The organism is Sulfitobacter sp. NFXS29 (assembly GCF_040148765.1).
GTDB lineage: Bacteria > Pseudomonadota > Alphaproteobacteria > Rhodobacterales > Rhodobacteraceae > Sulfitobacter.
This window is the reverse complement of sequence record NZ_JAGDED010000012.1, coordinates 1-57,373: the sequence shown is the minus strand read 5'-3', so window position 1 is coordinate 57,373 and position 57,373 is coordinate 1. Positions and strand designations below refer to the sequence as shown.

54 protein-coding genes and 4 pseudogenes (1 of these 58 cut by a window edge) are annotated in these 57,373 nt (G+C 56.9%); 20 read left to right on the top strand and 38 right to left on the bottom strand.

Annotated elements, in window-relative coordinates:
* A protein-coding gene (locus J3456_RS19480) for a hypothetical protein (protein WP_502989520.1) crosses the window boundary here: on the top strand, nucleotides 1-105 show its 3' portion. The gene continues 42 nt to the left of window position 1, outside the view; 105 of the gene's 147 nt are visible here — the last part of the coding sequence; its start codon lies off the left edge, out of view; the stop codon is at nucleotides 103-105.
* A gap of 528 nt (nucleotides 106-633) precedes the next feature.
* Here J3456_RS19480 and J3456_RS16905 read toward each other — a convergent pair.
* On the bottom strand, nucleotides 634-876 hold the full coding sequence (locus tag J3456_RS16905; RefSeq protein WP_349581338.1) for a helix-turn-helix domain-containing protein: 243 nt from the start codon (nucleotides 874-876) through the stop codon (nucleotides 634-636).
* A gap of 392 nt (nucleotides 877-1,268) precedes the next feature.
* On the opposite strand from J3456_RS16905, the gene J3456_RS16900 reads away from it, so the two are divergent.
* Together J3456_RS16900 and J3456_RS16895 are read left to right on the top strand one after the other, a co-directional pair.
* On the top strand, nucleotides 1,269-1,826 hold the full coding sequence (locus J3456_RS16900; RefSeq protein ID WP_349581336.1) for a tyrosine-type recombinase/integrase: 558 nt from the start codon (nucleotides 1,269-1,271) through the stop codon (nucleotides 1,824-1,826).
* 47 nt (nucleotides 1,827-1,873) lie between these two features.
* Nucleotides 1,874-2,121: pseudogene (locus J3456_RS16895) on the top strand (IS3 family transposase); the annotation flags it as partial.
* Nucleotides 2,122-2,173: 52 nt separating this feature from the next.
* Here J3456_RS16895 and J3456_RS16890 read toward each other — a convergent pair.
* The 13 genes from J3456_RS16890 to J3456_RS16830 form a co-directional block, all read right to left on the bottom strand.
* Nucleotides 2,174-3,622 carry a mannose-1-phosphate guanylyltransferase/mannose-6-phosphate isomerase gene (locus J3456_RS16890; protein WP_349581333.1) on the bottom strand — a complete coding sequence of 483 codons (1,449 nt, stop codon included), beginning with the start codon at nucleotides 3,620-3,622 and terminating at the stop codon, nucleotides 2,174-2,176.
* A gap of 23 nt (nucleotides 3,623-3,645) precedes the next feature.
* The gene (fcl, locus tag J3456_RS16885; protein ID WP_349581330.1) at nucleotides 3,646-4,617 is read right to left on the bottom strand and encodes a GDP-L-fucose synthase; all 972 of its coding nucleotides are present in this window, start codon (nucleotides 4,615-4,617) and stop codon (nucleotides 3,646-3,648) included.
* Nucleotide 4,618: 1 nt separating this feature from the next.
* A complete protein-coding gene (gene gmd / locus J3456_RS16880) occupies nucleotides 4,619-5,743 on the bottom strand; it encodes a GDP-mannose 4,6-dehydratase (protein WP_349581328.1) in 1,125 nt (374 codons plus the stop codon).
* Nucleotides 5,740-6,534 (bottom strand): glycosyltransferase family 2 protein, encoded by a 795-nt coding sequence (locus tag J3456_RS16875; protein WP_349581327.1) that lies wholly within the window; start codon nucleotides 6,532-6,534, stop codon nucleotides 5,740-5,742. The genes gmd and J3456_RS16875 overlap by 4 nt, the downstream gene beginning before the upstream one ends.
* Before the next feature lie 294 nt (nucleotides 6,535-6,828).
* Nucleotides 6,829-7,386 carry a WcaF family extracellular polysaccharide biosynthesis acetyltransferase gene (locus tag J3456_RS16870; RefSeq protein ID WP_349581326.1) on the bottom strand — a complete coding sequence of 186 codons (558 nt, stop codon included), beginning with the start codon at nucleotides 7,384-7,386 and terminating at the stop codon, nucleotides 6,829-6,831.
* On the bottom strand, nucleotides 7,386-8,741 hold the full coding sequence (locus J3456_RS16865) for an oligosaccharide flippase family protein (RefSeq protein ID WP_349581325.1): 1,356 nt from the start codon (nucleotides 8,739-8,741) through the stop codon (nucleotides 7,386-7,388). The genes J3456_RS16870 and J3456_RS16865 overlap by 1 nt, the downstream gene beginning before the upstream one ends.
* Nucleotides 8,735-9,448: a putative capsular polysaccharide synthesis family protein gene (locus tag J3456_RS16860; RefSeq protein ID WP_349581324.1), complete on the bottom strand. Its 714-nt coding sequence runs from the start codon at nucleotides 9,446-9,448 to the stop codon at nucleotides 8,735-8,737. Before J3456_RS16860 ends, J3456_RS16865 begins: the two co-directional genes overlap by 7 nt.
* Nucleotides 9,449-9,698: 250 nt before the next feature.
* Nucleotides 9,699-10,991, bottom strand: a complete 1,293-nt coding sequence (locus J3456_RS16855) for a hypothetical protein (protein WP_349581323.1) — start codon at nucleotides 10,989-10,991, stop codon at nucleotides 9,699-9,701.
* A gap of 16 nt (nucleotides 10,992-11,007) precedes the next feature.
* Nucleotides 11,008-11,559, bottom strand: a complete 552-nt coding sequence (locus J3456_RS16850; RefSeq protein ID WP_349581321.1) for an acyltransferase — start codon at nucleotides 11,557-11,559, stop codon at nucleotides 11,008-11,010.
* Nucleotides 11,546-12,790, bottom strand: a complete 1,245-nt coding sequence (locus tag J3456_RS16845; protein WP_349581320.1) for a hypothetical protein — start codon at nucleotides 12,788-12,790, stop codon at nucleotides 11,546-11,548. Before J3456_RS16845 ends, J3456_RS16850 begins: the two co-directional genes overlap by 14 nt.
* A 61-nt stretch (nucleotides 12,791-12,851) precedes the next feature.
* Nucleotides 12,852-13,682 (bottom strand): 3-deoxy-8-phosphooctulonate synthase, encoded by an 831-nt coding sequence (gene kdsA, locus J3456_RS16840; RefSeq protein WP_349581319.1) that lies wholly within the window; start codon nucleotides 13,680-13,682, stop codon nucleotides 12,852-12,854.
* Nucleotides 13,679-14,476, bottom strand: a complete 798-nt coding sequence (locus tag J3456_RS16835; protein WP_349581318.1) for a 3-deoxy-manno-octulosonate cytidylyltransferase — start codon at nucleotides 14,474-14,476, stop codon at nucleotides 13,679-13,681. Before J3456_RS16835 ends, kdsA begins: the two co-directional genes overlap by 4 nt.
* A 14-nt stretch (nucleotides 14,477-14,490) precedes the next feature.
* Nucleotides 14,491-15,465 (bottom strand): KpsF/GutQ family sugar-phosphate isomerase, encoded by a 975-nt coding sequence (locus J3456_RS16830; RefSeq protein ID WP_349581317.1) that lies wholly within the window; start codon nucleotides 15,463-15,465, stop codon nucleotides 14,491-14,493.
* Between the two features lie 136 nt (nucleotides 15,466-15,601).
* Here J3456_RS16830 and J3456_RS19475 point away from each other — a divergent pair.
* A pseudogene (locus J3456_RS19475) lies at nucleotides 15,602-16,327 on the top strand (IS5 family transposase).
* Between the two features lie 152 nt (nucleotides 16,328-16,479).
* Here J3456_RS19475 and J3456_RS16815 read toward each other — a convergent pair.
* Entirely contained in the window at nucleotides 16,480-16,839 is a 360-nt protein-coding gene (locus J3456_RS16815) for a MarR family EPS-associated transcriptional regulator (RefSeq protein ID WP_349581314.1), read from the bottom strand.
* 142 nt (nucleotides 16,840-16,981) lie between these two features.
* Nucleotides 16,982-17,761, bottom strand: coding sequence for a metallophosphoesterase family protein (locus J3456_RS16810; RefSeq protein WP_349581313.1), 780 nt, complete (start codon nucleotides 17,759-17,761; stop codon nucleotides 16,982-16,984).
* A 533-nt stretch (nucleotides 17,762-18,294) separates the two neighbouring features.
* On the opposite strand from J3456_RS16810, the gene J3456_RS16805 reads away from it, so the two are divergent.
* Both J3456_RS16805 and nusG read left to right on the top strand, forming a co-directional pair.
* The gene (locus tag J3456_RS16805; protein ID WP_349581311.1) at nucleotides 18,295-19,638 is read left to right on the top strand and encodes a polysaccharide biosynthesis/export family protein; all 1,344 of its coding nucleotides are present in this window, start codon (nucleotides 18,295-18,297) and stop codon (nucleotides 19,636-19,638) included.
* 235 nt (nucleotides 19,639-19,873) lie between these two features.
* A complete protein-coding gene (gene nusG / locus J3456_RS16800; protein ID WP_349581309.1) occupies nucleotides 19,874-20,389 on the top strand; it encodes a transcription termination/antitermination protein NusG in 516 nt (171 codons plus the stop codon).
* Between the two features lie 36 nt (nucleotides 20,390-20,425).
* Here nusG and J3456_RS16795 read toward each other — a convergent pair whose 3' ends face one another.
* Entirely contained in the window at nucleotides 20,426-21,724 is a 1,299-nt protein-coding gene (locus tag J3456_RS16795; protein ID WP_349581308.1) for an MraY family glycosyltransferase, read from the bottom strand.
* 604 nt (nucleotides 21,725-22,328) lie between these two features.
* Here J3456_RS16795 and J3456_RS16790 point away from each other — a divergent pair.
* Nucleotides 22,329-24,455, top strand: coding sequence for a GumC family protein (locus tag J3456_RS16790; RefSeq protein ID WP_349581307.1), 2,127 nt, complete (start codon nucleotides 22,329-22,331; stop codon nucleotides 24,453-24,455).
* A 454-nt stretch (nucleotides 24,456-24,909) separates the two neighbouring features.
* Here J3456_RS16790 and J3456_RS16785 read toward each other — a convergent pair whose 3' ends face one another.
* The 7 genes from J3456_RS16785 to J3456_RS16755 all read right to left on the bottom strand — a co-directional run bounded on the left by J3456_RS16785 (nucleotide 24,910) and on the right by J3456_RS16755 (nucleotide 32,433).
* Entirely contained in the window at nucleotides 24,910-25,182 is a 273-nt protein-coding gene (locus J3456_RS16785; protein ID WP_348657419.1) for a hypothetical protein, read from the bottom strand.
* 22 nt (nucleotides 25,183-25,204) lie between these two features.
* Nucleotides 25,205-25,471: a hypothetical protein gene (locus tag J3456_RS16780; RefSeq protein ID WP_349581306.1), complete on the bottom strand. Its 267-nt coding sequence runs from the start codon at nucleotides 25,469-25,471 to the stop codon at nucleotides 25,205-25,207.
* Between the two features lie 649 nt (nucleotides 25,472-26,120).
* Nucleotides 26,121-27,731, bottom strand: a complete 1,611-nt coding sequence (locus J3456_RS16775; protein ID WP_349581305.1) for a BCCT family transporter — start codon at nucleotides 27,729-27,731, stop codon at nucleotides 26,121-26,123.
* A 38-nt stretch (nucleotides 27,732-27,769) separates the two neighbouring features.
* Complete coding sequence (locus tag J3456_RS16770; protein ID WP_349581303.1) at nucleotides 27,770-28,891, bottom strand: mechanosensitive ion channel family protein; 1,122 nt, start codon at nucleotides 28,889-28,891, stop codon at nucleotides 27,770-27,772.
* Nucleotides 28,892-28,894: 3 nt separating this feature from the next.
* Entirely contained in the window at nucleotides 28,895-30,496 is a 1,602-nt protein-coding gene (locus J3456_RS16765) for a sodium:solute symporter (RefSeq protein ID WP_349581301.1), read from the bottom strand.
* 60 nt (nucleotides 30,497-30,556) lie between these two features.
* A complete protein-coding gene (locus J3456_RS16760) occupies nucleotides 30,557-31,324 on the bottom strand; it encodes a PRC-barrel domain-containing protein (RefSeq protein WP_349581300.1) in 768 nt (255 codons plus the stop codon).
* A gap of 92 nt (nucleotides 31,325-31,416) precedes the next feature.
* Nucleotides 31,417-32,433, bottom strand: a complete 1,017-nt coding sequence (locus tag J3456_RS16755; protein WP_349581298.1) for a sodium:calcium antiporter — start codon at nucleotides 32,431-32,433, stop codon at nucleotides 31,417-31,419.
* Between the two features lie 207 nt (nucleotides 32,434-32,640).
* Here J3456_RS16755 and J3456_RS16750 point away from each other — a divergent pair, with 207 nt between their 5' ends.
* From J3456_RS16750 to J3456_RS16715, 8 genes are read left to right on the top strand one after another with little or no spacing between them, the layout of a single operon-like run.
* On the top strand, nucleotides 32,641-33,252 hold the full coding sequence (locus tag J3456_RS16750; protein ID WP_349581297.1) for a gluconate 2-dehydrogenase subunit 3 family protein: 612 nt from the start codon (nucleotides 32,641-32,643) through the stop codon (nucleotides 33,250-33,252).
* The gene (locus J3456_RS16745; RefSeq protein WP_349581295.1) at nucleotides 33,252-35,036 is read left to right on the top strand and encodes a GMC family oxidoreductase; all 1,785 of its coding nucleotides are present in this window, start codon (nucleotides 33,252-33,254) and stop codon (nucleotides 35,034-35,036) included. The genes J3456_RS16750 and J3456_RS16745 overlap by 1 nt, the downstream gene beginning before the upstream one ends.
* Before the next feature lie 29 nt (nucleotides 35,037-35,065).
* Nucleotides 35,066-35,896 (top strand): c-type cytochrome, encoded by an 831-nt coding sequence (locus J3456_RS16740; protein WP_349581294.1) that lies wholly within the window; start codon nucleotides 35,066-35,068, stop codon nucleotides 35,894-35,896.
* Between the two features lie 8 nt (nucleotides 35,897-35,904).
* Nucleotides 35,905-36,405: a c-type cytochrome gene (locus J3456_RS16735; protein WP_349581292.1), complete on the top strand. Its 501-nt coding sequence runs from the start codon at nucleotides 35,905-35,907 to the stop codon at nucleotides 36,403-36,405.
* Nucleotides 36,402-37,343 carry a cytochrome c oxidase subunit II gene (gene coxB / locus J3456_RS16730; protein ID WP_349581290.1) on the top strand — a complete coding sequence of 314 codons (942 nt, stop codon included), beginning with the start codon at nucleotides 36,402-36,404 and terminating at the stop codon, nucleotides 37,341-37,343. The genes J3456_RS16735 and coxB overlap by 4 nt, the downstream gene beginning before the upstream one ends.
* A gap of 10 nt (nucleotides 37,344-37,353) precedes the next feature.
* On the top strand, nucleotides 37,354-39,900 hold the full coding sequence (gene ctaD, locus J3456_RS16725; protein ID WP_349581289.1) for a cytochrome c oxidase subunit I: 2,547 nt from the start codon (nucleotides 37,354-37,356) through the stop codon (nucleotides 39,898-39,900).
* Nucleotides 39,888-40,217 (top strand): hypothetical protein, encoded by a 330-nt coding sequence (locus J3456_RS16720; RefSeq protein ID WP_349581287.1) that lies wholly within the window; start codon nucleotides 39,888-39,890, stop codon nucleotides 40,215-40,217. Before ctaD ends, J3456_RS16720 begins: the two co-directional genes overlap by 13 nt.
* A gap of 16 nt (nucleotides 40,218-40,233) precedes the next feature.
* The gene (locus J3456_RS16715) at nucleotides 40,234-40,950 is read left to right on the top strand and encodes a cytochrome c oxidase assembly protein (protein WP_349581286.1); all 717 of its coding nucleotides are present in this window, start codon (nucleotides 40,234-40,236) and stop codon (nucleotides 40,948-40,950) included.
* 5 nt (nucleotides 40,951-40,955) lie between these two features.
* Here the strand turns inward: J3456_RS16715 and J3456_RS16710 are convergent, their stop codons facing one another.
* From J3456_RS16710 to J3456_RS16665, 10 genes are all read right to left on the bottom strand, one after another.
* The gene (locus J3456_RS16710; RefSeq protein WP_349581285.1) at nucleotides 40,956-41,597 is read right to left on the bottom strand and encodes a potassium channel family protein; all 642 of its coding nucleotides are present in this window, start codon (nucleotides 41,595-41,597) and stop codon (nucleotides 40,956-40,958) included.
* A 10-nt stretch (nucleotides 41,598-41,607) separates the two neighbouring features.
* Nucleotides 41,608-43,077 carry a TrkH family potassium uptake protein gene (locus J3456_RS16705; protein ID WP_349581284.1) on the bottom strand — a complete coding sequence of 490 codons (1,470 nt, stop codon included), beginning with the start codon at nucleotides 43,075-43,077 and terminating at the stop codon, nucleotides 41,608-41,610.
* Nucleotides 43,078-43,113: 36 nt separating this feature from the next.
* On the bottom strand, nucleotides 43,114-43,809 hold the full coding sequence (locus J3456_RS16700; protein ID WP_349581283.1) for a c-type cytochrome: 696 nt from the start codon (nucleotides 43,807-43,809) through the stop codon (nucleotides 43,114-43,116).
* A gap of 3 nt (nucleotides 43,810-43,812) precedes the next feature.
* Nucleotides 43,813-44,247, bottom strand: coding sequence for a c-type cytochrome (locus J3456_RS16695; RefSeq protein WP_349581281.1), 435 nt, complete (start codon nucleotides 44,245-44,247; stop codon nucleotides 43,813-43,815).
* 3 nt (nucleotides 44,248-44,250) lie between these two features.
* Complete coding sequence (locus J3456_RS16690; RefSeq protein ID WP_349581279.1) at nucleotides 44,251-45,855, bottom strand: flavin monoamine oxidase family protein; 1,605 nt, start codon at nucleotides 45,853-45,855, stop codon at nucleotides 44,251-44,253.
* A gap of 94 nt (nucleotides 45,856-45,949) precedes the next feature.
* Nucleotides 45,950-46,912, bottom strand: coding sequence for a Gfo/Idh/MocA family protein (locus J3456_RS16685; RefSeq protein WP_349581278.1), 963 nt, complete (start codon nucleotides 46,910-46,912; stop codon nucleotides 45,950-45,952).
* A 29-nt stretch (nucleotides 46,913-46,941) separates the two neighbouring features.
* On the bottom strand, nucleotides 46,942-47,658 hold the full coding sequence (locus J3456_RS16680) for a hypothetical protein (protein WP_349581275.1): 717 nt from the start codon (nucleotides 47,656-47,658) through the stop codon (nucleotides 46,942-46,944).
* A 139-nt stretch (nucleotides 47,659-47,797) separates the two neighbouring features.
* Complete coding sequence (locus tag J3456_RS16675; protein WP_349581274.1) at nucleotides 47,798-47,944, bottom strand: hypothetical protein; 147 nt, start codon at nucleotides 47,942-47,944, stop codon at nucleotides 47,798-47,800.
* Between the two features lie 24 nt (nucleotides 47,945-47,968).
* Nucleotides 47,969-49,156: a zinc-dependent alcohol dehydrogenase gene (locus J3456_RS16670; RefSeq protein WP_349581273.1), complete on the bottom strand. Its 1,188-nt coding sequence runs from the start codon at nucleotides 49,154-49,156 to the stop codon at nucleotides 47,969-47,971.
* 10 nt (nucleotides 49,157-49,166) lie between these two features.
* A complete protein-coding gene (locus J3456_RS16665) occupies nucleotides 49,167-49,862 on the bottom strand; it encodes an SRPBCC family protein (RefSeq protein ID WP_349581272.1) in 696 nt (231 codons plus the stop codon).
* Nucleotides 49,863-50,068: 206 nt separating this feature from the next.
* Between J3456_RS16665 and J3456_RS16660 the strand changes: the two genes are divergently transcribed.
* From J3456_RS16660 to J3456_RS16650, 3 genes are read left to right on the top strand one after another with little or no spacing between them, the layout of a single operon-like run.
* Nucleotides 50,069-50,311, top strand: coding sequence for a hypothetical protein (locus J3456_RS16660; protein WP_349581270.1), 243 nt, complete (start codon nucleotides 50,069-50,071; stop codon nucleotides 50,309-50,311).
* Between the two features lie 37 nt (nucleotides 50,312-50,348).
* Nucleotides 50,349-50,780 (top strand): hypothetical protein, encoded by a 432-nt coding sequence (locus J3456_RS16655; RefSeq protein WP_349581268.1) that lies wholly within the window; start codon nucleotides 50,349-50,351, stop codon nucleotides 50,778-50,780.
* On the top strand, nucleotides 50,777-51,793 hold the full coding sequence (locus tag J3456_RS16650) for a cation efflux transmembrane domain-containing protein (RefSeq protein ID WP_349581267.1): 1,017 nt from the start codon (nucleotides 50,777-50,779) through the stop codon (nucleotides 51,791-51,793). Before J3456_RS16655 ends, J3456_RS16650 begins: the two co-directional genes overlap by 4 nt.
* An 89-nt stretch (nucleotides 51,794-51,882) precedes the next feature.
* Here J3456_RS16650 and J3456_RS16645 read toward each other — a convergent pair whose 3' ends face one another.
* Together J3456_RS16645 and J3456_RS16640 are read right to left on the bottom strand one after the other, a co-directional pair.
* Complete coding sequence (locus J3456_RS16645; protein ID WP_349581266.1) at nucleotides 51,883-52,809, bottom strand: LysR family transcriptional regulator; 927 nt, start codon at nucleotides 52,807-52,809, stop codon at nucleotides 51,883-51,885.
* A gap of 357 nt (nucleotides 52,810-53,166) precedes the next feature.
* Entirely contained in the window at nucleotides 53,167-53,853 is a 687-nt protein-coding gene (locus J3456_RS16640; RefSeq protein WP_349581264.1) for an IS6 family transposase, read from the bottom strand.
* Nucleotides 53,854-54,113: 260 nt separating this feature from the next.
* On the opposite strand from J3456_RS16640, the gene J3456_RS16635 reads away from it, so the two are divergent.
* On the top strand, nucleotides 54,114-55,166 hold the full coding sequence (locus tag J3456_RS16635; protein WP_349581263.1) for an IS110 family RNA-guided transposase: 1,053 nt from the start codon (nucleotides 54,114-54,116) through the stop codon (nucleotides 55,164-55,166).
* Between the two features lie 249 nt (nucleotides 55,167-55,415).
* Here J3456_RS16635 and J3456_RS16630 read toward each other — a convergent pair.
* Nucleotides 55,416-55,616: pseudogene (locus J3456_RS16630) on the bottom strand (integrase core domain-containing protein); the annotation flags it as partial.
* Between the two features lie 137 nt (nucleotides 55,617-55,753).
* Between J3456_RS16630 and J3456_RS16625 the strand changes: the two are divergent.
* Nucleotides 55,754-56,986, top strand: coding sequence for an IS110 family RNA-guided transposase (locus J3456_RS16625; protein ID WP_349581262.1), 1,233 nt, complete (start codon nucleotides 55,754-55,756; stop codon nucleotides 56,984-56,986).
* A gap of 261 nt (nucleotides 56,987-57,247) precedes the next feature.
* Here the strand turns inward: J3456_RS16625 and J3456_RS16620 are convergent.
* Nucleotides 57,248-57,373: pseudogene (locus J3456_RS16620) on the bottom strand (IS3 family transposase); the annotation flags it as partial.

Here is a 57,373-nt window from a genome sequence, read left to right as displayed (position 1 = left end):
CAGAACGCGCTGAAACATGGTCTTCATACCAAGGAGGCACTGGCGCTCAGAAAGCATGTGCGCGAATTACTGCGGAACGGCAAAGAGCTTATCGAAAAATTCTAGCGGTGTCGCAGTCCGGGAGCAGTAAAGCGGCATTAGTTACGGTCACCCTCCAGCCCTTAACCCGGCCCTTCCGCGCCGTTAAGGTCCTTTGATCGCAAATTAACGGAGCGGTCAGGGAAACTCGCGTCGAGCACTCGCCGACCTTCTTGCGACGCGCCATTTGAAAATCATGTGCAGGAGAAGGCCAAACGCCGCCCCAATGCAAACGCCAAGCAAATCTGCGAGTACGTCCGCCGTCTCGCCATGACGCCCGACGTAGGGCTGAATGACTTCTATCAAGCCCCCATAAACTGCTGCAGCAAACACATCCCGAAAAAGCCCGTTTGGATAAAGAGCCGCACACGGCATGGTTAAGATCGCAAAGGCCTGAACATGATGGGCCTTATCAGTTCCTGGAACAGCGGAGGGGGCGCTTAGGGGAATGAGAGTTAGCGCGCCGATACAAAGCGCGAGGCCGACTGTAAGCCATATCGCAATCGCTCAACGGCGCTTTCTGCTTAAGGCAATCGCGCGAAGCGTAGACACAACCTATCGTTTCGGGGGGTGAATGCGAATTCCAGGGCCGTCGTCGGGCGTGCCGATGAATTCAATACCAGCAGCTTCGAGGGATGACTTTATTTGAGATATTGTCTTCAGCTTGCTTTCTGGAACAGCGTCAATGGCCTCGATCCGCCGGACCGTCTTTCCAGCAATACCCGCCGAATTCGCGAGATCCTCAATCGTCCACCTCAAGGCGCTTCTAGCGGCGCGAATTTGCAAACCAGTAATCATTGACTAAACCTTAAATGTCCAATATAAGGACACATATGTCCACTTTAATCCCGCCCCCAACTATCCCTGACTGGCGCTTAGAATTCAAGCGCCTCGAAGGTGCATATGCGCCCTCTACAATGCGCGCTTATTACACCGATATCGAGACATACACTCGCTGGTGCGCACAAACCGAGCTGACGCCCTTTCCAGGTAGTGTGGCTACAGTCTGCGCATTTCTAGTAGATCAGGGGCCAGAGTTTACTCCCTCGACAGTTCGCCGACGCATATACGCCATCCGGAAGGTTCACCAGCTGTTGTGTCTGCCTGATCCAACGCATGACGAGGACATCAACCTCACCTTTCGCCGTATCCGCCGCAGCAAAGCGTCGCGGCCGCGACAGGCGAAGGGAATGACAAAGAATTATCTTGATCAGTTCCTTGCTGTTCAACCGGATACCCCTTGGGGCTTGAGAAACAGGGCCATGCTTTCACTTGGCTATGACCTTCTCGCTCGGCGGTCCGAGTTGGTTGCCCTCACTGTCAACGACGTTGAGTTTCTTTGTGATGGAACGCTTCGTGTTCTGATCCGACGCAGCAAAACAGATCCTGAGGGCTATGGCCGCGTTGCGTTTACGTCAAAACGAACGGGGCAGCTTATGACCGATTGGCTTGATTGGCGGAGCCAAGATTTTCAGCCGCTGTTCAACCCGATCTACCACGGTCATGTAATGGATCGCCACTTAAGCGATACTTCCGTAAAGCATCTTATTAAGTCAGCCGCTAAGGGTGCTGGCCTCGATCCAGACGAAGCGAACGATTTTAGCGGGCATTCGATGCGCGTTGGCGCAGCCCAAGACTTGTTAAAAGCAGGTCACGATACCGCTGCGATCATGCGCGCAGGAGGGTGGAAGTCGATCAACGTCCTTACGCGGTATTTAGAGAACGCGGAGTGTAACGTCTGGCTATAGTCTTTAGCTCAGCAAACTACGCGCCGACTAGGTCACCATTTTTCATCACGGTGGGCAGTGTAGGTGACAGCTATCACAACGCGCGAGCGGAGACGATCATCGACCTACTCAAAGCGGAGGTCATTCACCGTTTGGGGCCGTGGAAGACCGCCGGGACGGTCAAGTGGGAAACTCTGAAATGGGTGTCGACTGGTTCAACGATCGCCGCCTGCTGCAACCCATCGAGAACATCCTACCAGCAGAGGCCGAGGAGATGTTCTATGAACAGTGCAACGAGTTCGATAAAGTCGCGTAAGACGGAGTAATCAGCCTCCGGCAAAACCAGGGCGGTTCAGAATATGAAATGCTTACCCCTTAGCGCCCTGCCCTCGCGCGTAGACGTCTTCGTAGCGAATAATGTCATCTTCGCCCAGATAGCTGCCAGTCTGCACTTCAATGAGCACCATCGGCACCTTGCCCGGGTTCTCCATCCGGTGCGTGGCGCCGAGGGGGATATAGACCGACTGGTTTTCTGTCACGAGCTTTACTTCGTCACCGACGGTTACCCGGGCTGTTCCCTCCACTACGATCCAGTGTTCGGATCGGTGATGATGGCTTTGCAGGCTGAGCGCAGCGCCGGGGTGGACAACGATCCGCTTCACTTGAAAGCGCGAGCCGACTACGAGGCTTTCGAACCAACCCCAGGGTCGATAATCGCGCGGCAGGGTTTCAGCCTGAGTAGCGCCCTTGGCCTTGAGGGCCGCGACGGCCTTTTTCACATCTTGCGCGCGATCTTTATGGGCCACCAGAACCGCATCAGGCATGGCCACCGCAATGATGTCAGTCAGACCGATACCGACCAGCTGTTGCTGTGGCTCTTCAGCGCGCAGAAGGGTGTTCTCGCAGTCAATCGCCGTGGCGGAATCGGACGCGACCACGCCGGTCTCATCCGGGCCGGTTTCGCGCCAGACCGCATCCCATCCTCCAAGGTCCGACCACGCCCCGCCATAGGGCACCACGGTGAGGTTATCGGCCTTTTCCATGACCGCATAGTCGATGGAGATGTCTTCGATCTGACCCCAAGGCTCAGGCGCGAGCCGGGTAAAACCGAGGTCCTGTTCCGCCTGCTCTACCGCCATCCGGACCTGCGCCAACATGTCGGGCGCATGGGCCTCAAAGGCCGCGATGATCGTCTTGACCGAGAACAGGAAGATCCCGGCGTTCCACAGGTGCTGCCCGCCGTTCAGCATTGTCTCAGCAGTCGCGCTGTCGGGCTTTTCAACAAAGCGCTTAAACGGCTGTGGGACGGGCGCAAAATCGGCAGAAGGTGCCTGGCTCATCTCCAGCCAGCCATAGCCGGTCTCGGCCCGGTCGGGGCGGATGCCGAATGTCACAAGCTGGCCGTCCTGCGCCGCTGGTGTCGCGGCCTGCACGGCGGCCCGAAAAGCGTCCGGATCAGGGATCACATGATCGGACGGTGCAACAAGCATGAGCGCTTCAGGCGCGCGGACAGCGAGGCTTAAAGCTGCTGCAAGGACCGCCGGGGCCGTGTTGCGCCCTTCCGGTTCAATAAGAATGCCCGCAGGCGCAATCTCGACCGCGGCCAATTGCTCGGTCACAATAAAACGAAAGTCCGACCCCGTCAGGATCATAGGCGCAGCAAAGCCGTCACCAGACAACCGTTGTGCCGATGCCTGAAACAGGCTTTCTTCGCTCATCAGCTTCGCAAATTGCTTAGGGTAGCTCTTGCGGGACAAAGGCCAAAGCCGCGTGCCGGAACCGCCAGCCAAGAGGATCGGGTGAACAATATGGGTCATCGTAAATATCCTGTCGGGAAAGGTCAGTGGCGGATCGCATACTGATTGTCGATAAACCAGCCATAAGTTTCCTGCAGTCCCTTCTCGAGGTCCACTGAGGCACGCCATCCCATATCCGCTAGGCGGCTCACATCCATCAATTTGCGTAGGGTGCCGTCGGGCTTGCTGGGATCATTAGTAATACGCCCCTCGAAGCCGGTGACCTTTGCGACCATCTGCGCCAGCTCCATGATCGAAACATCTGTCCCAGTGCCAACGTTGATATGGCTGAGCATAGGCTGGGTGTTCGCGTCATAGGTTTCGCGGTCGAGATCGAGCACGAAGAGGCTCGCCTCGGCCATATCGTCAACATGCAGAAACTCGCGGCGCGGCTTGCCCGACCCCCAGATTTGCACCTCATCTTCGCCTGCCTGAGCGGCCTCGTGGAAACGTCGGATCAGGGCGGGCAGCACATGAGAGTTCTCGGGATGGAAATTATCGCCGGGGCCGTAAAGGTTTGTTGGCATGACCGAGCGGTAATCTGTGCCATGTTGCCGGTTGTAGCTTTCACAAAGCTTGATCCCGGCGATCTTGGCCACCGCATAGGGTTCATTGGTCGGTTCCAACACGCCGGTCAGCAGCGCATCTTCCTTCATCGGCTGCGCTACCGCACGGGGGTAGATGCAGGACGAGCCCAGTTGCAGCAGCCTAGTCACGCCAGCAGCAAAGGCCTGATGGATAACATTGCATTCGATCATCAGGTTTTGGTAGATGAAATCCGCGGGGTAGGTGTTATTGGCGTGAATGCCCCCGACCTTGGCCGCGGCAAGGATCACCACGTCGGGCTTCTCAGACTGCATGAAATCGCGCACTGCGGCTTGGTTGGTCAGGTCTAGTTCCGCATGGGTCCGGGTGATCAGGGTGAGACCTTCTCCTGCAGCGCGCCGCGCCTCAAGTCGGCGCAGAATGGCGCCGCCAACCATGCCGCGATGGCCTGCAATATAGACTTTTTGCATGTTAGCCCTGTTCCATGCTCATTGGCAGTTCATAGCCGTGCTCTTTCAACAGCGCATGACGGCGCGCAGTGCGGAGGTCCGCCTCCACCATCTCGGCACACATCTCCTGTGCAGTAATTTCCGGCTCCCAACCCAACACCTTCTTAGCTTTGGCCGGGTTTCCAAGCAGCGTTTCTACCTCTGCCGGGCGGAAATAGCGCGGATCAATCTGCATCACCACATCGCCTTCCTTTAGACCCGGCGCCTTGGCGCCTTCAATCGCGGTGACAGTCGCGATTTCGTCGACACCTTCGCCGCTGAACTCTAGCGTCAGACCCAGCTCTTTGCCGGTCCACGTAATAAACTCGCGGACGGAATATTGTACCCCGGTGGCAATAACAAAATCTTCAGGCGTGTCCTGCTGCAGCATCATCCATTGCATGCGGACATAGTCTTTCGCGTGGCCCCAATCGCGCAGGCTGTCGATATTGCCCATGTAGAGACAAGGCTCCAACCCTTGCGCGATATTGGCTAGGCCCCGGGTGATCTTGCGGGTCACGAAGGTCTCGCCGCGGCGCGGGGACTCGTGGTTAAAGAGAATGCCGTTACAGGCATACATGCCGTAAGCCTCGCGGTAGTTCACCGCGATCCAATAGGCATACATTTTGGCCACGGCATAGGGGCTGCGCGGGTGGAACGGCGTGGTCTCGGTCTGTGGCGTTTCTTGAACGAGGCCATAAAGTTCTGAGGTAGAGGCTTGATAGAACCGCGTGGTCTTCTCCATCCCCAGGAAGCGGATCGCTTCAAGCAGGCGGAGAGTGCCAATGGCGTCGACATCAGCCGTGTACTCAGGCGCTTCGAAACTTACAGCCACATGGGATTGTGCGCCGAGGTTGTAGACCTCGTCGGGCCGGACCTCAGAAAGAATGCGGGTCAGGTTCGATGTATCGGTGAGATCCCCATAGTGCAGCTTGAACCTGGCGTGGTCCATATGCGGGTCTTCATAGATGTGATCGACACGTTGTGTGTTGAACGAAGATGCCCGTCGCTTGATCCCATGCACTTCGTAGCCCTTGTCGAGCAAGAATTCCGCGAGATAGGAGCCATCTTGTCCAGTAACACCGGTAATAAGTGCTCGTTTGGTCATTTAGGGATTCCTTTCCTAGGGAGAAATTGTTCAAGCTTCGAGAAATTCTTGGCCAAAAGTGAGTTAATGCCACCGACCCCATGGCGCCGCAACGCAATATAATCTTCACGGCTTTTCTGCAGAATGCGCGACAGCGAGCGGTTGCTTTCACCCCCGACCCGCATCTTCACCAGCACTTCCGGAATATAGGCAAGACGGATGTCGCCCTTCACCAGATAGCGCAGCATGGCCTCATAATCCGCGGCGATACGCATCGACGTATCGTAAAGCCCCCAGCGGTCAAACACCTCGCGGCGCAGATAGAGGGTTGGATGTGGGGGCATCCAACCGCGCTTCAAATGGTCTGGGTGATAAGAGCCCGACCGCCAACGCCGCACGATTTTGCCCGTATTGCTGGCGGATACGTAATCTAAGTCACCATACACGCCATCGACCGCCGGATCGCGGAATGCCTCAGCGACACGCTCCAATACCTTATCATGGGCAAAGAAATCGTCTGAATGCATCAAACCAATGACATCGCCAGTGGCCCGAGAAATGCCCTTGTTGATCGCATCATATATTCCTGCATCTGGTTCAGATACCAGATTTCTCGACGAGCCGTCGTGTTTCCGGATGAGCTCGAGAGTGGCGTCCTTGGACCCGCCATCCTGAATAATATGTTCGACGTGTCGGTAACTTTGCGCCTCTACGCTACGTAACGCATCCGCAATGGTGTCGACGCGGTTAAAAACCGCAGTCACAATTGAAATTTTCATTTTTTCAGCCGTTAAAAAAGTCAGGGGCAGCACGCAATTAGGCGCCCCACTCCAGCGCCTCTTGATCGTTCTCTTAAGGAAACTCAAGCAATGCCCGGCTCAAAAGCTTCGATAACGCCGGATATCGCGTATTTGATCAGAGACTTGTGCAAAACTACGAAGAAGCCCTTCCATTTTATCAACAATAGTTTTAAGTGGGATTTCTACTACGCATCGAGCCAACCAGCAGATGAAATCCCTCCACGATCCGAATACTTTCCAATTTCTCGGATGCTGATTGTCTCATTACTCCTATTTCACAGCCCCCAATATTTTTCGGCCAGATACTCATCGGTCTTTAACCACTCGGCATGGGTTTCCGCTATAGACTGTTTGAGCCGCGATTTTTCCACTAGCAACAGTACCAATCGCAAGTACCGCGGCTGTTTCAACGAATGTTCCCGGCCCCACCAAAGCAAAGGCACCAATCCAGCACTCATTCTCAATTGTTATGGGTCCACATTCTAGGTCAAAGGTCACCTTGTCCCAGCGATGATTTCCGGTGCAAAGATAAGCACCTTGAGATACGCAACAATGATCACCGATGGAAACAGCTTCAAGGTTATCTATCCAGACCGATTCACCGATCCAGCTATGCGCGCCAACGGCTAAACGCCAAGGAAATTTCACTCGGACACCAGGCTTTATCACTACGCCGATACCGACTTTCGAACCGAATAACCGTAAAATGACACGCCGCCAGCCAGATCCGGGTATAAAACTTGCCACGATCCTGCCAGCAATCAGCATCCAAAAAAGCTCTTTAACCCGCGAGGCTCCGCGCGAGAAACCCTCCGTAGAATACCTGTCTAAGCGCGCATAAATCTTCTTACCTTCAATAGCCACTAGTCTTTCCTCAAATTTTGCATTGGGCCGTTACATGCTAAGAACCATGGGACGACAAAAAAGCCCAAACGTAAGCGTACGAACAATAGAGCCGAAGTATTTGTTGCGATAACGCCAAATGCAGTTGCAAAAGCGGCTCCAGTTGCGGCGAAAGAAGGTACGAGAAGTATCGAGGCCAACAGCATTAATACTGTGCCAAATACCGAACTAAACCACATCTCTCGTTCATGGCCAGTCATAACTAGGATGTTGCCAACCGAACCAGTCAAACTGTTAAAAACCTGACCAATCGCAAGTATGGTGAATGCTGTTGCGCCACTGACGAATTCAGGGCCAAAGAGCCCCATTAGCTGCTCACGGCTAACAACCATCGTAACCAGAAGTGGCACTACAAATATATTCTGGAAGAAGGCAAACCTACGGGTAAGAATGCAGAGTTTGGTTAACTCACCTCTATAGTAAAGTTGAGATATTCGAGGTGAGAGCACGGCGTTTGCCGCAGCCAGAAAGAGGCTCAACACCATCGCGACACGGAACGCAGTCCCGAATAGCCCTACCTGTTCTACTGTGCTTAGTAATGAGAGGAGCAACAGCGGAGCGTAGGGACCGATCGCACGATTAAAGATTGAAATGAGCCAAAAGTGACGCAAACTTCGAACATAATCCAAGGTCCGCACCGGCAAAATCGGGCCCATCCGCAAATAGTGTCGCAAATGCACAGCCGCCATCGTAATCGCGGCAACCAGCCCAGAGAGGTAGGCAATAGAGACACCGACATTACCAAATATAGAGCGCATCGGCGAGAGAAGTATTCCCGCGACTACAAAATTGATGAGCCCAGAGACAATGACCGACATAGAAACTCTATCAGTTGCCTTGAGGCTTTCTGACATCAGCGCCATTATAGAGAGAGGCAATAGAGAAAAAGAAAATGCGGCAAGATAAGTGCCGTAGTCTGCATCCAACCCATAATATCGAATTCCGGTCCACACCCCTAGGTAGAGCAGGAGTGTCCCTAAAAGGCCTCCAATTATACTCACCGTCAAACCGAACAGAAAATAGCTTCGAGCCAATTCAAAATTGTCTAACCCGTGTTCGCGCGCTATGTATTTCAGAGCAGCGCCATCAGTCCCGAAACGGAACAGGATTGACGCTACGGTCGCTAGCGAAAGTCCGGTAAAAAATATCCCGGCTCCCGAAGCCCCAATGCTGCGGGTGATTAGAACCGTAAAGAGGAAAGCGGAGACCGAAGATAGCAGCCTAATTCCAAGGACTGCTACCGAAGCGAAAAATGGATGGTTTAGCAGCGCAGTAGATTCCGATAACGATCTACTGCCATAATTCTTCATTACCATCTTCGGTCACTGTCATCATAAAAGTGGGAGAAGTAGCGCGATTCGTAGAGGTCAGCTCGAAGCCCTTTCGGAGGAACGAAGCTTTTGCGAAACGCCGAATAGGTAGCGCCAATTGGCTTGCCCGAAGCCATATTGCTAGCCTTAAGTTTCACTTCGGGCCGCTCTAGGAAGTTTCCGAGAGCTAAGATCGCATTGTCAAGATTCTCCATTCGGTACACAAATACTTCAACACCAGCGTCTCGAATTACCGAATAGCCTCGCTCTTTATCAAACTCGTGAGCATAAACATCGACACCAAAGTGGCGCTTAAGTTCAAGATCGAACCAGAACATCGGTGTGTAATGCGCCCCGAACGCAAGAAACTCCTGATGAACGTCGTTAATCGATTCTATTGAAGAAAGATCGCTAGGCATAGTTTGAAAGTAAGCCGAAATATTCCGGGCAATTGGCTCACGAACCCCAGTTACAATCCTAATCGGCTCACCTCTTAGCCGCGTACTGTTTAGAAGCCTCGATGCTTTACGAAACTGAGAGCGCCAATTGATGGCCTGTCGCAATTGTCCGAGAGGACTACCTCTATACTTCGTCGAAAAATATTGAATTGGAACATCGCCACTCCAACTATGAAGTTGCATTACTGTAGGAAAACTTTGAACGATTGACGACGACCCAACTTTTCCCATTTGCAAACAGATCTCTAATGCCATGCGTCTTACTCACTACTAGATAGGATATTAGAAACAGCTCCTTAAGAGACCTCTCGGGGGGGGGGGGGATTACCAAGCTGCCTTAAGCCTAGCGTATCACGCGACCCAAGAAAGTGTAAGGCTTTTAGCCTTTTTCGTCCAGCGAATATAACCCCCTCACCGTGAGCAACGGCTCGCTCTAAGAAAAGTTGTTCGAAGAATTCATCTTTTTTCAACATGTCACTAATCGAACAACAGGTTTGTTTCGTTATCACTTCACATTGATGCGGCGGCCGAAAAAATTCCTAACGGTCGCGTCGACCAAAAAAATAAATAGGAAAATGCCAACAAATTTGAACAGTACGTAAACCCCATAAAGACTCCAGCGCATCATCGTAATCATTAGTATCGCATACATTAGATGATGTGGAGAATTATGTCGCGGACGAGCCTCCCGTCCAATCCGAAGCCTAATAGGCTGCGTGACCGCAAAGAACCACAGAAGCGGAATCGCTAGCAGGTAGTCAGTAAACAGCAAATAGCCAGCGACGACACCACCGCCTGGAACACGAGTCTGATGGTATGCCTTTGCCATCGCGTGATAGTTTAGGCTGTCAGGCATGAACGAACTAGGAAACGGAGCGATAATAGCTATGAAGTTACCGAGTACCTGCGTGAAAGAAAGGCTCAAAGAATAACTACTGTAAATCAAGGAGGTTTCAATCACGCCGGTGAAAGTGCTGTCGAGCACGTTACCATATGAACCTAGGTACTTATATCCAAGCAATGAAAGGAGGTTGACTTCCATAATACCTGTTCTCAAGATACCTATTCCCGCCATGGCAACAAAACCGACCAAAATAATACCTACAATATTGTATTTAGCCACCTTCCGTCCAGACATTAGGCCAAGAAATATCGCCAAAGCCGAAAGTGTACCGGCCATGCGATATGATGCCAAGACCAAACAGAGAGTATAAAATATCGCGCTGGCAACGAAAAGCATCCGCGCGGTTCGACCGCGCTCTTGTGAAAATAGCGCCACAATAATTAGGAGGGATAAATATTCAAGAAAAGCATAGCGGCCTATTTCATCGAGGTCAAACTGTTGTTGAAAAACCGTGCCCGATGTGACCGAAACATAGATTCCGCCGGCCATTAACGTACAGGTAGCCACCCAGCCCGAAAGACGGCTAAAGCGAAGGTTCAGCTCTGGGATGTGTGCGTATAGGTTCAGCCGAAAAGCTCTTGAGGATTCTAGCACATAGAATACTAAGAGGACGAGCGTGGTCAACAGACAGAGGTGCTCCATCGAAGCGCCATCGCCACGATAGAATAGGGTTAGCGTATTTTCCCAACGCAAGTAGTAGTCGAATGTAAACGCCAAGAAGATATTAATAAACGCGTAGAGAACCGTCGTAATATTCGCTGCTACTAAAGCAATCCAGGCTGATAAAATAAGGAGCCAGAGCCCAAGAAGACTCGGGAAAACAAGCGCAACAACTATACTTAAAATTACCAGAAATGTAAAAAAGATGATATTATCTAGGTTTAACTTCAGCATCCCAAATCGTTGTCCATCATAGCTCAGTCATAAAGCCGCGTTTTCCGATGACCCGAGCCGGCGACCCTGCCAAGATTGAGCTATCTGGAAATTGACCTCGAACATAAGAATTGGCGCCTACTACACACTCTGCTCCTAAAATCGTACCCGCTTCGATCACCGCACCGGTCCCTATAAATGTGTTTTTCCCAATCATTATCGAACTAACCTCATCATCAGCAGGGTCGAAAGCACCGACGCCGTTGCACCGAAACCTATGCTTTGTGTCTGTAATCGCTACCTGCGCGGCAATTCGAACCCCGTCGCCGATTGTGACACAGTGACTGCAAATAATGTGTACGTTTTGCGCAAATCCGACATCATTGCCGACGGTCAGTAGGGCACCGGGGGAAACCTCCAGTCGCAGCCCGGGAAAACAACGAAACCGCTGACCTATCTCAATTCCCCGAACACCGATGACGAAACAAGGCTTGCCGATGTATGAAGGAAAGCCGATGCGCTTGGCAATAATCGAAAATAGGAGAGCGCGGGCTCCCCAGACTATTTTCACCGGGCTAAAACGGACCATTGAGTACCTCGTTAATTCTTTGAGCGCGAGCCTTAGTATCATTATAGTTGTAGGGAATCAGCTCATCCAATCGGTCCCAGTCATAACGATCGAGTACTCCAAGAACTTCGTTCACTCCGCGGACAACCACTCCGGAGGCGCGGAAAGGCTCAGGTAGAAAGCGAGAGTCGAGAAACACGAAAGGGCACCTTAAACGGTAGCAATCCAAGAAGAAACCAGTGGACGACATCACGGCTATATCGATTAGATCAATGAAGTTTTCTTTCGTATCCGACGTTGTGTATGCGAGCTCAGCAAGGGAAGGATAGAGATTAATGTTAGAGCGTGGGTGAATGCGAACGAAACAGGACATGCCGGTTTCAGACTGTAATTCGCGTGCGAACTCAATCAACTCAAAGTTGTTTTCTAGATTGTTGTCTCCGGACAAAGCTAAACCAAAAGCGTTCCGTCTGGATCGCTGAACGCGCAGGGGCGACAGATTTGATTCCTTCACAGAATCCATCGAAATCACTCCGACGGGCACAAACCGGTTGCGTGACACGCCTACCTTTTCGAATTCTCGGATAGTCGCTTCTCCCCAACAAAGCATAGTCTCGCTGACAAAATTGTAGATCGCCTCAATATCAGGAGACATCCCTTCCGCATTCAGCAGTCGATATTGTCCATGCTGTAGGGTTACGGTCTTCATACCTTGGCGGACCGCGACCTGAGCGATATGGTTCTCAGTTCCGATCTGGTCGCAGAAAGTAACTAGACCCCGGGCGTCTAATTTACTGAGCGCTTTCTGCAGCGTGCGTTCGTCATCCCAGAATCTGGCATGGGCAGCACCGAATAATATCCGTCGATACAAAGCTAGATCACTTCGCTCTGAAAGAAACTTCACTAAGCAGGTCAGTCTTTGTAGGAAGCTCCAAGGCGCAAACCGATCGCGCGTGTGAAGCTCGCTGAACAAATGTTTCTCTCCAGCAATTTCGCAAAACGAATTCAGGTACTTTTCAGCTACGGGACCGGCTGACTTTCCCGGACGAGAAACGATCCAGTTTGCCCCACAGTTGATAGTGACCTGAACATCAGTGCGATAGAAAAGGGTATATGTGAGAAATCGAAATGTTGACTTCCAATCATTGAAGTACAGCTTCGTTTTGAACGGACCCAGCGGATCCGGAGCACCGGGCGAAACAAGGGCATCTTCTCGCCTGAGTGCAACGAAAGCGGCAACTGCATAGCTCACTGCAGTCATCAATAAAATGGCTGGAATTGGACAAACATAAAGCTTCGCCTCGCGCTAAATATCATAATGTCTTTGTTAGTGCATCGAAGTCGCGTAGCGTCTTGATAAGAATTCCAAGTTCACTTAGCGGAATCATGTTTGGGCCGTCCGAAGGCGCGTTGTCTGGGTCCTCATGCGTTTCGATGAATACCGCCGAGACACCTACCGCACAGGCAGCTCGCGCGAGCACTGGAGCAAACTCGCGCTGCCCGCCCGAGGTCACCCCCTGTCCGCCAGGTTGCTGCACTGAATGGGTGGCGTCGAAGACTACAGGATAACCGGTGCGTGCCATAATTGGAAGGCTCCGGAAATCGCTCACAAGCGTGTTATACCCGAACGAAGTGCCGCGGTCACAGAGCATAATTTTTCGGTTGCCAGTAGAGGCAACCTTTTCCGCAACGTTGTACATGTCCCAAGGGGCGAGGAATTGCCCTTTCTTGATATTGATTGCAGCGCCGGTTTCACCTGCAGCGAGGAGAAGGTCAGTTTGACGACACAAGAACGCCGGGATCTGCAGTACATCGCAGACTTCGGCGGCTGGCACACATTGATGCTCATTATGAACGTCAGTAATTACCGGGACTTTGAACTCTTCCTTAATTCGGTTGAGAATCTCCAGCCCGTCCTCCATGCCCAAACCGCGATGAGTGCCAATCGATGACCGATTAGCCTTATCATAGCTGCCCTTGAAGATAAATTTGGTGTTGGTCGGTGCGCAAGCCTCGGTGATCTTCTCGACAATCATCCGAGCATGATCGAGACTCTCGAGTTGGCAAGGGCCAGTAATGAGGACAATCGGGTTATGGCCCCCAATGCTAAGGTCGCTCACTGGGACGGTGAGGTGTTCAGTCATAGCTCAATTTCCTTCAATACACGTTCGATGCGATTTACGTCTTCCGGGTTGTTTAGTTCCCAAAACACGCGACCACGGCCCTCGACTATAACGCAACGCACAATTTGACCGTTTTCCAGAAACCGCAATTGCTCTAAACCTTCGCGCTCCTCCAAGGGCCCAGCGGGCCAATCAGTGTATGCCTTCAGCGCCGAGGGACGATAGGCGTAGACTCCGACATGGTGATACACAGGAATTACTTCCATAGGTTTCTTGGACGGATCGATGTAGGGGACAACTTCTTTCGTAAAGTAGAGCGCACGCCGATCCCGATCGAAAACCGCAGTCGTGCCGCCGACCCTTCCTGCCCTGCGGTCTTCACGGAAATGCGAGTAGGTTAGCGCATCGCACTGCACGACGGGTGTCGCTACCTGTGCCGTGGTATCTTCATGCATCGCCGCGATCAAGTCCTCAATGAACCATTCTGGGGTCAACGGTGCATCTCCCTGAAGGTTCACCACAAGGTCAGCATCAATGCCGCCGCTCGATAGCGCTTCAGCGCAGCGAGCTGTACCGTTCTCGCAATCTGCGCTGGTCATTATCACATTCGATCCAAAGGCGTTTGCAGCGTCGCGGATGCGGACGTCGTCGGTGACAATGTACACTTCATCAACACCCTTAACCCGCTGTGCCGCTTCCCAACTAAGCCGTATCAGTGACTTCTTTTCACCCGAAGGCAGTATGAGTTCAACAAGCGGCTTGCCCGGATAGCGAGTCGAGGCATAGCGAGCTGGGATCAGGATAACAGTTTTCATGGCCGTCTTTGCGGTCATACGACACCAGTTCGAAGCAGATCGTGCATATGTAGAATTCCGACGGGCTTCCGCATATCGTCGACCACAAAAAGCGCAGTGATCTTCATTTCATTCATCCGCGCTAAAGCCTGCGTCGCGAAAGTGCACGGTGACACGGTTATCGGATCTATCGTGGCCACCTCCTCAGCGGAACAACTCATGAGACGAGCCATATTGCGGCGTAGATCGCCATCCGAGATCACCCCGAAAAGTCTTCCATGACGCAGCACGCCCGTTGTTCCGAAACCCTTGGAGGTCATTTCGAGCAGAGCCTCGTCCATCATCGTGTCGGCCCGCACCATCGGTATGGCTTCGCCCTCGTGCATCAGCTGAGAAACTAGGGCAAGTTGCGCCCCAAGTTTGCCGCCTGGGTGGAAGGTGCGGAAGTGTTCCGGCTGGAAATCACGTTCTTTCATAAGCGCAATAGCTAACGCATCTCCAAGGGCGAGAGCCAGTGTGGTTGAAGTGGTTGGGGCCATCCCCATTGGGCAGGCCTCGGGGCAGCTAGGGAGAAGCAGTCCGTAATCGGCCGCCTTTATCAATGCGCTCTTTCCACCTGACGAAATGGCAATGAGCGGGATTGAGAACCTTCGTGTATGGGCAACCAAATCGCTCAGCTCCTTTGTTTCTCCAGAGTTGGAGATCAAGACGCAAATATCGTTCGGAGTTGCCATTCCTAGATCGCCATGGCTGGCTTCCGTAGCATGCACAAAGAAGCTTGGCGTCCCCGTACTAGCCAAGGTGGCGGAAATTTTGCGCCCAATGTGTCCAGACTTCCCTACCCCAGAAACAATGACTCGCCCTTGCGATCCAAGGATCAGATTCACGACCGCGGCGAAACTTTCTGGCAATTCATCGGCCAAAGTTACTAAGGCTTCGGATTCTTGAAGGATCACATCTTTGCCAACTTTAACGATGTTGTTGTCTTTAATGATATTGTCGTCGAGCATTTTAATTTTCTTTCTAGTAAGCGAAGTGGAGCTGCGCTTATTGTGGTTCTATGTTCATAACTAGACAGCACACCTATTAATTCTTGTTCATGGGCATAGGTTTGTGATTCATTTCATCCGAACAACGGGCGGGAGGATGCAAGTGGCGCGATCAGACATGAGCGATCTGGAATGGGAATTCATCAAATCTCTCTTGCCTAACAAAACGCGCGGCCAGAAGCGGGTTGATGACCGCCGCGTGATCAACGGCATTTTCTACGTCCTGCGCACCGGCATCCCTTGGGCCGATCTGCCCACCGACAACGGTCTATAATCCCTTCAACCGGTGGAGCTACGCGGGCCACTGGGACCGGATCATGGACGCCTTCGCCGACGCGCCTAACGTTGACACAGTGATGGTCGACGGGACTAGCGTGCGCGCGCATCATTCCGCCACGACTCTAAAAAAGACCCGCGCCTCTGTTTAGGTCGCTCACGGGGCGGATTAGGCACGAAAATACATGCGCTTACCAATCAGGATTGGCTGCCGATCCGATATGAATTGACACCCAGCCAAGCTCATGACGCGCCGCCGTGCAAGACGCTACTGGGCAACTTGCAACCTGGCCAACATGTGCTCGCGGACAAAGCATCTGACGCTGACTTGATCAGAGGCTTGATCTGGGAACAAGGGGCTATCGACGTGATCCCCCCCAAGACCAACCGCAAACTACCCGCCGAATTTGATGTTGAAATCTACCGGGAACGCAACAAAATCGAGCGTTTCTCTGGCAGGCTGAAAGCCTCGTTCCGCCGTATCGCAACCCGATACGAGAAAACGTTACGCAATTTCTTGTCGATGATCAAATTGGCATCGCTGTAGATCGAGTTTTATAAGTCGGCTGCCTAATGGTTTCGATTTCTTTAAGCGCGATGGTCTACTTAATTACTTTTGGCCTTGGTATATCTACGCTGTGCGGGACAATGCTTTCACCAATCCCCGATAACGATAAACTACCGGGGGTTTGTGTCGAGCTACTCTTGCCGGGCCCCCTGCCCCGCATTCTCCGCGCCCAACTCCTCCTGCAACGCCGCGATCTCCGCCCGCAACGCTTCGTGCTCCGCCATACGCCTTTGGAGAAAGTTCTTGGCCAGCCGCGCGCGCTCTAACACCCCGCGGGGCGTCAGCACATAAGCGTAGCGCAGCTTGTTGCCAGAGGCGCGAAAGTTGCTGACCTTCACCTGGCCCTTTTCGACCAATCCTCTCAGACAGTAATTGACCACCCCCAGACTAATTCCAAGCGCCTTGGCCAAGTCACGCTGTGAGAGCTGGGGGTTGGCTTCGAGCGCCCGCATTACGCGGAAGCGAATATCGTCATTACTAGGTTTGGTCACAGTCTCATTGCGCCACGGCTACCGCACCAGAGCATGCGGGAGGCAGCTCCAGGATAGAACGGTCGCAGCGTTCACAAATGAACGCATAAAGAGGCAAGACAGCAATTGAAAGGCTGAATTTGTAGACTTAGCCAACTGCCGCTCAGGCACGCGCCTCTATAAAGCGACATTCCCCAGGCATAATATGGGCGGCCGTCAATCGCCCTGTCAGATACGCGCCAGTGTCCACAGCAATCCGATCACTAGATAAATCCGCCCGCCTAACAACCGTATGGCCGTGCACAACAATATTACCATCCGTACGGGGCTTGGAAAAAAAGTCGGGATGGCCCCAAAGCAAGACCGCTCCGCGCTGGTCTTCGGGCGGGCGATTGGGCGACATTGCCGCGTGCACGCAATGCATGTTACCCGTCGACCAATGTTTGGGCAAAACCCGTAGCCACTCTTGCAAGCCTTTGGGCAGCGCATCTTCGAACTGCTGGGCCAAGTCGACCGTCGCGCCTGAGTGAATGGCATCTTCGGGCACTTCGATGCCAAAACTGGTGAGCGTGGCAACACCACCATTTCGGAGCCACCCCACTCCCGTCCCCGCTGGATCGTCAATAAAGTTGAGCAACATGCGCTCGTGATTGCCCATCAAACAGATCACGCGATCCGGCCTTGATTGGCTCAACTCATACAGAAGAAGCAAAACCTCCCGCGAGTGCGGGCCGCGATCAATATAGTCTCCTAGAAAAACGCAGATCTCGTTTCCGCGGGCAACCTCATCCAAAAGACCGAACATCTGATTGAGGTGAGCTGCGCAGCCATGAATATCACCGATCGCAAAGAATGCCGCCTCTGGGCGGATCCGCGCGGAGGTCACATTCTTAGGCGCCGAACGGCGCCGAGGATCAAGCTGTGATAGGATGCGGGGTAGCAAGATTTTGTCCCGGTGTATTCGTGGCCGACTTTGAGGTTATTGAATCTCGAGTTAGCTGGACTGCGGCCGATAGGCCACACCTAAATAGCATGTGCCTCCGACGAGCCTATAATCGCCGATCCAAGCGGTTTCTCTGGGCTTGGGCGTCAAATTCCTCGATTAGTATGGTTTCACCGAACAGACACAAGGGTCCAAGGCGAAGCGATCCTTTAGGTAAGCGTTCAGGTCAGGGTACGCGGCTTCGTCGGCCATCCGAGAACGGCTAAGACCACTTTGCCTGCCGCTTTTTGCATTACAACTCACCGCTGCATGGAGCACTCAGAAACCTGTTGCAAAAACGGCATAAAGGAAGAAACAAGCGACCATGCCGAGCCGGGCGGGTTGTGTCCTGCCGCCTGTATGGGGATGCTGAGCGCAACTCGAATTCTGAGGGTCTGTTATAACAGGCTCCGGTGAAAAGCGTTCAGACGCCGGTCACCGTTCCAACAAAAATTGCATATGTCGCTCGCCGATTGCTTGCCAAAGGTTTGTCCATGTTTAAACATTTGATTGCTATCTCACTTTTGTCCTTCGCCACGGGCTGCGGTGTGGCCTATGTTTCGCCCACCGTATCTGAAGAAGAAGGCAAGGTGCGCATTGTGCGTTTGACATCGGCCACAGTAACGGCGGCGAACAGTGCCGCCTATGTTCCAAAAGAGCTTCCAGCTGCATTTTTCCAAAACGCTGGCGGCGCGGGCGCGATGCGCGGCGCCGGTGCCACCCCTTCACCAGTCTCAGAGATCCAAACCCGCCCTGCCGACCTGGCCTTGCGTGTTCCCAAGACACCCCCAATCACCACATATGATATTGGCGTAGGCGATGTGCTCCTGCTGGCCTCGCGAAGTGGGGGTAGCACAGTAGAAGAACTCAGTGGTCTATTGGCCGCACAAAACCGACGCCAAGGCTATACCGTTCAAGATGACGGCGCGATTGCGATCCCGGATGTCGGGCGGGTCACTGTTGCTGGTTTGACTCTCGAGGACGCTGAAGCAGCTCTGTTCCAACGCCTTCTGGAAGCTCAGATTGACCCCTCCTTCAGCCTCGAGATTGCTGAATTCAACTCAAAACGAGTCTCCATCGGCGGTGCAGTCGGGACCGCGGCTGTCATTCCGATCACTCTCACCCCCCTCACGCTGGATCAAGCCATCGCAACAGCCGGCGGCATCCAAACACCTGATCTGGAATATGCCTCCATTCGTCTCTACCGCCAAGGCGATCTTTATCAGATTCCGCTGGAAACCTATTTGGAGTCTCCCGACCTGCAAAAAACACGGCTTGTCGCTGGTGACAGTATTTTCGTCGATACCGAATATCAGCTAGATCGCGCGCAAGCATATTTTGCAGAACAGATCACGCTGCGCCAATTCCGTCAGCAGGCACGCGTACAGGCCCTTGCAGAACTGCAAGCGGAAGTGACCCTGCGCCGGGCTGCACTCGAAGAGAGCCGGTCAAACTTCGAGGCACAATTGGACAATGATGCTATTGCGCGCGACTATGCCTACCTAACTGGTGAAGTGAGCCAACCGGGCCGGTTCACCTTGCCCTTCGGCCGTACGGCATCGCTGGCCGACGCACTATATTCCCATGGCGGATTCGATACGCAAACCGGCAACCCAACGCAGATCTATGTCCTGCGAGGATCGCAGGACAACCGCGAAGCGGTGACCGCTTTTAATCTGAATGCTAAGAATGCGGCGGAACTTATCCTAGCCACCCGCATGGAGCTGCGGCCCAACGATGTTATCTTCGTTGCAGAACAGCCCGTCACCCGGTGGAACCGCGTCATCACTCAGATCACCCCTTCCTTGTTGACCAGCGTCGCCAGCTCCGTAAATTAACGGTACTCTGCCATGCACCTCTCTGATGGGGTTTGCAGATGAGCTGTAGGGGGGGCATTGACTGGGTCTCCCTCTATCCATGCTAAGGTAGCAAGAGTTTGCCCAAAAATGGGAAGCCTCGCGGGGCGGCATTCCTTCGACACTGCATGTAAGTTAGGTCGTCAATAATCGGTTATCAGTGACCTCGCTCTGTTATTGTTGCCCGCCCATGGCGCTTACGGATAAAGGACCAAAAATGTCGGATGCGCCTAAAATCGGCTGGTTCGTAGCGCAGCTGCGCCCGAATGGGCTTGCGAAGGCCCGCGCCCATCTGCGTCGTCAGCGGTTTGAAAGTTTTTCCCCGGAGCGTATGGGCACCCGACCGTATCAGGGCCGTCTTATGCAAAGGCGCCAACCCCTATTTCCAGGTTATCTTTTTGTCCAATTCGATCCAGCCACCCCTGGCTGGACTGCTATTAACAGTACCCGCGGCATTGCGCGGCTTCTCTTGCAGGATCCACGCCACCCCCGCCCGCTGCCGGAAAGCCTCATCGCCGGCCTTCAAGCCCGCTGCGGTCCCGATGAACTCTTGAAGCCCGCAGATGATCTTGAAGTCGGGGACCAGATTCGGATCCTATCAGGCCCTTTTGCCGATTTTATCACGCAAGTTGATCAGATCCCAGATTCTGAGAGGGTTGGCGTTTTGCTAGACTTAATGGGGCGCGATGTCCGGACATCGCTGCACCGCAGTCAGGTCAGCAAGTTAAGCTAGCGATATCATCGGCCGCGAGCTCATAAATGCAACTCGTTAGGCTTTCTTGAGAAACCGATTGTGGGCTTCAACATCCGTCGGAAACGTACCCTCGTAGGCCACGTTCTCATTGTCCGCGGAGAAGGCTTGCAGCGTCCACTTGGCTTTACCTGACTCCCGGAAAATCTGAACATTTAGAACTTCGCTCTCCCGAACATAGGTACCAGACAACGGCGACACCTGAAGTCTTGATCGTTTCTTGCCAAGTGATCCAACCCCGAAATAGCGGACCCGACGGACGCGTCGCGCAGGGAAAAATTTTACGGCAGCCAAGTAAGTCACTACGAACAAAAGAATAAAGCTTGCCAGCGCAATAGTTGCCATGAGGGGTTGATTCCACAGCAGGACTCCAACGGCGATCGGAGTCGAGAAAAATGGCACAAGAAGTAGGCTTGCAATTGGGTTATCGAACCGCCCCCGGCGCCCCTTCAACATGGCGACGGTTCGTACGGCGATATGGTGAAAATGCAGCCGATCCGGTTGGCCCGTTGCGCGGCGTGTTGCGCGCCGGCGCACGATCGAGAGAAGCGTGTCGCAAACCGGCCAAAAGAGTAACAACAAGACCGCCATACCAGCCACAGAGGGGTTCCGGGCAACAAGCACAATCCCGAGCCACGCTAAAATATGGCCGATACCGTAAGCGCCGGCGTCACCCAGGAAAATGCGCCCGAAGGGCCAGTTTAAGATGAAGAAACCGAATATCGCAACTGATAGGAGCCCCGCTACAATCTGGATGTCTGTATCCCCAGTCTGACCAGCGATGGCGATAAAACCTATGGAAGCTGCCATAGAATAGAGCGCTGAAAGACCGTTCAACCCGTCCACCAAATTTAATGCATGGCATGTGCCGGCAGACCAAAGCAGGGTGATCACGATGGCAGGGACAACCCATTCCAACAACGCACCCTCGGTTAGACCTAAGTCGGGCACAAGAGACCCAGTGACGCCGATCGCAAGGGCTGCGGAAATGAAGGCTGCAAAAAGCCGATTACGGGGACTAACATTCCGGTAAATATCTTCGAGTAGCCCGGCCCAGAACACAACTGCACCTGCTGCAAGGGCAAAAAGAAGGTCGCGCCCTATGTCATTGGTATAGAACACACAGCCAACACTGAGACCCAAAATGATTCCAATACCCCCGACACGCGGGGTTGGACGTGTATGTTGGGCCTGCGGTGCAGTAAGGTCGCGAAGCATGTGCTCAGGCGACATAAGAAGATTCGGACGCGCAATAAAAAGCGTGCTCAATACCACACTAATGAAAAAGGCAACACCGAATATCAGTAAATCATGCATCAGAAAAGAACCTAGGAACTATGAACATTGGCACAAAGAATAAGTGTGCCGAAGAAAAGCAATAAACTATGACGTATTCTAGCGGCCGTACGCGAAGGTACAAGGGTCTTGCATAGATAGTCTTTCATGCTGAACTTCTAGCTCCTCGCTCCGTACCTAAAGATCAAACTTGCAGGTGTCACCACACAAAAGCCTGACGCCACACTGCCGGAAGCGTTGGCCCGTCGCATACTACATTCCCAGCATTGTTGTTGCGGCACGCGCTGATTGCCATTTGCCGGACCGCTTGACAAGTGTGTCCAAGCGGATTCACGCCTGTAGCTCTGAATGGAAAAAGTAGGAGATTTAAATATCCTATGATTGTCCATCAATGCACATTTCATTCAGCCCGAGAGCCATAAAAGCGGAATGCTAGACGCTACACTCAAATGTGGCGAGAACGAACCAGAACGCCCCCCCCATGCAAGCCTCTTATTCCCCGAATCTGGACTTCAGACGCGCCCGCAAGGCGAGGTCGCGCTCGGGTCTCAATAGAAGGTGGCATTAAAAAGTGTTTGGGGTTAGGAGACGCCAACAGAGTTGATACCGGTTACCAATAGACAGCATGAAACAGTTTTCCAATGCATCGGGGCATCCCCTCAATGAACCTACCGACGGCAATGAAATTGACCTTGCCAATCTGCTGCAAACTCTTTGGCGCGGCAAGTTGTGGATCGCTCTGTGTGGATTTCTTGCGCTGTGTCTTGGAGGTTTTTATGCCTATGGGGTCGCGGTCCCAGTCTACACTGCTAAGTCTGCCGTAGCTCTTGAGAGCCGGCAGGAACAGGTGATGGATATTGAGAGCGTGGTTACCGGACTGGGCGGCGATCAATCGACAATCAACACCGAAGTCGAGGTTCTTCGTTCGCGCGGATTGATCGAGACCTTGGTGTTAGACTTAGATTTGCTAAACGATCCAGAGTTCAACAGCGCTCTTCAGCCCAGCCCTCGGTTTTCGATTGGCATGATTGTTGGAGCTGTACGAGGAATATTTGGTGCCCAAGAACCTTCTTTTGTCGTTTCCGAAAGAGCCACGCTCGACAGGACCATCAACGCAGTTCTTGACGCCCTCTCAGTCTCTAATCTGCGCCAAAGTTTCGTTTTTGTGATAACAGCAACAACGCAAGATCCTGCGAAATCGGCTCTGATCGCAAATCGGCTGGCTGAACTTTACATCGAGAACCAAATTTCTGTGAAGTTTGAGAAGACAGAAGCGGCTACTGCTTGGCTTAGTGAAAGAGTTAGTGGCCTTCAGGTCGAATTGGAATCGGCTCAAGCGGAGCTGAAGAACTTTTCCACAAATACTGATCTTATCAATGCAGATGCACTTGCTGCGCTTAACCGGCAAGTGAAAGACCTTAGGGATCGGCGTTTGACACTCGCGGCCCAAGCGGCGACAGCGAGAACACAGTTAGAAAAGTTACAGAATGCTGCAGAAACGGGTGATCCAAACGCCTTTGCCGAAGTAGCCCAAGACACTCTTTTGGATCAGGCCTTGCTGCGGTTAGAACAAGGACGTGAGGGCGGCCAAGAAGCTTTCAATTCGCGCAGCGAGGCACTCATTGCCCAGGCTGAGCTTGAAGCGGCTCGTGCGCGGTCGCAGCTAGCCGCCATTGAAGCGTCTATCGCTGACGTGACATCGCGCATCGACAATCAATCCCAAGAATTGGTGACATTGGAACAGTTGCAGCGCGAAGTCGAGGCCAGCCGTCTTCTTTACGAGGCTTTCCTGAGCCGGCTAAAGGAAACGAGCATTCAACAGGGCATTCAGCAGGCTGATAGCCGCCTTCTGAGCCGGGCTGTGGTCCCCCCTGCCCCCTCTGCGCCGCGAAAGTCACGCGTACTAGCGCTTTCTCTTATTCTTGGGCTTATGGCAGGGGCCGCTGCGGTTTTGCTCCGCGAAATGGCTCAAAATACATTCCGCACACCAGAAGATCTCGAAGCAAAAACCGGATATACGGTGATTGGCCAGCTCCCTAAGATTTCTGTGAAAGCGCGCAGGAACGTTCTGGAGTATTTGACGCAAAAGCCGAATTCCGCAGCGGCTGAGGCCGTGCGGAACTTGAGAACGTCAATCCTTCTAGCGAACCTCGATACGCCGCCGAAGGTCATTATGTCCACGTCTTCGGTACCAGGTGAAGGGAAGACAACTCAATCAATTGCTCTGGCGCAGAACTTTGCGGGACTGGGCGCAAAAGTCCTACTGATTGAAGGTGATCTGAGGCGCCGTGTTCTCGCTGAGTATTTCACCCACAATCATCCCCATGGTTTCCTGTCGGTAATGTCCGGGGACATCTCGTTGAAAGATGCCACCGTGTATGATGAAGGACTGAATGCGGACATTCTTTATGGTGAGAGGTCGCGCGTGAATGCAGCTGATCTGTTTTCTTCGAGGACATTTGGCGACTTCATCAAGGAGTTGCGGAACCATTATGATCATATCATTATCGACTCGCCACCTGTCCTCGCCGTCCCAGATGCTCGCGTACTGGGGCAACTGGCAGATGCAATTATCTATTCTGTAAAATGGGACAGTGTTACCCACCGCCAAGTATTGGATGGACTGAAATCGTTAGAGAGTGTCAATCTCAAGCCGAGCGGCTTGATCCTCAGCCAGATAGACCGGCATAAGTTAAAGCGTTATGGATACGGCGATAGCTATCAAGCTTACTCAGGATACTACACAAACTGATATGCGCATTGAAGCTTGCCAAGAATGTAGTGGTACGTTCGGCGTTTAAAGCGAAAGCAAAATGTGTGATGTTTCGTCTTCCAAGCATACTCACATTCGTATTTTAGGTCAGAGTTTGATGCTGGAGAATTCTATCGGCTGGAGGGGCATCTCCGGCATAGGTTGTTTTTATGACGGAAGGCTTATCGGTTCCTTCGTCTGGTGGTGTGGCCACAGCGCCGACCAGCCGCCTGTTCGAGAGAATAAGCGGCTCTCCAACCGTTTACGATTGTACCGTTCACTTCGTCTTGGGGTCGAGACCTCAGCAACTCACTTAAGGTGGGTGTCGGAAGCTCTTCATCAATGAAACCTTCCTCCGTTTAAGGGATAAACTGATCGGAGGAAGGTTCAAAGGTCGTTATAAAACCAGGCTAAAGAAGAGCGGAAGGTGGCACCTCTCCACCTGTCCGATGCCTTACGAATAATAGGCCAGCAACATCGCGATGAAGCCTGATGTCACTACATAAGTGTTGCCCCCGGCAACCACAGAAATGTCACCGCCTGGGGTTACGCTTGACACGCTGCTGACAGACATTCCCGTTGCGCGTGTGATCGCGGCTGCGATCACCCCCGGGCCAACTGTTTGACCAGCACCGCCGGGTGCTGTGATCGTTACGGTATCACCCGCAAACGCACTATTCGCAAGAGTCAGGGAAATTGCAGCGGATATCAAAATTTTCTTCATCATAGAATTAACCCTTTTCAGAACTTCAAAACCCGTAGGCGACCGACAATGTCACCTGCTGGCGATCGGTGTTGTCTGTCACGTCTAGAAGATTAAGAGATGTGCTGATAGTCGAATCAGGAACGTTGAATGACGCACCGAGATTAAGCTGAGTTTCGGTAAAGGACATGCTTGCGCTCATATTCTGAGTGATCCCGACGCCAACGCCTGCGAAAGCTCCATCTTCAATCCCAATACCATCTGTGTCTCGGGTATTGTCGGTACCATACCCAACGACAAACTGAAGCGGCACCTCTACACTCCCTTTGTCGATGGCTACAATGTGCGAAGCATATACAGTGAACTGCTCAGACCGGTTCGAATTTACGCCCCAAGCCGCAAGGTTGGAAACCGTGGCGCCAACGAATGTTGCGGAATTTCCACCTACGTGCGCCAGGCGAGAGGCGGAAAGGCTTAGAGAACCCGCATCACCTAGAGGGTCCAGCCCTGTTAAGGCCAGACCGAATGTCAGGCTAAGATTCTCCAGGGGGCTTCCGATACTATAGCCAGCGACCAGATCTCCGTCGCCACCCGCCCCAGATACTCCGCCTCGGGGCGTGGCATAGGTCAAACCAATAAAGCCACTTCCCGATCTAGGTGCGACCGCCGAGGGTGCGCCTGCTACCGTCGGAAACGCCAACTGCGTGCTAGGGCTAGGTAGCGACGGCTGCGGCGCGAGAACCGCGTCACTTTGCGCTGAGCCAGACGACCCAATGGCAGCGACAATTGAAGAGATCACTAAAATTCTTTTCGACATACCATTTCCATGTAATCAAATTTCATGTTCATAATCAACGTTAGAATGGTTACCTGCAATTTACAAGATTATTCCACCCACGAAGGGAGCTATGACTATTTATGGAACTGATTCTGTAGCTGCGGCCCCCGGCGTAACTTGGTTGTCAAAAATCACGTAATTTCGGACGACCGTTTACCGACACATTATCGATATCCTCTAGCTTAAACCCCCGAACCAAGGAAGGTATCATCGCGCAAACCATTACAAAGATCGGCAGCCCCACCACGGTAATCACCTGCTGCAAGGCGGTCAGTCCGGTATCTCCAGTCAAAAGAATTAGCATCGCTGCGACCAGCCCTTCGGCAAGCCCCCAAAAAACCCGCTGGCGCACCGGACCGGGCTTTGCGTGGCCGGTGCAGAGCATATCGACGACCAGAGAGGCCGAGTCCGACGAGGTCGCAAAGAAAATGGCAACGATGATGATCGCGACGCCTTGGACGAACAACGTGAAAGGAAAGTGCTCAAGAAAGGCGAAGAGTGCTAGAGGGATGCTTTCCGCCACCGCCCGGCTGATCTCGCCCGACTGATCGCCCATCGCCGTCCGTGCCGCCGCGCCGATGCCGTCAAAGCCGATGGCCTGCCAGCCGAAGATTGAGAACCAGATCAGCGTGAAGGCCGTCGGGGCGAGCAGGACACCAAAGACAAACTCCCGAATGGTCCTGCCGCGCGAAATCCGCGCCACGAAGAGCCCGATAAAGGGGGACCATGTGACGGTCCACGCCCAGTAAAAGACCGTCCAGTCCCCTTGCCAGCCCCAATCCCCGTTCGACGGGTTTCGGTTGGCCAGCATATCGTTCCAAAAGGCCAGCCGTGGTAGGTTTTGTAGGTAGAGGCCCGCGGTTTCGACAATGCCGCGCAAGAGAAACAGGGTCGATCCGGTCACCAGCACAAAGATCATCAGCAGAACCGCCATGCCGATGTTGATATTCGACAAGAGCTTCACCCCGCTATCCAGCCCCGCCACGATCGAACCGACGGCGACCATGGTCAGCACTGCGAGGATCGCGATTTTGAGAAAGGTGGAGGCATCCCAGCCGAAAAGCTCGGACAGACCCGCGGCGATTTGCGAAGAGCCAAGCCCGAGGGATACCGCGACGCCGAAGATCGTCCCGAGAATGGACACGATATCAATGGCTTTTCCTACGGGACCGTGGATCCCCTCACGCAGCAGTGGATAAAAAACCGAGCTGACGCGCACCGGCAGATCATACCGGTTGATGAAATAGGCAAAGGCCAGACCCGGCAGCGTGAAAATCGCCCAAGTGTGCAGCCCCAGATGATAAACCGCGATGGAAATAGCATCTTTCGCCGCCTGTTCCGAATAGGGCTCCACCCCCGGCAATGGCGGTTTTTGGAAATGGCTAATCGGCTCGGCCACGCCCCAGAACATGAGCACGGTACCGATGCCGCCTGCGAACAGCATGGTGAACCACGACAGGTTCGAATACTCGGGCTCGGATCCCTTCGGCCCCAATCGAATATGACCGTGGCGGGAGGCTGCGGCCCAAATCAGAAAGCCCAGCCAGACGTTCACGCCAAGGATAAAGAACCAGCCCAGATTGGTCACGACCCACGCCCGACCGAGGGCAAAGACCTCTCCAATCGGTTCGGGGACGACGACCAACAGCAGGACGAATAGCGCAGTCAGCCCGGCTGAAATGAAAAAGATGACCGGGTCCGTTTTCAGGCCAAGACGCCGTGCGAGTTTTTCCACCTGATATTCCTTTGTTGTTGTCTTATTGGTCGACTTCTTCAGGACACCGCCGGGGCCTCACTGTCCGGCGACACCTCATCTCTACTTCGAATCTCCATATTCCCGCGCAGACGCGGCAGCGCTTGGGGATGCTCTTTTTGCAGCCAGTCGATCATCTTTTCCCGGATCTCGCAGCGCAGGTCCCACGCCTGCGGAGAGGTTCGGGCGCTGACGAGGCCGCGCACGGCGATACTGTCTTTCTCGGTCTCAGAAACCTGAAGATTGATCACCTGCCCGTCCCATAGGGGCGAGGCTTTGGCCAATTCCTCAAGCTTCGCGCGCATCTTGTCGATCGGCACCGTGTAATCGAGATACCAAAACACCGTCCCGATAATCGACGCGCTTTCGCGGGTCCAATTCTGAAACGGCTTTTCGATGAAATAGGACAGCGGCACCACCATGCGCCGCCAATCCCACAAACGCACGACGACGTAGGTGGCGAAAATCTCTTCGACCCAGCCCCATTCGTCTTCGACAATCACCACATCTTCAAGCCTGATCGGCTGGGTGATGGCAATCTGTAGCCCCGCGATCAGATTGGTCAGCACCGGACGCGCCGCGAGCCCGACGACCAGACCCGCCGCCCCGGCCGAGGCAAACAGACCCGCCCCGTATTTTTGCACGCTTTCAAAGGTTAACAAGACCCCGGCCGCCGTGAAGATACCTAATATGATGGTTACGGTCCGGCGCAGCACCCGCGCTTGGGTCACGAATTTTCGCGCCGAGAGGTTGTCTTCGACATCCAACCGATGCCGCCGCACGGCACGTTCCGTGAAATGATTGGTCAGAAGGATGAGCGTCCAACCGACCAGAATGATCAACAGCACCAGAAACAGATGCGCCGCCCCATCTTGCCAGCCGTAAAGCCGTACATTTGGCAAGACCCAAGCGAGCGCCGCGACCACGGCGGCAAGGCGCAGTGGTCTGCGGGCCCGACGCAGCAAAGACCGCCCGGTGATGTTCTTTTCCGAGATAACCCGGTCGAGAATGCGGTATCCAATCCAATGGACCGCCAGCCCCGCCGCGCAGGCAAGAAGCACCTCGAGCAGAGGGCTGACAAACTCCGGCGCGGCATCAAGCTGCGCTGAAACATCCGATGCTATTCGGTCCAGCGTCTCCATGGCTCAGGCCCACCAAACCACCATCGCCAAAGTGGCCACGACAAGCAGCCCGGCCCAAAGAGTCCGATCCTGCCAAAGCGGTTTCTCCCATTGTGTGAAAATCTCTCTGGCCTCTTCCCCCTGCCATACGAGGTCTTTGATATTCTCTTTTTCCTTCGGCGACGTGGCGTAGGAAATACCGAAATGCAGGATGATCCCGATGGTCATCATGATCGACGACATCACCGTATAGTGGATTTCCGGCAGCCCCATATAGGTCCAGTAGTTCGTCACCTCTTTCAGCACGAAAAGCGGAATGCCGATGATCAGACCGAACATGATCGTCCAGAACGCGCCGTTGCCGTTCAACCGCTTGAACATCAGGCCAAGGATATAGACCACGACAATGGTCGGCACGATATAGGACAGGGAGGATTGGAAATAGCTGAACAGGCTCTCGAACCCGGCAATCATCGGGGCATAGATCGCGCCGAAGACCATGACGCCCGCGGTGACCAGCTTGCCCATCCAGACCTGACGGTCTTCGCTCACGTTGAATATCGGCTCAGCGAAGTCCTTCACCACCAAGGTCGCGGCGGAGTTCAACGCGGAGTCGAGCGAGGACATGATTGCCGCGATCAACGCCGCCATGATCAGCCCGCGCACCCCGATGGGCATCAGCTCGAACGCCAGCGTGGGAAATGCAAGGTCGGGCGTTTCGAGGTCAGGGTAGAGCTTGAGCGCGATCACCCCCGGCAGGACCATCAGAAAGATGTTCGGCAGTTTCAGGAAACCAGCGAAGATGGCCCCGATCTGTCCTTCCTTCAAGTCCTTTGCGCCCAATGTGCGCTGCACGACGAACTGGTTGATCGTCCAATAGTAAAACCCCAGCAGGATAACGCCCAACAGCCCCGTCCACGGCAAGAAGTCATCATCCGCAGGCAGGATCATATGGGTCATGTCCTCGGGCGTGCCAGTGAACAGTTCTTCCCAGCCGCCGATCTCATCAAGGCCGATCCAGAACAGGGCCGCAGCACCGATGATCAATAGGATCGCCTGCACCGTGTCAGTGACAACCACCGCGGAAAGCCCGCCCAGAATGGTGTAGATGCCGGCGACCAAGGCCAGCACTGCGACGGCAGCCCAAAGGTTCAGGTAGCCGGTGACGTTCGAAATCACCAAACCGCCCGCGTAAAGCGCCCCGGCCGTATCGATGAACATGATGGCAAGGATGGTGAAAAGCGAAAACGCCCGGCGCGAACGGACGTCATAGCGTTCTTCCAAGAAGCCCGGCACAGTCGAGATTTTCGCCCGCAGGTATGACGGCAAAATAAAGATCGCGAATAGGATCAAGACCAGCGCGGCGGTCCATTCATAGTTGAAAATCACGACGCCATTTGCATAGGCCCCGCCCATCAGCCCCACGAAACTGGAGCCGGACATGTTGGAGGCGAAAAGCGAGAAACCGATCAGATACCAAGGCAGCGACCGACCGGCGAGGAAGTAATCCTCAGACCCGCCGGATTGTTTGCGCGAAACGTAAATGCCATGGGCGACGACACCGATAAAATAAGCCACCACAATCGCATAGTCGATCAGGTGTAGATCAAATTTCGCGCTCTCCATCATGCTCTCCTAAAATATTCTTTGCGCCTAATTCCGAGGTTGGCCCGCGCGGCCAGTGGCTCAGTTATCCTCTTCCCAAGGCTCCATTTCCTGCAATTCCTTCTCGGTCGCCGAGACATTGGCCCGCAGATCGTCCCCGCCCAAGCGGCGCAACTCAATCATATCCAGAGGCACGGCGACCTGCGTTTCGCCCAAGCCGAGGAAGCCGCCGATGTCGAGGATCACCATTTTGATCTGGCCATCTTCGCTAAAGGTGACCTGCGAAATCTCACCGATCCAATTGTCGTTCTGGCCAAAGGCCGCGAGTCCTAGGAATTCTTCGGAATCCAGATCGCTCAATTTAACGATCTCGATCTTTTCGCCGCCCTCGCGCATATCGGCGGCGCGCAGACGCACGTCGTCTTCGTTGTATTCCGGGGCGGCCTTCAGGTCTTCTTTCTGCCCGGTATAGAGCAGGAAGAACTCGTTCTCTTCATCCGCGTCCGGCAGGAAACGCAAGTCGTCGAGAGAGAGCACCCGCGTGACCCCCTTGCCCAGAAATCCGCCTGCATCGACGATGATGCCGCGCAGTGTTCCATCGCGGCTGATGACCACTTCGGAGATTTGCCCGGCCATGGTCCAGCCTTCCATGCGCTCTTTCAATTCTTCGAGGTCGATCTCTGCCAGCGGCTCATCCTTGGCGGGCAAATACAGCTTGTGACCATTCAGGCTCGACAGGGCGATCATCGTGTCTTGGGGAGTGAATTGCGGTGTCTCAGTCTCGGATCGCAGTGCCGTGGCGCCAAGGCTGCCAATCAGCGTAATTGCTAGAAGCGGCGCGTTTCTCATGACTATCTCCTGCTGAAAATTCGGTTGGGCAAAGCCGGTAGCATCATAGGAGTAACGGGATTTTGAAGATAAAGTTCCCTTGTTACATGAATTTAGAGAACGTGCATCGCAAGCGCGCCCGCGTAGATCACCAGGAGACCGATACTCTCCCAACCGATCCCTTTGCGCTGCCGGAAGATCAGGCCAAGGATCAGAACCGCCGTCATCATCATCGCCACGGTGAGCCAGAACAGGTCATCCGCAGTGATCGCGTGATAAAGCGAGCCGTCGCGATACCCGATATCCGACAGAGTGAGGAACAGCGTGTCGAACGTATTGCCGCCGATGATCCCTCCCACGGCCAATTGCAGCGCCCCGCGCCGCACCGCGACCAATGTGGTGACAAGCTCTGGCAGGGAGGTAAGCACCGCCGTCATTGTCGCCCCCACCACGGTATCGGAAAGGTTAAACCGGTCCGAGATTTCCGCCGCGATCCGTGCCACGGCGAAACCGGAGAGGCCCATCAGCACCAGCAAGATCAGAAACGGCACGACCAAAGCGCCGACGGGTTTTGCGGCCTCTTTGTCGTCCTCAGGCTCATCCGCGCGGGTATCCGAGGTGGACACCGGATGCCACATCGGCTCTTCCCGCAGGCGAGCAGTGGCGCGCATTCCATAGGCATAAAGCGCAAACAGCGCGATGCTGGCCGGATGGATACCCCAAAAGGCAACCTCCGGCGCGGTGAAGGCCATCAGTGGCACCGTCAGCAGCAGCAGCAAAAGCCCCGCTTGAAAGACATTCGCCAGATCGGCGGCTGCATGTTCCAGATTGGCACGCCGGTAGATCATATCGGCCAAGGCCAGAAATGCCGTCTGCGCCGCGATGCCTCCGATGCCGTTCGAGAAGGCCAAAGATGCCCGCCCATCCAACGCCGAGGTCAGGGAAACAACCGTGCCGGACATCGAGGTCGCGGCCCCCAGCAGCGCCGCGCCGACCAGCGCCTCGCCCCAGCCGGTGCGGTCGGCGATCTGGTCGCTCAGCCCCGTCATACGGTAGCCGGTAACAAGAATGATGAGCCCAGCAAGGCCGCCAAGCGCGAAAAGAATCGGGGTAGAAAGGCTTGCAAACATGCCCCTTCAACGCACCACGGGACGATCCGTTCGCGCGAGATAGTGAAAAAGTTCACAAAGTTCCGGAACCCCACGGGAAGTTTACCGTTGGTGTGATGCAGACCTATATTTCAAGCGGAGCCGCAGTTTATGGCAAAGCTCTTTTCACGGCGAGCTATTTTAGCCCAAATCGCACTTGGGACAGGTGCCGCAACTGTCGGATTACCGGTGCAACACGCCTTTGCCGCGCGCGATGACCGGCCTTGGGCGTTTTTTACGAATGACGAAGCGCAGTGGATGGCTGCAGTGGTCGACGTGTTCATTCCGCAGGATGAGTTCCCCTCTGCCTCGCAGGCGGGCGTCGTTGACTTTATCGACTTTCAGATGGCCACCGCCTATGGCGCGGGCAAAGGTCTTTATCTTGAGCCTCCCTTCCCCGAGGGCGCCGTGGCGGAACAAGGATATCAGCTTGAGTTCACACCGGCACAACTCCTGCGTCAGGGAATAGAACAAGCGCGCCAGATGGGAGACTTCGCCACGATGGACGTCACAGCCCGCGCCAATCATGTCGAAGAGCTTTCGAACCGGGATGACTTTATTGGCACGCTGATTGCGGAGCTTTGGAAGCTGACGCGGCAGGGCTATTTCGCCGACCCGATCTATCTGGGCAATTACGATTATGCGGGTTGGCGCATGGTCGGGTTTCCGGGCGCTCATGCATATTACACCGAGCGGGTCGACGAACATGAACGCTCGGTCACGCCGCCGCCGCGCGGGATTGCGCATGATCGTGGCGGCTCCCCCTACCCGCCCCGCGCGATTGGCGGAGGGTCTAAGTGATGGCACCCAGAAAGCTTCCCAAAACGGATGTGTTGATTATCGGCGGCGGCTGGACCGGCCTTACCGCCGCCTACGAATTGGCCTATGCCGGGCAGCGCTGCGTTGTGCTGGAACGCGGCAAACAACGCCATACCGCCACATCCTTCGGGGCGCCTGAGGAACATGACGAGCTTAAATACGCCCACCGTTGCGAGCACATGGTCGACGTCAAGAAAGAGACGCTAACCTTTCGCAACAACCGCGACCAACAGGCGCTGCCGATGCGGCGACTGGGGTCGTTTCTCCCCGGATCGGGCCTTGGTGGCGCGGGCATCCACTGGAACGGCCAGCTCTGGCGGCCCCTGCCCTCTGACCTTGAGATGCGCAGCCATTACGAAGACCGCTACGGCAAAGATTTTATTGGCCCCGAGCTTAGCATTCAGGACTGGGGCGTCACCTATGATGAGCTTGAACCCCATCTCGATTTCTTCGAGCGCATTTGCGGTGCAGCCGGACAGGCCGGCAATCTGAGCGGCGATGCGCTGTCGGGCGGGAACGTCTTCGAAGGGCCACGCAGCGCGGATTACCCCAATCCGCCAATGCGACAGCCGATTTCCAACACTCTCTTTGGCGAAGCCGCCGCGCGGATGGGGCTCAACCCCTTTCCGATGCCCTCGGCCAATGTGACCAAAGCCTATGTGAACCCCTATGGCGCGCAGTTGCATCCCTGCACATACTGCGGGTTTTGCGAAAGGTTCGGCTGCGGTTATTACGCCAAGGCCGACCCGATCATCTGCGTCTATGACCGGATCAAGGACCACGAGAACTTCGAAATCCGCCTGAACGCACAGGTGCTGCGGATCGAGAAAAGCGCGGACGGCAAAACCGCCACCGGCGCGATCTATCTCGATGAGAACGGCGAAGAGATCTTCCAGCCCGCCGATACGATCTGCATGAACGCCTATGCCCTGTGGAACGTGCATCTGATGCTCGTCTCGGGCTTGGGCAAACCCTATGACCCTGAGACCCGCTCCGGCGTCGTGGGGCGCAACTACAGCTATCAAACCGTGGCCGGGGTCGATGCCTTTTTCGACGATAGCGTGAAGACCGATCCTTATATGGGCGCGGGCGCGCTTGGGGTCGTGATCGACGATTACAACGGCGACAATTTCGACCACAGCGATCTGGGTTTCGTCGGCGGCGGCTATATCGCCTGCAAGCAATACCATGGCCGCCCCATCGGATATCAACCGGTGCCCGAGGGCACGCCGAAATGGGGCGCCGAGTGGAAGCAAGCGGTGCGCGAGAACTACAACCACCATGCCGATCTGGTGGTGCATGGCTCCTCGGTCTCGACGCCCGAGAACTACCTCGACCTCGACCCCACTTGGACCGATGCCTATGGCCGCCCGTTGCTGCGCATGACCTTCGATTTCCCCGAGAACGACCGCAAGATGAGCGACTTCGTGATGCAGCGCGCCATGGAGGTCGCGCGCGAGATGGATCACGTGACCTCGGTCAGCGGCACCAACCTCGCGGGCGTCGACAAACATTACGACATCGTCCCCTACCAGACCACGCATAACGTCGGCGGCGCGGTGATCGGGACCGACCCCGAGACCAGCGTGGTGAACCGCTATGGCCAGATGTGGGACCATCACAACGTCTTTGTCTTCGGCGCCTGCCTGTTCCCGCAGAACCTCGGCTACAATCCGACCGGGCCGCTGATGGGCCTCGCCTATTGGACGCTCGAGCACATGAAACGCGACTATTTGCCCAACCCCGGCCCGCTGATGGACGCCTGACCCCGCCGCCCGACCGAAAGGACCCTGCCATGACCTTCCGAACCATTCTGACCACCTTCAGCGCCCTTGCCGTGCTTGGCATCTCGGCCGGGTTTATCAGGGCGCAGAACTACGAGGCCACGCCGGGGATCGACGCGATGGAGGCGCGGCTCGAAGATGAGATGCTGCGTTTTAATGCAACGGTGAACACCGAAGTCGACGACGACGTGCTGGAACTGGGGCGGCTGGTGGCCATGGGCGGGTCCGAGGCGGGCGACAGCGGCATGGCCTGCATCACCTGCCACGGAAGTGACGGCGCGGGCGACGGTTCGGGCGCCTTCCCGCGGCTGGCGGAGCAAGCCGGCTGGTACACCTACAAACAACTCAAGGATTACGCCTCGGGCGATCGGCAGAACCGGGTGATGTCGGGCATCGCCAAAAAATTGACCGACGAAGAGATGGAGGCGGTCGCCGCCTATTACGCCACGATTGCAGCGCCCTATACGCCGCCGCTTGCGGATGTGGACGGCATGACCCTGCAATGGGGCGGCCAGCTCGGCGCCGTTGGCTCGGCCGAGCGCGGCGTGCCGGCCTGCGTGAACTGCCACGGGCCGAGCGGCTTGGGCAATCCGCCCGCCGTGCCCTACCTCGCCGGGCAATACGCCAGCTACATGGAGCACCAGCTTCAGATGTGGAAAGAGGGCAAGCGCGACAACGACATCGACAACGTGATGTCGGCCATCGCCAAAAAGATGACTAAAAGGGACATCGAGGCGGTCAGCGCTTATTATAACCGCGTCCGCCCCACCCTGCCCTTGCCCGAGGGTTTCGCGCCGGGGCCGGAAGCCGCGCCTGAAGCCGCGCTCGACCCGATCCGCTGAGGCACCGGATGCGCATCTTCGGCTTCATAGTCCTCACATTGGCAATCGCCGCCGCGGTGGTCTGGTCCGCCCTGCCGCCGCACAGCAGCCTCGCCGCCGCCGTAGCCGCGCCAGCACAGCAGGCGCAGCGGCAGCTTTCCGAATGGTGGCGGATCAACATCCGGCAGGGGCTCACCGAAAGGACCCCCGACTACGACGCCCTGTCGCGGCAGTTCCATGATGCCGACCCCGCGCGCGGGGCCGAGTTGATCCGCACCCACGGCTGCGGAGCCTGCCACCGGGTGCCCGGGCTGCGTTCCGCCCAAGGCGTCGTTGGCCCCGATCTGGAGGACCTCGCGCGGCAGGCCTATGTGGGAGGCGTGCTGCCCAACACCCCCGGCGGGTTGACCCGCTGGCTAATGAACCCGCCCGCGCACAGCCCCGCCACCGCCATGCCAAACCTCGGCCTGAATGCCGACGAGGCCCGCGACATCGCCGCCTATCTGCTGGGCCGGGAGGGGCGGACATGAGCGCGGAGGTGCAATCCACGCTGGGTCAATACGGCGCGCAATCGGCGCTCGCACCCGAGGGCGTGGGCGCCACGGCCATCAACGGGCTGACCATCGGCATGACACTGGCCTTCGGCGTGATCTTCGTGCTTCTGGTGCTTTTCGTCTGGGCGGTGCTGGCGGGGCGTCTGGCGGCGAAGACATGGTGGATCTGGGCGGGCGGCATCGTCTTGCCGCTGGTCTCGGTCGGTATCCTCATTGGCTTTTCCACCGTCACCCTGCAGCAGATCACCCGCGAGGACCCCAAGGCACTGGTGATCGAGGTCACCGGCAAGCAGTTCTGGTGGGATGTGGTCTATGACCCCGAGGGCTGGGCGCTGCGCGACGCCAATGAGATCATCATCCCAAAAGACCGCCCCGTCACCTTCCGGCTGAATTCCGACAACGTGATCCATTCCTTCTGGGTACCGAAGCTCACCGGCAAGATGGACATGATCCCGGGCCGGGTGAACACCCTGCCCGCCATGGCGACCGAGACCGGGCGTTTCCGCGGCCAATGCGCCGAGTTCTGCGGCCTGTCGCACCCCAAGATGGCCTTCGAGGTGCTGGTGGTGGAGCCCGAGGAATTCGACGCCTGGATGCAACGCGCCAGCGGCGAGGCCCGCGACGCGGCACGCAGTGAACTAACCCGCGGGCGCGATGTCTTCGTCGAGGCGGGCTGCCCCGCCTGCCACGAGATTCGCGGCGTGGCCAAGGGCGGCGATCTGGGGCCGGACCTCAGCCGCGTGGGCGGACGTGCGAGCCTCGGCGCGGGCATGTGGCCGATGAACCAAGGCACGCTGGCTGGCTGGATCGCCGATCCACAGGCGATGAAGCCCGGCGCCAAGATGCCCGCCTACAACCACCTGCCGGGACCGGACCTGCGCGCGCTCTCGGCCTATCTGGCGAGCCTGAAATGAAAGGCCCTGCATGAAAGACCGCACCGCATATGTTGTCGATCTGCCCGAGGATCAGACCTATTCCGGCAGCGCCAAAGGCGATTTCAGCCGCGATTTCGAGGGGATTTGGGACACACCACCGGGTATTAAACGGCTATCGTCGGTCAGTCACCGTGTCGTGGGCAAGCGCTTCCTCGTCACCGGATTCATCTTCTTCCTGATCGCCGGCTTCCTCGCGCTGCTGGTGCGCACCCAGCTCATCGTGCCGGACAATACCTTCCTCGATTCCGAGACCTACAATCAGGTCTTCACCATGCATGGCACGATCATGATGTTCCTCTTCGCGATCCCCATGCTCGAGGGGTTCGCGGTGCATCTCATCCCGCTCATGGTCGGCGCGCGTGACCTTGTCTTCCCGCGCCTAGGGGCTTTCGGGTATTTCTGCTACCTCTTCGGCGGCATCATCGTCCTGTCGTCCTTCATCTTCGACGCCGCCCCCGCGGGGGGCTGGTTCATGTATGTGCCGCTCTCGACCAGTGCCTATACGCAAGACCTTTCGGCGGATTTCTGGCTCATCGGCATCACCTTTGCCGAGATCGCGAGCGTGACCGCGGCAGTGGAGATCATCGCCGCCATCCTCTGCACCCGTGCACCGGGGATGAGCCTAACCAAGATGCCTATCTTCATGTGGTATCTGCTGGTCACCGCCTTCATGATCGCCGTGGGCTTCCCGCCGCTGATCATCGGCTCGATCCTGCTGGAGGCCGAGCGTCTTCTGGGCCTGCCCTTCTTCGACATCGCGCTTGGCGGCGACCCCCTGCTTTGGCAGCACCTGTTCTGGCTCTTCGGTCATCCGGAAGTCTATATCATCTTCCTGCCCGCCGCAGGCATGGTCGCTACGATGCTGCCGACCTTTGTGGGCAAGCCGCTCTTCGGCTATGGGTTTGCCGTGGCGGCGGTGGTGACGATGGGGTTCCTCAGCTTCGGCCTTTGGGCGCATCACATGTTCGCCACCGGCCTGCCGGTGATGTCGCTGACGCTGTTCTCGGCCGCCTCGACCATGGTGGCGATCCCGACGGGGGTGCAGATCTTCTGCTTTCTCGCCACGCTGGCGCAAGGAAAGCCGCGGATGGAGGTGCCGATGCTCTTCATCCTCGGGTTTCTCTTCATCTTCGTATTGGGCGGCCTCACCGGCGTGATGGTGGCCGCTGTGCCCTTCAACCTGCAGGCCCATGACAGCTATTTCGTCGTCGCCCATCTGCATTACGTGCTGATCGGCGGTTTTGTCTTTCCGATGTTCGGCGCGCTTTATTACTGGATGCCGCATTTCACCGGGCGGATGATGTCGGACACGCTGGGCCGTTGGGTCTTCTGGCTGATGTTCATCGGCTTCAACCTCGCGTTTTTCATGATGCATCTTACCGGCCTGCGGGGGATGCCGCGGCGGATCGCCAGCTACCCCGAGGGGCTGGGCTGGGACCGGCTGAACATGTTGTCGTCGATCGGCTCCTATATTCTGGCAGCGGGCGTGGTGCTCTTTGTCTTCGACTTCTTCAGGCACCAGCGCAACGGGCTACGCGCGCGGCGCAACCCTTGGGGCGCGGGCACGCTGGAGTGGCTTTATCCGCCGATCCCGCCTGGGTTCAACTTCCACGCCATCCCCACAGTCCGCTCGCGCGAGCCTTTGTGGGACCAGCCCGAGTTGCTCGACCGTCCGGCGCCGAAGGTCGCGGGCGCCATGCGGCCCACCACCGACCACCGGCGCGAGACCATGGGCAACGACCCGATCACCGGCGCGCCGATGCAGATCGTCCGCCTGCCGCATCCCACATGGGTGCCACTGATTTCGGCCTTCGGGCTGGCGCTCGTCTTTGGGGCGACGCTGGCCTCGGCCTATTGGCTGGTGGCGGTGGGCTTTGCCATCGCGCTCGCGGGGATCACCGCTTGGATCTGGGAGCCTTCGGACAGCGGCGTGCTGCGCGACAGCGGGCTGGGGGGGCGTCTCCCGGTGAACGTGGTCGACCCGCGCAGCCATCTGAACCTTGCCGTCATCGGCACAATGCTGATCTCCGCCGCCCTCTTTGCCTCGCTGCTCTTTGCCGGGCTGTATCTGTGGAACACCCAGCCGCATTGGGCCGAGACCACCCCGCCGGCGGACGCGCTGATGTCGGCGCTGGCCGTGATCGCGGCACTGGCGCTCTGGGGCTTTGGCTGGGCCAGCCGCCGCGCAGCCTTTGGCGCCAAGGTCACCCCCGTCATCGCCATCGACCTCGGGCTGGCGCTGAGCGCCGTGGGCTTGGGCGCACTACTGTTCATGGCGATCAGTCGGGTTGATCCTTATGAATCCGCCTATGCCGCCGTGGGCTGGGCGCTTTTTGCCTTCGTCGCGGCCTATCTGGCGGTGCTGCTCTACTGGTCGCTGATCAACGCGCTGCGCAAGGCCGTGGGCGCGGTGAAACCCGGCCAGATGTTGCCGAACCTGCTGATCGCCACCTTCACGAAGGCCGTGGCGATCATGGGGGCGGCGACGGCAGTGGCCTATCTGCTCGCAGGAGGAGGCACGCCATGGGCACTCTGACCCGCGCCATCGCCAAGCCGGTGCTGCTTTGGGCGCTGCATTTCACGGCGATCTACGCGCTGATCTCTGCCGCCTGCGCGCCGCGCGCACTACTGGGCCAGGACCATCTGCTGATCACCGCCGTCGTGCTGACGCTCGCCATGGCGATGGTGCAAATCTTCTGGATGTGGCGGGGCGCGCATAGCGGACGGCGGTCGAAGCTGAACCGGGATGAGACCGCCCTTTTGCGCGCGGGATGGTGGACGGGGCTGATCTCGCTCATCGCCACGCTCGCCAATCTTACCCCCGTGCTGATCCTGCCCGGCTGCCACGGATAGAGAGAGAGGACCCCTCATGCAACAGGACCCCTATACCCCTTTCTGCGGCACACCGCCCCTCCCCGGTGAGCTGTTCACCCGCTGGACCCTCGACCCTTTTTTGCTGGTCGGGCTGGTGGCTTTCGCGGCCCTGCTTTGGGCGCGGGCAGAGCGGCGAGGCCAAGCGGTGACGGGCGCGGCGCTGGTCGCGGTCCTGTTCATCTCTCCGCTTTGCGCGGCCTCGATGGCGCTGTTCTCGGCGCGCGTCGGGCAGCATATCCTGCTCACCCTTATCGCCGCACCGCTGATCGCGGCGGCATTGCCGAAGATGCGGCTGCCGCTCTGGCCCCTCGCCCTGCTTTTTGCTCTGCTCTTTTGGGGATGGCACAGCCCGACGCCCTATGCGGCGACCTTGCAGTCTGACCTCGTCTATTGGGCGATGCATCTGTCGCTGACAGGCTGCGCGATTGCGCTATTCATGGGTTTCCGGGGCGCCGGAGCGCAGGCGGCGGTGCCAGCGGTCTTCACCGCGGCACAGTTAACAGCTTTTGCCGTCACCCTCACCCTCGCCCCCACCGCGTGGCATGGCTGGCACGAGCTGACCGCTCTGCCCTACGGGCTCTCCGCCTTGGCCGACCAACAACTCGCGGGCGCGCTGATGTGGGTCGCGGGCGGCGGGCTTTTCATGGTGTTGGTGGCGCTTCAGGTCCGGCATCTGTTGCGGCAGGACACGCTGGCGCAAGGCGCGGGCTAAGCGGGTTAGTCTGTCGGGAAGGCTTTGGCTAGGTCTTCCTGCATCTCCCGCGGCAGCACCACGATCAGCACGTCGCCCTCTTGCAGGGTGACATCCGGCCCGGGCAACTGCTCTTCCCCGTCGCGGATCAGCGCCACAAGGCGGCCTTGGCCCGGCAGGTCCAGCCGGTCCCCGGCCAAGCGGTCAGGTACGGTCACGCGGGTCAGCAACAGATCGTCGTGTAGCAGTGGCTCCTTCATCGCATCGTCATCGCCTGTCAGCATGTCGACGATGTCCTCTGCCACCTTCGCATGCGGGTTGATCACGTCATCCAGCCCAAGCTCGCAACAAACCCGCAGCAGCGCGTTCGACGTAATCTGCGGGATCACGCGGCCATAGCCGATAGACCGGCCAATGAGCGCTGCGAGGATGTTGATCTCGGAGGCATTGGTCACGGCGATGCAAACGTCATCTTCGTCGCGAAAGGCTTCGCGCAGCACGTCGGGGTTGCTGCCGTCGCCCTCTATCATGCCGCAGTCGATCCGCTCTGCCGCCTGCTCCAACAGCTCGCGCGACTTGTCGATCAACACGACCTCGCGGTCGGTTTCGATCAACTCCTCAGCGATGGCGAGGCCAAAGCTTGACGCGCCGATGATGACGATACGCATGGGTAATCTCCTAACTTGGGCGGGTCCAACTGCGTGGCAACAAAAGTGCCAGCACTGCAATGAATTCTAGCCGTCCCAGCCACATGGCGAAGGCGACGGACAGTTTCAGATCCGCAGGCAGGTCCGCCCCGACCGCGCCCGTCGAAAGGCCTACGGTCGAGAGGGCAGAAATCGTGTCGAACAAGGCGGGCAACGGAGGGTAGCCATGGGCTACGAAATGAAACCACAACAAGCCCGCAAAGCTGAAATAGATTAGCACGAGGGCCAAGAGAGACACGACCGCTTCGGTCGACACGGGCCGGCCAGCGTGGCGCAGGGGGGCGATGGCATGTTCAGTCAGCCGCACATGCTGCACCGCATGGACCACCGCGCCGATACAAACATGCATTCGGCTGAGCTTCAGCCCGCCCGCCGTCGATCCGGCATCGCCGCCCCAGAGCATCGCCAGCAGCAAGATCAGCAGGGCGGGACCGGCGTCATAGACCGGCCCCGTGGAAAAGCCTGCCGTCGTCAGCCCCGAAATCAGGTTCAGCGCATGGGCGTAGAGGGTCAGGTCGCGGTCTTGCGATGTCGTGAGCACTACGGCGAGATAGACGATCAAAGCGAGGGCAATTGCCACCAGCACACGCTGCGCCGACCCGAGTTGCCACGCCTCGCGGTGCCGTCCTTGTCCGACAAAAACAAAGACCAACAGCGATATCGCCCCCAATATGCAGGATAGGATGACCATGCCCTGCCCCAGCGGCGAATAGCTCGCCAGACTGTCGGCGCGCGGCGAGAAACCGGCGGTCGAGATGGCGGCGAGGGTCAGCACCAATGCCTCGCGCCAATCCGGGATCACCAACATGGTCAGCAGCGCCATCACTACCGTCAGCGTGCTGTAGACGGTCAGAAGCTGCCGCGCCTGCTCTCGGGTTGAGGAAATGCGATCACCCTGTTGGATATCGACCCGCCCCAAACGCCGCGCCGGTCGGCCGCGCGGCAGGAGCAGAGCAAGCACCGCCGTGGCGATCACCAAGCCGCCGCACCATTGAATCCAACCGCGCAGGATATGGCCCGCGAAAGGCCAGCTTTCCGCCTCTTGCGCCACGGTCAGCCCAGTGGTGGTGATGCCGCTCACCGCCTCGAAAAACGCATCGATGGGCGGCATGCCGAGGGCGACGAAAGCGGGCGTGGTCAAAAGCGCGGCGATGAGGAAAACCAAGGCCACGGTCATCATTGCTTCCATCCCCCGCAAGTCTTCGGGCAAGGGATGAGAGCGCACCGCGAAATGCACCGCGCCCGACAGGGCCACCGGGGCGAACAGGACCAGTGCCAGCACGAAGTCCCCTTCTGCCAAGGCCCAAGCCCCGGGCGGCAGGCACAGCGCGCCGAAGATCGGCGCGTGTTTGCCAAGGGTCAGCGCGATCACACGGGGCCGCGCGACGGTCATCACGGTCGACGATCCCGACCGGAAGAAAGAGGCCGGGCGAATAGCCATCAGCTTGGGGCCATCTGTATCCGTGGGGGTGCAGGTCTACTGCGCATCAGGCGGCGTCTGCTGGTAGTAGAGGGCGACCGCGCGGATTTCCTCTTCGCTCAGCGATTTGGCGATGTCTTCCATGACGTTGAGCGGTCCGTTCGCCCGGTCGCCGTTTTGCCAGGCCACTAGTTGGTCTGCGATGTATTGCGCCGACTGCCCCGCCAAACGCGGGATCGCCGCGCCGCTTGTATCGCTGCCACCGTGGCACTGATTGCACGCCGGAACGCTATCGTTGCCCGAGGCCGCAAGCGCGCCGCCTTGCTGCACCACCTCCGCAGGCGCACCGTGGTCGAACTTGGACAGTTTCGGGGAAACGGAGGCGTAGTAATCCGCGACCGCCAAACGCTCCTCTTCGCTAAGCTGTGTGGCGATGGGCACCATGATCGGCGAGAACCGTTCGCCCGCCATGAAAGCCTGAAGCTGCGCTTCGATATAGTCGGCAGGCAGCCCTGCCAGTCCGGGCATTTCGCCCAAACCAGCGCCTGCGTCGTCAAGCCCGTGGCAGGCTATGCATTTCATACCGACACCGCCCTGCTGCGCGCCACCCGACGCAACAGTGCGGCCCAATGCGGTGTCCGGGGCGCGTTCCACGCCGCCGTCATCCACATCATCGAATAGCGGTGGCGGAGACTGCGCAGCAGCGGCGCAGGCGATGAAGGTGGCAAAGGGAACAAAAATGGAAATTCGCATGGTCTACCCCTCCTTCAGATCGGCGAACTCGGCCCGCATGCGCTTGACCTCTTCGGCGGTGACATCGCCCTCGTAATCGTTGCCCAAGTTGGTCTGGATGTAGGACACGATGGCAGCGACTTGTTCATCATCCAGCCAATCGGCGAAGGACGGCATAGCGCCATTGCCTTCGAGGATCAGGTTCACCGGATAACGTTTGTGCCCGAGCCGCGGGTTGGCGGCCAAGGAGGGGTATTTTCCAGCACCATAGGCGCCCTCGCCTTCCGGCCCATGACAGCCCGAACAGGCGCGCCGGTAAAGCACAGACCCGCCGCTATCGGTGAATTTTTCGGTGGTGGAGCCTAGCTCACGCCGCCCGGCATCGACCTGTGAGTTCTCCTCCTGCGCAAAGCTCGGCGTGGCGAGCGTTATAAGCAGGGGAAAGATCAGATAACGCATGGTTCAACCCTCCTTCACCGCGCGGTCATGGACCTGCCGCACCGCATCCAGCGCCGACAAGAGCGAGCCTTCCTGCCAGCCCGGCAGATAGCTGATATGTTCGCCAGCGCAGACCAGACGGTTGTCCATCGTTGCCGCGATCTCATAATCGCGGCCCCGGTCGTCCCAATCGGAATAGCAGCCCAGCATCCACGGCACCCGGTGCCAGCTCAGCACAACACCGCTACTGAACTCATCCCGATACTGCGGGTGAATTCGCGCGCCTTGTTCCAGCACGGTTTCCAACCGCTCCTCGGGCGACATCGAGTTAAAGGCATAGGCATGGGGGCCATAGGCATAGCAGCCCAGCAGCACCCCCGGCCCGTTTGAATGCATCTCAGCCGACGGATAGCTGATCTCGGCGATCGGCAGGTCGGTGAGGGTGATGCCGCCATAGATTTGCTCGTCACGCTCCCAAAAGCGGCGCTTCATCTCAAGTCCGGCTTTCACCGCCTCATGGTAATGCAATGCCCGCATGACGCGGCGCATATCGGCAGAGACGTCGACATCAAGCTGGCTGAGCACCGTGAAGGGGATGGTGCAGATACAGTAATCCGCCGTTTCCACACCGCCCTCGCCTTCGCCATCGGCGCTGGAATATTCGACCTCGACGCCGCTCTCGGTCTGTTTGATGCGGTCGACCTTGGCGTTGTAGGAGATCGTATCCTCCACCTCGCGGCCGAAGGCATGGGCGATTTCCTCCATCCCGCCGACGGGCTGAAACATCGGTGCGTGGTGGCGGTAAGTCGTGTGGTTGCGCATCTTTTCCCAAAAGCGGGATTTCAGCAGGTCTTCCAACGCAATCGGCTCGGACGGTTCGGGCACGGCGTTATAAAGCCCCCCGCCCGGCGCGCCATTGTCGGGATAACCGCGGTATTCGGCGGTATCGAGGCTGGCCTCATAGCTGTAGTCATTGTTCAGGATGCCAAAGGATTTCAGGGATTCCAAAAGGATTTCGGTATCTTCTTTGGTCAGCGCGCTATCGAGCCGCCCTTTATCCACCGATTTGGCCAGCAATTCCGTGATCTGACCCACATAGTCCGCCCAAGCATGGCCATAGCGAATTGGCGTTCCGTCGAATGCTGTTTGCGAATGGAGATAGGCGTTCTGATTTTCCTGAACGAAAACTTCCAGCGGCACGTTCAACCGGTGACAATAGTCCAACAGCGCCAGATGGTGATGCGGAATGCGCCAGGGGCCGATGTTGATGTATTGCCCTTTGGAGAATTCGACCTTCTGCTTATAGCCGCCCAATTCTTCGAATTCATCGCCGCCCTTGAGGGTCCAACAACGGCCGCCGGCGCGTTTTTGATACTCAAGGATGCTGACTTCGTAGCCCGCGTTGCGCAATTCCAGCGCGGCGCACATGCCGGCGAGACCCGCGCCCAGCACGACCACTTTGCGGCCCTGCGGCGCGCCGGAAAGCTCAATCGGGCCTTTGTAAGGGCTTTGTCGGGCATGTCCGAGTGAGGACATGGCATGCAACATGGTGGAGGAACCAGCGGCCAGACCAATCATTTTCAAAAGATCGCGCCGTGAGGGGGGCCGGACGTTGGAGGGGTGGGACATAAAGACCGCTCCTATTTCAGGTAAATTTTCTGACCAATTAGGGGAGCAACGCTTGCCGCAAGGCATTGTTCCAACGGGGGCGGAAAAATTGCTATCAGCCGCGCCTGAGCTTCATTTGATCGAGCAGAATGTTGACCCGCCCGGCCTCTTGCGGCGGCACGAGACCTCTCGCGTCTTTGCCTTCCAAGGCATCCAAGAACGGCTCCACCCCCTCGCCCGCATCAAGCGGCGGGAGCTGGGTGGTCTCAACCGGCTGCTCTTGGCCGCGCAGGCCGAGTTCCAGCACGCCCGACCGCAGGCGCGCCCAACCAGCCTCACACACGATATCCAGTTCAAGCCGCATCTCACTGTCGGTCCAACCCGCATCGACCACGCCGGTGGCGGGCTGCGCCGCGAAATCAATCACAGCCGCGCCGTGATCATCAACGGGCCAGCCGAGCGCATTGCCCGTGATCGCTTGCCCCGAGTTGATCGGGCCGACAAGCCACTGCAACAAATCAATGACATGCACCGCCTCATCGACAAAGCCACCATAGCAGGCAAGTTCCGGGTCGGTCATCCAACAGTCGAGATCAAGCCAATCCGCATAGCCGCCGTCATGGGAAAAACGGCCGCGCGCCTCAATCACCTTACCCAATGCGCCGTCGTTGATACGGTCGCGCAGATGGTTCAGCGCTTCGGACCTGCGCAAGAAATACCCCGTCGCCAAAATCACCCCCTTCTCTGTCGCCAAGGAAGCGCAGCGGCGGGCCGCTTCGGCGCTGCCCGCTATGGGCTTTTCGACAAAGACCGGCAGACCGACGGTCAGCGCGGCGGTGATGTCTTCCTCATGAAACGCCGTTTCGCTGCAAATGATCACGCCTTGGACATTTAGAGCGGCAAGGTCAGACAACTGAACACGGTCTGCATCAAGCTGCGCGCAGAGAGCTTCTTCGCGCGCAGGTTCCCGATCGAAGACCTGCGAAACACGCCAGCCACGCTTTTCGATATGCGTCAGATGGTCGGACAGATGCACATGCGCCCCGCCGAGCAGAACCAAGCTTTTATCAGATGACATGGGCTTCACTCCTCTCGCTCAACTCCCCATCAGTCGCCCAACAGAAACCGCGACAGTGTCATCTCGACGGCGAAGATCGTCTCGCCGCCTTCGGTGTGGTTTACATAGCTAAGCAGGGAGGCATCGAGAGGCGCGTTGCCCTCGTCGAGGTCGTAATTCGCGCCAATTTCATAGCCTGTGTAATCGAGGATATCGTCCTGCTCGACAAAGGCATAGGCGTCGATCCGGTTGTTGAATGTGTATCCGGCTTCAAGCTTGTAGACCCAATCGCCCCGCTCCGGTTCGACCCCAAGATCGACGGTGGCCCGCCACGGCTCGCTGACGCTGTAATCGAACCTGCCATGCAATTCACCGCGCACGTCGCCGGTCTCATCGCGCAGAAAGCGGGTGTAATAGGCATCATAGGCCAACTTTTCCGTCAGATCGCCGCGGTGGCCGAGCGTCAGCTCGACCTGGGCATCATCCCGCGGATCGTCGAGCGACAGGGCAAGGGCGTGGAAGTAGGTCGGACCATAGGCGATTTCCGCGAATGCTTCGATTTCCGCGCTTTCGGCAGCCCCCGGGCCTTCGTTGAGACGGTAGTAGAATTTCGGAGAGATGCCAACCTCGACGCTCCATTCCGAAGCCGAGGTATTCTGGTCCATCTCACGCGGTGCCGTGGTGGTTTGCTCTGCCGTTTGGGCAAAGACCCCGCCGGGGGCCATCAGGCAAATGATTGATATTGTTTTATGAAACTGTCTTGGCATCCTTTTCTGCCCTTCTCCAATGTGGTTTCGTCGAAGGGGGTCTAATCCGCCCCCGCTGTGGTATCGTCGCAGTAATCGCGCCGAACAAATGCCGCGCGCTACGAGAAAGCAGCGCGAATGGCTCGCGCTGCTTTCCGGTTCATTTCTCTTTCTTCACCACCTTCTGAGGGTTCTTCGGATCGAACTCCTCGGGGCTGTGCGCCGCACCCTCGTGGTCATCCTGCGCATTGTGGCGCTCACGATGGGGCGGGCGTTTTTCCTTGGCGTGATTTGGCTCGTTTGGCATGTCACTCTCCTTTCGGGTTTTTACTTATGCCGCGGTCTGCATTCCGGGTTTCAAGACCACTTTGGTCCAGTCATTCTGATCGAAGCGGAAGTTGTGATAGCCCTTCGCGGCTTGCTCCAGCGGCAGGCGGTGGCTGATCATAAAGCGGGTATCGATCTCGCCCTCGACGATGCGGTGCAATAACTCTTTGGTGTAGCGCTGCACATGGGTCTGGCCAGTGCGGATTTGCAGACCTTTCTCCATCATCGCGCCCAACGGGAACTTGTCGAGGAAACCGCCGTAAACGCCCGGAACAGAGACGCGACCGCCCTTGCGGCAGGCCATGATCGCTTCGCGCAGCACATGGCCCCCATCGGCACCAACGCCGACCGCTTGTTTGACGTTGTCCATCATCGTGTCGGGCGCGAAACCGTGGCTTTCCATGCCGACGGCATCGATCACCGCATCGGGGCCGTGGCCGCCTGACATCTCCATCAGCGCTTCGAGCACATGGGTCTGGGTATAGTCGATAACCTTGGCCCCCATCTGCCGCGCGAGGTTCAGACGGTTCGGGTAATGGTCGATCGCGATGACCTGTGCCGCGCCCATCTTCAGCGCGCTTTGTATGGCGAAGAGCCCCACCGGCCCGCAGCCCCAAACGGCGACGGTGTCGCCTTCTTCGATGTCGGCGTTCTCAGCGGCCATCCAACCAGTCGGCAGAATATCCGACAGGAACAGCACGTCGTCATCGTTGAAGCCTTCGGGGATGACGATCGGGCCCACATCGGAGAATGGCACACGGACATATTCCGCTTGCCCGCCTGGATAGCCGCCGGTCAGATGGGAATAACCGAACAGCCCGCCGACCGCATGGCCGAACTGCTTTTCAGTCAAATCCTGTTTGTCCGCCGGGTTGGAGTTGTCGCAGGCTGAATACTGGGTCTTTTTGCAGTGAAAGCAGGAGCCGCAGGAGATTGTGAAAGGCACCACGACCCGCTGGTCCTTCTTGAGAGTACTCTTGGGTCCGGTCTCGACCACCCGGCCCATGAACTCATGACCCAGAATATCGCCCGCCATAACGCCGGGGATCACGCCATCGTAGAGGTGCAGGTCAGAACCACAGATCGCGGTCGAAGTGACCTCGATGATGGCGTCGCGGGGGTTAACGATTTCCGGATCCGGGACCGTATCGACCCGAACGTCGTGTTTGCCTTGCCATGTCAATGCGCGCATGTCTCTCTCCTCACTTGTCCGATTTGCGATTGACGGAGGTGGCAATTTCGCCCGTCTCCATCAGCATTTTGAACCGCTTCAAATCCCGCCGTCCCTGAAGGGCCGGTTCGGCTTGAAACAGCTTGGCGATCCAGCGGCCGAGTTCCCCGGCAGGAGGGTGATAGGCGATGATCGCCTCCACCTCGGTGCCCCGGTTGCCCGGCGCGTCGCGGAAAGAGACTTTGCCCTCGGTATCAATCTGCGAGCTATCAAGTGCGCGCCATGCGATCTCCTCCCCCGGTTTGTCGCTGACCACCTCGGTCTCGACCCGCAGGTCCGCACCCGCGGGGCCCGCGATCACCCAGTGGAACTGATCCTTGGCGGCGTCGATCGGCTCGACTGCCTTCACGTTCTCCATGAATTCCGAGAGCTTCATGAAGTCGCGCCAATGGCGGTAAAGCTCATGTCGCGGTCGGTCGATTGTCACCGTGCGACCCACGATGGCGTAATCTCCGAACCGCGCCTGTTTCGCGCTACGGCCGGGCGCGGAATCCGCAGGCCGATGGCTCAGCCCATCACGATCCCCCCGCGCGGCATAAAGCGCATAGGCAGAAGCCCCCGCAAGCGCGCCGACGCCAAGCCCCCAGAAAAGCGAGCTTTGCCTTTCTGTCAGGGCATCGCGGGCGCTTTCGGCGGCGGTGCGTTGATCGGAAGAACGGTATATCATCAAGAAACCTCCTGTTGCTGAACATTGGCAGACCGAGTGTTTCAACTTGAACGCGAGGGTCGCGGCAGGTGTTCCGAAGAAGCTGCCTGATAGCGATGCGGCGGCGGAAATCGACCGACCGGGCGGGGAGGTATGCCGCCGGTCACTGGAACCTTTCGCATAACCGCCGGTTGTTCCTTTGCGGTCCGGCCCAAAGGAATAATGTAATGACGCCTCGCAAAGCTACGCCACAGGGTGGTGAAGGCGTAGAAATTCCCAGCGATTTTATAACCTCAACACTTCTCGCCGCCCTGAGCCTGCTTTCCGCCTGCGACGATCTACGGTTTCCGCGGGATGTGGGGGAAACCCTTAAAGCTGTCCTCTCCGAACAGAAAATGACTGTGGCCGTGTCGGAAAACCCGCCATGGGTCATCTTCGCGGACAGCGGTCCGCCGCAGGGTCGCCATTGAGTGGAAGCCTCTCGGCGCATTCGCGGCGCTGGAGGGGTTGGAAAAGGGGGACATCGACCTTGCCATCGGGGGCTTTGCCCGCAAGGACGTGACCCCGGTGAAGGGTGCCGCACCCAGCTATGCCTATTGTGAGGAATCCTTCGTCGTCGGCAACCGAGCGCAAGGCGCTCTGCCCGATGACATAGAAGATCAGCAGGTTTTCGTACCGCCCCACCTTCCCCTTGCGGCACTCGTTGAGGAAGAAGGCGGCATTCCTGGGGATGAGTGGGCCGAGGATCTAAACCTCGCCGCCCTCCCGCATTGGCAGCTTGAGTTGAAGGGCCTCACAGCGACTGAAATCACACTACAGCGGGCGAAGCGTGTCATCGCCGTGCAGCAGGGCGAAAACGCTTGGTTGATGGAAATCGAAGGCTTCCTTCGGCGCGAGGCCGGCACCATCGGGGCGCGCTTGCGCGCCTATACACCATGACCCGTTCCATCCGCACCATGCCCGACGCGCAAAAGAAGGCGCTCCACCGTGCCCGTTGGCTGGAGGCCATCTGGCTCGCCGTCTTGACCTCCATCGTGGCCGCGATTTATTTTGCGGTGGGCAGCAGCCAAGCGATCAAAACCGCATGGATCGAAGACCTGCTCAGCTTTGTACCGCCCCTCGCCTTTCTCGTGGGACCGTGGATCGAGGGGTGGAAACCGAACCGCCGCTTTCCGCTGGGGTATATCCGTATCACCTCAATCGCGTATCTGATCAGTGCGGTGGCCCTTGGCGGCGTAGGGATATTTCTCATTGTCGATTCCTCCATTGCCTTGATCAAACAAGAGCACCCTACCATCGGCAGCGTCGAACTCTTTGGTGCCACCATCTGGTTCGGCTGGGTGATGATCGCGGCGCTGGCCTATAGCGTCGTGATGCCGGTCATTTTCGGCCATCTAAAAATGAAGTCCGCCAAGATGTTGCATGACAAGACGCTCTACGCGGACGCCATGATGAACAAGGCGGACTGGATGACGGGGCTTGCCTGGATCGTGGGCATCCTCGGGATCGGGATGGGCTGGTGGTGGGCCGATGCTGTCGCGGCTATCGTGATCGCGTTGGACGTGCTTCACGACGGCTTCAAGCATACCGGCGCGGCGATCCGCGACCTCAGCGATGAGATGCCCCGCACGATCGAAGACAAAGAGTTCGATCCCCTGATCGGAGAGGTTCAAAAGACCTTTGGAGCGCTGCCGTGGGTGCGCGAAAGCCGCCTACGCCTGCGTGAAGAAGGGCGCTTTCTGACCGGCACGATCTACGTCGTGGCCCATGAGAACGGCTGTACTGCGGAAAGGATCGAGGCGGCGGAGGCAAAGCTGCTGGACCTGCACTGGCGCATCCATGACATCTCGATCATGCCACGAACCAAAATCGACGCGTCGGTCAGGATTGAAGGCGTCGATGACGGCACTTTGCCTTTGCGATCCGGGGCGCGACGGCATCCGGTGGGCTGAGTGCGATTTCTGTGAGAAAGGCTGAACTAAGCCGCAGGCCGTCTCAGTTGTTTGATTCTCTTCAACAACAACGATGCTTAGGGTCTTGGTCATGAGTGCCCCGCCGCCTTCTGAACTGGGGGCGCTGCATCGGGGCGAAACTCCGCCACCAAGAAATTAATGAAGGCCCGCGTTTTCGGAGGGAGATTTCGCCGCCCCACAAACAGCACGACGATATCGGTGCTGGCAGGCGCATATTCCGGCAGGACCCGAAACAACTCACCCGACTGCAGTTTCGCGTCCACAAGATAGCTTGGCAGCCGCGCGATACCGATGCCAGCAAGGGCGGCGTGAAAGATCACATCTGTACTGTTGCCTTCGAAATCCCCATCCGCGTCGAACGGCCGCGCCTTACCCGCCTCGACATCGCTCCATGCGTTCCGAAGGCTATTCCCGGCGATCTTTAGGCAGTTGTGCTCCGACAGGCCGGCGAAGCTGGTTGGTGTCCCGCGCCGCTCGATGTAGCGCGGCGCGGCGCAGAGCACGCGGTGGCTATGCATTATCCGGCGCACGACAACATCGGGGTTCTTGTGCTGCTCGGCAAAACTTACCGCCGCGTCGAAACCCTCTGTTTGCAGATCAATCTCGCGATCCGTCAGTTCAAGCGATACCTCAACCTCTGTGTTCCTTGCAAGGAACACAGGCAAGGCCGGGATCAACTGAGATTTGCCAAAAGCCACCGTCGACGCGATCCGTAATTTGCCGCGCGGCACATCATCAAGGTTAGATATATGGGCTTCAGCGTCCTTGAACTTCTCCGCCATCGCCTGACATTTGAGATAGAATTCCTGGCCTTCCGGGGTCGGCAAAACGCCGGTCCGCGTGCGGTTGAGCAGACGAAAGTGCGCGTGATCCTCCAGAAGGCTGATCTGCTTGCTGACTGCGGATGGGGTTTGGCCCATAGACCGCGCCGCCGCGGAAATGCTCCCTCGCTCGACCACAGTGGCGAAGATCAGCATTTGCGCTGATAAATCCATGTCAGTTCACTCGTATGTTCCAGTTTGGCGCTGTGCCACTGCGCGAGAGACAAGCTGCGATGGATTGGCGGAGGCTCGCTTCCGTGATGCCCCACAATACTGTACTGCAGCAATCAATCGAGCGATAAGAGTTTCACTTCCCGCGGGCAGTTAGGCTCAGCGGTCACTTTTGATGCCGCCCGCCTATTTTTTCATCGAATACGCAATAGCTTTCTGCTGAAGAGTCGCGAGTAAGCAAGCGGGTTGAACTGCCCCACGCCCAACCGCAGCTATTGTTGTGTGTAGATATGTACGGACTCTCGGGGGCTCTGTCGCAAAGTTTCCATTTGGTTGAAGAACGGCCTTCGCTGGACGCACCTATGCTGCTAGATCAGCAAACTGCTTGAATGCCGGACTGCCTTTTTGAGCAAGCTGACCCTTGCGGATCATATGCGCCGCTTCGATCCCGGCTAGCGTTGCCGCAGCCGAATGGAACGCTTTGAACCCGAGCATTGGTCGGGTGATCCGCTTAATGAAACGGTGGTCTTGCTCAACAATGTTGTGGAGATATTTGGATTGAACGATACCGATGATCCGACCGACACCGGTGAATTTGAGGATGACATTTAGACTTTGCAGGCCAGCCAAATTGGCACCGCTCTTATCGATGGCAATACGGTCCGGGACACCGTTTGTGCCAACGGTGCGCTTGAAGAACCTGCGCGCAGCAGCGGTATCACGGCGCTCTGATAGCATGAAATCAAGGGTTTGCCCCTCACGATCAACCGCGCGATACAGGTAGGTCCACTTTCCACGAACTTTGATATAAGCTTCATCCATCCGCCAAGAGGCGGCTGTCTGCTTCTTTCTGGCCTGCGCATTTGCAGCGATCAGCGGTGAGAATTTAACCACCCAGCGGTTCAGCGTGGAATGGTCGATCTTAACGCCGCGTTCGACCATAATCTCCTCAAGATCCCGATAGGAGACACCGTAGCGGACATAGAAAAATACAGCATACAAGATCACGCTTTTCGGGAAATGGCTCCCTTTGAAGTCAATCGTCACAATTGGGGACTCTCTATCAAGCTCGAAAGCCCGTGCCTACCATGCGCGAGCCTGTCCACCGGTAGTCCCCCCATTTTTAATGGGGTCCAGCCGTAGAATTCACGCGGCTGTTTTCAGTTTCATTGCGGGTGTCATGCCGCCGATGCCCATGTTGGGTCGCTCGTTGTTGTAAGATGGGGTGGTTGCCGCCCTCCCCTGACGGCATCGCAATGTGCCAGGATGCGGTCCTGAAAGAGCCACAAAGCGGAGAGGACGGCGATATGAACGATACAATGATTGGGGTGGATTTGGCAAAGTCCGTGTTTCAACTCCACGGTGCGTCAATGACGGGCCAGCTGAAATATCGCAAGAAACTGACGCGACCGCAGTTTCGAAAGTTTATGGCAGACCAGCCGCCTTCGGTGGTGGTGATGGAGGCCTGCGGCAGCGCTCACTACTGGACGCGTGAGATGATCAGGCTTGGCCATGACGTGAAGCTAATCGCACCGCAATACGTGCTACCTTTTGTGAAACGTCAGAAGAATGACGCCGCCGATGCCGAGGCGATTGTGATTGCCGCGCAGCGCCCCGAGATGCGCTTTGTCGAGCCAAAGTCGCAAGAGCAGCAAGCAAGAGCAGTACTGTTTCGGGCCTGGGAGCGTTTAGTTCACCAGCGCGCTGAATTGGTGAATGCTCTGCGTGCGGTACTCTATGAGTTTGGCCACGCCGTCCCAAAGGGAATCGGAAATATCAAGCGGTTCGATGTAGTTCTGGAGGACCCAAACTGCGACTTACCCGCGTTGGTTCGCGATGAATGCGGGGATCTTGTCAAGCAGATTGCAGAGCAAACGATCCGGATTGACGCCAAAACTAATACAGCAAAAGAAATGGCTACGACTGCTGACACTGCCCGGCGGTTACAAACGATGCCGGGTGTCGGTCCGCTGACCGCACTGGCGGTAGAGGCATTCGCGCCCGCGATGCAAAGCTTCAAACGGGGGCGAGACTTCGCCGCCTGGCTTGGACTTGTCCCCCGGCAGCATTCCTCCGGCGGCAAGGAGCGATTAGGGCGTGTATCCAAGGCCGGACAAACCGATATTCGTCGTCTGCTAATCATTGGGGCGATGTCGCGACTGAACTGGATGGGGCGCAAGACGATCGCCGAGGGATCCTGGCTGGCGCGGATGTTGGCAAGGAAACCACGCATGTTGGTGGCAATCGCGCTGGCCAATAAGATGGCGCGCGAAATCTGGGCCATGCTGACGAAGAATGAGGACTTTAGGGATCCGGCGCCGGCCGTGGCAGCACGATTAACATGTGCCGCAGCGACCTGACCCGGTGAAGGGAGTGTGAGAAGGCGACGACCCGAATGGGCGCAATGATCGAACAGATCAGGATCGGGAAAACCAGCTACGGACTTCGAGCCACTAAAGCTCGTTTGTAAGATTTGGACCTGATCCGCAGATCACCATACCGGCCCGCGGCTCCTGAAAGCGCCGCACATCAAGGCCTGACAGAAGACCGCAATCGATCACTTGTCCAAAGGGAAAAAAACTTCTTGCATCACGGGCGGCAACCACAGAAGTCCAGAGCCATTGTGTTGCTTGGTCTTGTGCCTCCTCAATGGTTTCGAAGATGTATTGCCCCAGCCATTCGCCACGAACGGTGCGGTTGTAGCGCTCGATATAGGCATTCTGTTTGGGCTTACCGGGCTGGATATATTCGAGCCGCACATTGCGTTTCTCAGCCCATTCCATGAGCTTCCCGCTGACGTATTCTGGGCCGTAACACCTTCGGAATGACGCTGATTGATAGGCTTTGGCCACCTGCGCAGCCCTCAATTAGCGCAGCAGGTGGTCATAGCCGTGCCTCAGGTCCCTACAGTGGTTTTGCACAAACCACACTGTAAAGGAGACCGACTATGACCGAGTTGACTATTGCACAAGATGCACCTGTTTTGGTTGCCATCGACATTGCCAAAGCGCGGCATGAAGTTTTGATTGCTGTTCCAGATAAGAAACGCCGACGCCGTTTAACCGTCTTGAACAGCCTTGCCGACTTTAATCGCCTCGTCACCGCGTTGAAGGAATACGGACGCCCAGTTCGTGTAGCCTTTGAGGCGACCGGTAATTATCACCGGGTCTTGGCGTACCATCTGGCAACCGCAGGCTTTGAGGTAAAGCTAGTGTCGTCGGTTGCTTTGGCGCGTACGCGGGAAGCACTCAACAACAGCTGGGACAAGAATGACCCGAAGGACGCCCAAGTCATCCTGCATATGATGGAGATCGGGAACGAGCAGTTTTACCATGACCCACTGGTGCAGGGTACGAACGACATTCAAGAGCTGTCCAAAACCCATGATATCGTTTCGAAGTCAAAGACCGAGCTTTGGCACCGCGTGCTGACACATTATTTGCCGTTGTACTTTCCCGAAGCTGACCGCTTTCATCGCAGCTCGCGCAGTGATTGGTTCTTTGCATTCCTTGAACGCTATCCATCGCCGCACATTATCACCGCCATGGGCATGGACGCATTCACCACTGACGCTTGGGATGTTGTGGGGCGCAAGGTTGCGAAAGAGCGTTTAATTGCAGATATTTACGAGACCGCCAAGTCTTCTGTGGGATTGCCGGTTGCCCCAGATTCTGATGCTATCACTATGTTCCGCTTGGTTCTTGGAGAAGGTCGCAGTCTCATTGCGCAACGCAATCAAATCGAAGCTCGTGCCGTCGCGCTTCTCAAAGATCTGCCTGACTATCAGTTGCTGACATCAATACCCGGGATCGGCCCGATCAACGCCCTGACCATCCTCGCAGAAGCTGGCGACTTGCGCCGCTTTGGACACCACCGGCAGTTCTTAAAATTCTGTGGTATGGACTTGGCAACCATCCAGTCGGGCACATTCCGTGGCCAAACCAAGTTGTCAAAATACGGGAATGCCCGCTTGCGCCGCACCCTGTGGCTGGCCGGCCAAGTCGCTATCCTGCAGCGCACCAATAGCTTCCGGGACAAGTTTGAGCGTTACATCGCCAAGGACCGTCAAAACACACATTTGCGCCGCAAGGCGTATACCGCTATCGCCGCCAAGATGGCCCGTACTGTTCATGGGATCATCAAACATGGCGAGCCCTATCGCCCTTTCTTTGAGGGGTGATCGATCACAGAAGGACCTTTCTCTGTAAGGGCCGTGGAGGCAGTCATCTGACCTCGTAGATAATGTTCAGGCCTTCTGTGTTAGCGACCCGATGATCTCGTCTTAAGGACGGTGAGAGCCGCAAAAGCGTACTCTGTGTTTGTTATGGGAGAGACTGTCGTTGACCAAGAAGCCGAACTGAGGCATTTTCTCAACGTGTCGAGGCCCCTCGATACGACAATGACCTGATGCCAAATCAGCCAGTTATTCCGCCCATAGGACGTTGTCCACACGAATAGCTTGGGGCTTTCCGCGCCACTCAATGATCTGGTTCAGCGCACGCACGACACGTTCAGCAGGCAGCGAGAAGTCGACCTCAATAGCCAGTCCTTCGCGATTGAAGTCATC

Bases quoted from the DNA above. Each gene is read 5' to 3' on its own strand.
- J3456_RS16905 (WP_349581338.1), bottom strand. From the start codon at position 876: ATGATTACTGGTTTGCAAATTCGCGCCGCTAGAAGCGCCTTGAGGTGG.
- J3456_RS16900 (WP_349581336.1), top strand. From the start codon at position 1,269: ATGACAAAGAATTATCTTGATCAGTTCCTTGCTGTTCAACCGGATACC.
- J3456_RS16890 (WP_349581333.1), bottom strand. From the start codon at position 3,622: ATGACCCATATTGTTCACCCGATCCTCTTGGCTGGCGGTTCCGGCACG.
- fcl (WP_349581330.1), bottom strand. From the start codon at position 4,617: ATGCAAAAAGTCTATATTGCAGGCCATCGCGGCATGGTTGGCGGCGCC.
- gmd (WP_349581328.1), bottom strand. From the start codon at position 5,743: ATGACCAAACGAGCACTTATTACCGGTGTTACTGGACAAGATGGCTCC.
- J3456_RS16865 (WP_349581325.1), bottom strand. From the start codon at position 8,741: ATGGTAATGAAGAATTATGGCAGTAGATCGTTATCGGAATCTACTGCG.
- J3456_RS16860 (WP_349581324.1), bottom strand. From the start codon at position 9,448: ATGGCATTAGAGATCTGTTTGCAAATGGGAAAAGTTGGGTCGTCGTCA.
- J3456_RS16855 (WP_349581323.1), bottom strand. From the start codon at position 10,991: ATGCTGAAGTTAAACCTAGATAATATCATCTTTTTTACATTTCTGGTA.
- J3456_RS16850 (WP_349581321.1), bottom strand. From the start codon at position 11,559: ATGGTCCGTTTTAGCCCGGTGAAAATAGTCTGGGGAGCCCGCGCTCTC.
- kdsA (WP_349581319.1), bottom strand. From the start codon at position 13,682: ATGACTGAACACCTCACCGTCCCAGTGAGCGACCTTAGCATTGGGGGC.
- J3456_RS16835 (WP_349581318.1), bottom strand. From the start codon at position 14,476: ATGAAAACTGTTATCCTGATCCCAGCTCGCTATGCCTCGACTCGCTAT.
- J3456_RS16830 (WP_349581317.1), bottom strand. From the start codon at position 15,465: ATGCTCGACGACAATATCATTAAAGACAACAACATCGTTAAAGTTGGC.
- J3456_RS16805 (WP_349581311.1), top strand. From the start codon at position 18,295: ATGTTTAAACATTTGATTGCTATCTCACTTTTGTCCTTCGCCACGGGC.
- nusG (WP_349581309.1), top strand. From the start codon at position 19,874: ATGTCGGATGCGCCTAAAATCGGCTGGTTCGTAGCGCAGCTGCGCCCG.
- J3456_RS16795 (WP_349581308.1), bottom strand. From the start codon at position 21,724: ATGCATGATTTACTGATATTCGGTGTTGCCTTTTTCATTAGTGTGGTA.
- J3456_RS16790 (WP_349581307.1), top strand. From the start codon at position 22,329: ATGAAACAGTTTTCCAATGCATCGGGGCATCCCCTCAATGAACCTACC.
- J3456_RS16785 (WP_348657419.1), bottom strand. From the start codon at position 25,182: ATGATGAAGAAAATTTTGATATCCGCTGCAATTTCCCTGACTCTTGCG.
- J3456_RS16770 (WP_349581303.1), bottom strand. From the start codon at position 28,891: ATGGAGACGCTGGACCGAATAGCATCGGATGTTTCAGCGCAGCTTGAT.
- J3456_RS16765 (WP_349581301.1), bottom strand. From the start codon at position 30,496: ATGGAGAGCGCGAAATTTGATCTACACCTGATCGACTATGCGATTGTG.
- J3456_RS16760 (WP_349581300.1), bottom strand. From the start codon at position 31,324: ATGAGAAACGCGCCGCTTCTAGCAATTACGCTGATTGGCAGCCTTGGC.
- J3456_RS16755 (WP_349581298.1), bottom strand. From the start codon at position 32,433: ATGTTTGCAAGCCTTTCTACCCCGATTCTTTTCGCGCTTGGCGGCCTT.
- J3456_RS16745 (WP_349581295.1), top strand. From the start codon at position 33,252: ATGGCACCCAGAAAGCTTCCCAAAACGGATGTGTTGATTATCGGCGGC.
- J3456_RS16740 (WP_349581294.1), top strand. From the start codon at position 35,066: ATGACCTTCCGAACCATTCTGACCACCTTCAGCGCCCTTGCCGTGCTT.
- J3456_RS16735 (WP_349581292.1), top strand. From the start codon at position 35,905: ATGCGCATCTTCGGCTTCATAGTCCTCACATTGGCAATCGCCGCCGCG.
- coxB (WP_349581290.1), top strand. From the start codon at position 36,402: ATGAGCGCGGAGGTGCAATCCACGCTGGGTCAATACGGCGCGCAATCG.
- ctaD (WP_349581289.1), top strand. From the start codon at position 37,354: ATGAAAGACCGCACCGCATATGTTGTCGATCTGCCCGAGGATCAGACC.
- J3456_RS16720 (WP_349581287.1), top strand. From the start codon at position 39,888: ATGGGCACTCTGACCCGCGCCATCGCCAAGCCGGTGCTGCTTTGGGCG.
- J3456_RS16715 (WP_349581286.1), top strand. From the start codon at position 40,234: ATGCAACAGGACCCCTATACCCCTTTCTGCGGCACACCGCCCCTCCCC.
- J3456_RS16710 (WP_349581285.1), bottom strand. From the start codon at position 41,597: ATGCGTATCGTCATCATCGGCGCGTCAAGCTTTGGCCTCGCCATCGCT.
- J3456_RS16705 (WP_349581284.1), bottom strand. From the start codon at position 43,077: ATGGCTATTCGCCCGGCCTCTTTCTTCCGGTCGGGATCGTCGACCGTG.
- J3456_RS16700 (WP_349581283.1), bottom strand. From the start codon at position 43,809: ATGCGAATTTCCATTTTTGTTCCCTTTGCCACCTTCATCGCCTGCGCC.
- J3456_RS16695 (WP_349581281.1), bottom strand. From the start codon at position 44,247: ATGCGTTATCTGATCTTTCCCCTGCTTATAACGCTCGCCACGCCGAGC.
- J3456_RS16690 (WP_349581279.1), bottom strand. From the start codon at position 45,855: ATGTCCCACCCCTCCAACGTCCGGCCCCCCTCACGGCGCGATCTTTTG.
- J3456_RS16685 (WP_349581278.1), bottom strand. From the start codon at position 46,912: ATGTCATCTGATAAAAGCTTGGTTCTGCTCGGCGGGGCGCATGTGCAT.
- J3456_RS16680 (WP_349581275.1), bottom strand. From the start codon at position 47,658: ATGCCAAGACAGTTTCATAAAACAATATCAATCATTTGCCTGATGGCC.
- J3456_RS16675 (WP_349581274.1), bottom strand. From the start codon at position 47,944: ATGCCAAACGAGCCAAATCACGCCAAGGAAAAACGCCCGCCCCATCGT.
- J3456_RS16670 (WP_349581273.1), bottom strand. From the start codon at position 49,156: ATGCGCGCATTGACATGGCAAGGCAAACACGACGTTCGGGTCGATACG.
- J3456_RS16665 (WP_349581272.1), bottom strand. From the start codon at position 49,862: ATGATATACCGTTCTTCCGATCAACGCACCGCCGCCGAAAGCGCCCGC.
- J3456_RS16660 (WP_349581270.1), top strand. From the start codon at position 50,069: ATGACGCCTCGCAAAGCTACGCCACAGGGTGGTGAAGGCGTAGAAATT.
- J3456_RS16650 (WP_349581267.1), top strand. From the start codon at position 50,777: ATGACCCGTTCCATCCGCACCATGCCCGACGCGCAAAAGAAGGCGCTC.
- J3456_RS16645 (WP_349581266.1), bottom strand. From the start codon at position 52,809: ATGGATTTATCAGCGCAAATGCTGATCTTCGCCACTGTGGTCGAGCGA.
- J3456_RS16635 (WP_349581263.1), top strand. From the start codon at position 54,114: ATGAACGATACAATGATTGGGGTGGATTTGGCAAAGTCCGTGTTTCAA.
- J3456_RS16625 (WP_349581262.1), top strand. From the start codon at position 55,754: ATGACCGAGTTGACTATTGCACAAGATGCACCTGTTTTGGTTGCCATC.